Raw genomic sequence first — 57,671 nt, forward strand, 5'->3', positions numbered from 1 at the left:
TTCAACTCGGTGACCAAGGATGCTGAGCATGTATATGTGAAGCTTGTGAATGCCGACAACGTGGATAAGGCAACACAGTTGAACCTTCGGGAATTAAGTGTGGAGTCGACCGCCAAGCTGATTACATTAACCGGCGATTCCTCTCTTGTTCATGTGCCGAACGTGAATAAAAAGAATGATGAGAAGGTTGTGCCTACTGAGCAGCAGGTTTCGCTCAGTAATAACGCGGTCCTTCTGCAATTACCCGCTAATTCAGTGAATGTGCTAGTGTTGGATCTTAAAGGGTAGAGTACGAGATGGTTAGGGTAATGGTGGTAAAACCTTTTCCTGCTTAAAAACAACATGGAGTGTCCCGAATCATCCATTTTATGGATTTTGGGACACTCCTTTTTTTATGGATGGAGCTGGGATGTTGAACCTAGCTCTCTGGACGGGTGTTATCGCGTGCTTCTGTTTACCAATTCACGTGGGTTGATGCCATCGTCTATGGTTAGCGGGATGCGTGCACCCTTGGCGATTCGCTCCCAAGGCACCATTTTAAAATTCTGATTCAGCTTTTTGCCGTTTTGCAGATTTTCATCATCTTGTGCAACGAAGATACCGTGCGGGAAATTCTTGCCCAGTCCATAACCAAGAACATCAATACCGTCTGTAACAGAGGTACCGTCGACTGTAGGGCTGGCGCTGATCGTAAAGTTGCTTATATATGCATTGTCGCTTTGACGTTCATAGATCGCATAGCTGCTGTTTCCTTGACTGGAGGCTATGAGGTATCCCTTGCCGTCTTTGCCGTAATACAATGTAAGCCCTTCTATGTCATCTTGAAGTCTGCGCCCATCTGCAATATCAACACGTCGTAGCGGCTCAGAAGAACCGTCTGGCTCAGCGTCATATTTCCAGATGGCGTGATCCTCTTCAGCAATGTAGACTGTGCCATATTCATCATCAGCTACCATGCCCTCGGATTGCGTAGCGAGCTTGAACTGGCGGACAAGCTTGCCGTTAATTTTGCCGCTTCCGTTGTCAGTCAGCTCATATTGTTCAAATTCACCCTCTTTGCCCAAAACGAGTGCGTAAAACTTATCCGTCTTGATGCTATGGTACAAGCTGAAGCCGTACACTTCGTTCATAGATGATTTAATAGGCTTGTCGACCACGTTTGTTAACGTTCCTGATCCCCCGTCAATGGCAAAGATATCAACGGTGTTGTTAGTGCGATTGGTCGCCCCTGCAATATCAATTTTTTTACCGCCCAGTGTAAATCCGTAACGGATATCCACGTTATTCATTTTTCCAATCTTAAAGTTTTGCAGCTGCTTGCCTTCCAGATCATAGACCAAAATCCCGCCGCCTTTATTGGTGGCTACAATTCTGCTGTTCTCCGGATTAGCCGGATTGAGCCAGATTGCAGGATCGTCGGCTGCGTCGTCTCCATCCTCTACTGCTTCTGTTTCGGCAGATGGAGTCACTTTATAGGTAGGAACAGCGTCTTTAGGATCAGCAAATTTGCTGCTTTCTGCCTTAAGGGTAGCAAGAAGCTTGGTGGGGAGGTATATATTGCCGCCAACCATCTTAATTTCGTGCTCTGCTTCTCCGGTTTGACCGGCCAGGCGATATTGCTTCTCACCGACAGTAAAGGTTCCGACGATACCGTTTTTCAGCTTTACCAAAGCAGACTTGTCATCACTGTCCCAGGTAATTGTAGCCCCCATGGTATCTGCCAGTGTTCGCAGTGGTGCATACCCGGATGGTTGTGCCTCTGCCGCATGGATCATTCCAGGTGCAATGAGAGTTCCTGTCAAAATGGTTAACAATGCTAATCTGGTTGCCTTCATATGTATACCCCTTTTCATGAAGCAGGATCAAATAACTGACTTAATATAAAGGGACAATATAAGAAGCGTACGATGGAAATGTAAAGGAGACATAAACATTCAATCGGCTGGTTTCCAGTATTGTTGTCTATAATTTTTGGGGGACATCCCGAACTTTTCTTTAAAGCATTTGGAGAAATAGCTGGCTTGGGAGAAACCCGTTTCCTCCGTAATTTGTTGCACAGACCAGTCGGTTTGCAGCAAAAGACTGCGGCCTTGATCCAGTCGGTAATCCATTAAATATTCAAGCGGCGTGCGCTGGAAGGCGACCTTCATGCATCTGGCGAGATAGTTTTGATGGACGTGAAAATGAGCCTCCAAGTCTTTATTGGTGATTGTATTTTTGTAATTTTGTTTTAAGTATATTTCGATCTGTTCTGCTAACTTGGAGGAACTGCTTTTATAATTCTCATCATATTCCAAATTCTGAAAAATATTCACAAACGTCTGTTGGGCCTCCCACAGCGCCAGCTTTCTAGGCTTTAAGGTAGAGGCTAACAAGTAGTCCAATTTGAAAAACAGCTCATTGGGACTAATTATTTTTTGGAATTTGGGTAAATGAATTGTCGTGTGCTCGGAATGAAATGTAGGGGTGAGCTAGGTGTGATCAGGTTGGGTGAGGATTGCGCGCGCCACGCACTATTCGTTTGGAAATGGAACCAATAAAAGGAGGTTTGTTCTGTACATGCTTCAATGGGAAAATGGTGTTTATCCGGTTCAAGAATGAGCGCATAATTTTCAGCTACTTTCCACGCTTCGTCCTCTTCGCCGATGTGCAGCAGCCCTTCTTTGATGATAATCACGTCAAAATAGCCCAAGTTATAGCGATTCGGGTGCCTGTCCCCTTTTTGGTATGTAGTAAAATTCCCCTCAATGAAATAAGGCAATGGAGGGACAAGGAAAGATAGAAAGTCTGTTTTGCTCATGGAAGTCAGCTCCTTTGTGTGTGAAATCGTATAACTTTTAGTTAAAGATCGCGATTTTTTTTATAAATTCAGGTTGATAAAATAAGGACTGTAGCAAGGGAAGCTCAGGTTGGCCTGGTCGGTATAATCATTACTTTATCTTTATTTTTTCAAAAATGAAAGCGTTCTATTTCGAGGAAGGGATGTTTATCCAATGAAAACGGCAAAGCCAGTAAAGCATGTCAGCGTGGATGATTTATTTTGGAAAAAGTATAAGCAGGTTGTAGCGGAAGAGGTCATTCCTTATCAGTGGAAAGCATTAAATGATGAATTACCAGATACAGAACCTAGTCATGCGATTGAAAACTTTAAAATTGCGGCTGGGGAATCCAGTGGGGAATATTATGGAACCGTTTTCCAGGAAAGTGATCTGGCCAAATGGCTAGAAACGGTTGCCTTTTGCTTAAGGGATCACCCGAATCCTGCGCTTGAGGAGCGGGCAGATGAAGTGATTGCGCTGTTGGGAAGAGCCCAAGCTGAAGATGGATATCTGAATACGTACTATTTGCTAAAGGAACCCAATAATCGCTGGACAAACTTAAGAGATAATCATGAGCTATATTGTGCGGGACATTTTATAGAAGCCGCTGTTGCTTATTATGAAACGACGGGCAAAACGAAGTTCCTTCACATCATGGAGAAATACGTAGACCTGATTCAGCAAATCTTTGGTACGGAAGAAGGGAAAAAGAAAGGTTACCCGGGGCACGAAGAAATCGAACTGGCCTTAATCAAATTATACGACGTAACTGCCAAGGATCAATATCTCAAATTAGCGCAATATTTTATTGAGCAGCGGGGGCAGCATCCGATTTGTTTTGTGGAGGAGCAAGGCAACAGAAAACACATTCAAACAGAGCCTACCTGGAATGATGATAACAACGTTAATTTTGGCTTAGGCTTCGAATACCAGCAGGCACACCAGCCTGTGCGTGAGCAAAAAGGGGCTGTCGGCCATGCGGTAAGAGCAATGTATCTGTATATTGCGATGGCGGACCTGGCCGCAAAAACAGGGGATGCTTCCCTGTTAAAAGCCTGTGAAACACTATGGGAGGATGTAACGAACCACAAAATGTACATCACTGCCGGGATCGGATCTGCTGTCAACGGGGAAGCATTCACTTGCCAGCATGATCTCCCTAATGACAGCATGTACTGTGAAACTTGCGCCTCGGTAGGGCTGGCCTTCTGGGCCAATCGTATGCTGCGCTTGTCGCCAGACCGGAAATATGCCGATGTACTGGAACGTGCGTTATACAACGGAACGATCAGTGGGATGGATCTGGATGGTAAACGGTTCTTCTACGTGAATCCACTAGAAGTTAATCCGTATCAGAAATCCAGAAAAGATCAGGGGCATGTAAAAACAGAACGGCAAGAATGGTTCTTCTGCGCCTGCTGTCCGCCCAACCTGGCCCGCATGATCGCATCGGTCGAGGACAATATGTACACCCAAACCGAGGATACGTTGTATACACATCTGTATATTGCAGGCAAGGTGAGCCTGACTTTATCCGGTCAAGAGGCTGAAATCACCCAAACTCATCGTTATCCATGGAACGCGGATTTGGGCTTTTCGATTCATGTAACAGAGCCGACCTCATTTACATGGGCGCTGCGCATTCCGGGCTGGTGCAAACAGGCAGAGGTGAAGGTGAATGGAAAGGCCGTATCATTAGACCATCTGGAAAAAGGGTATGTTGAGCTTGAGCGTATCTGGAATGACGGTGATGTCGTTTCCTTGCATTTGGCCATGCCGGTTGAACGCATTCGGAGCAATCCGCTTGTTTCCATGAACCAGCAGCAAATTGCTCTGCAACGTGGCCCCGTCGTATTTTGTCTGGAAGAAGTAGATAATGGGCCCAACCTGGCAGGGTTACGATTGCCGAAGAACAGCCTCATTACGGAAGAGTTTAGCGAAAGCCTGCTGGGTGGCATTGTAAAGCTGACCGCAGAAGGTTATCGGGTGAAAAGCTCGACTGCATTATATAGCTCGGAGCCGCCTGAACTTGTTCCGCAGCAAATCACCGCTATTCCTTACTATGCCTGGTGCAACCGGGCCAAAGGGGAAATGCGCGTATGGGTTTATGAATCATAATTCATTCGCATGAGGAGAGAAGAGATCATGAGCACGAGAATTGTGAGTACGGAACCACCTGAGAAAGCAGCCAGTACCGTTCCTTTTCATCGTAAAATCAGCTATTCATTAACGGATACAGCGGGCAATCTTTTATACTGTGTCATTTCCAGTTATCTATTATATTTTTACACGGATGTATTTGGTCTTTCTATTGGGATTGCCGGGACACTGCTTTTTATCACCCGCTTTATCGACGCCATTGATGCCCCGATCTGGGGCATCCTGATTGACCGGACCAAATCAAAATATGGGCAGAGCAGACCGTATTTTCTATGGCTATCTATCCCGTTTGCTGTGTTCATGGTGCTTACGTTTACAACACCCAACTGGAGTGAGTCTGGAAAAATTGCATACGCTGCCAAAACTGGCCCTGGATGCTTGTTGTAGCTGCTAACTTGTGTTATTGGATTGGGTTGAACATCCGTTCATCCACGCTCATCTTTTATCTGCAATACAATCTGGACAGCAAGGACTTGGTTCCTTTAATCAATGGACTGACCTCTATACAATTAATCTCGATGGTTCTAATTCCGATGTTCGCCAGAAAATTAAGTAAAAATTCGATCATGATTATCGGATTGATACTGGCTGCACTGGGGCAGGTTGTGATTTTAATGGGAAGCGCCAACTTAACCCTCATTATTGCCGGTTGGATTATTGGTGCGTTAGGTTCAGGCTTCGCATGTTCGATGCCATTTGCAATGCTGTCAGATACAGTGGATTATGGGGAATGGAAAAATGGAATTCGGGCAAGTGGGTTCCTGACCTCGATTGGCAGCGCATTTTGTATTAAAGCAGGTAGTGGAATTGGTGGATTATTGCCTGCATGGGTTATGGGTAGCACAGGCTATATCGCCGGAAAGGTCCAAACGCCTGCTGCATTGTCCGGCATTCAGTTTAGCTTTATCTGGCTACCGTTTATCATCTTCCTGATCGGCATCATTCCTATGTTCTTTTATAAAAAATTCGAAAAGAATGAAGCCTCCATTCAACAAGATTTAATTGCAAGGGGATCTAATTAATTCATATAACAGAATATTAATGATATTAAGAAATATTGTATTCCTGCCCGAAGGCCTGTTCACTAAGTTGAGCAGGTTATTGTTTTTTCTATTCAAAATGTGAGTAAAACTATTGACAGGATTTTCTTTTGGAGTGATACTTTCTATGTAGAGAAAAGTGTACGGAATCAAGAACTAGGCACACCTAGCCTTGCAACTATATACATTTTTTCGCAATGAAAGCTCTTCTGGTGAAGGGTTTTTTTCAATTTGATAAAAAGAATGTGATGATATGAGCCAATTGAGTGTAAGAATGAGAACGCATGGCTTTCTAAATAAGCATTTTACGGGAGAGTCTATTGATTATCGACAGATTATTGCTCTGTTTATCCCGCTTCTGATTGATCAGGCCTTTATTGTGGGGCTTAATTTGGTGAATACTGCCATGATTAGCTCGTCAGGGATGGCGGCGGTCAGTGCGGTAAATATGATTGATTCCCTGAATATTTTTCTGATTAATGTGTTTGTCGCGGTGTCCACCGGGGGAACGGTTGTCGTTGCGCAGTATAGGGGGAGCGGCAACGACCTCATGGTCTCCAAGGCCGCATCCGGCACCATTTCCTCCGTTTCCTTGCTGGCCTTATGTATCAGTTTGTTTATGATTGCGTTGTACAATCCAATTTTAAGTGTTCTGTTCGGCTCTGCCTCGCCGGATGTATTGGCCAACGGTAAGGTATATCTGCTGGGAAGCTGTGTATCTTTCGTTGGAATTGGGGTGGTTGAGGCGGTATGTGGAGCACTCAGGGGAATAGGGAAGACGCGAGCGTCTTTGGCGCTTTCTCTCATTATGAACCTTTCGTATGTGGTCTTAAATGTAGTATTTATCAATCTGTTGCACATGGGTGTGCTGGGCATGACGATTGCGGTGAACGTGTCCAGATATGCGGCAGCCGTCTGTGCGTTGATTTATTTGGTCAGAGTAGATGACGACTTGCGAGTTCAGCTTAGAGATATGCTTTATTTTAATCTAGCCATGCTCAAAAAAATTCTGTTTATCGGACTTCCGTTCGCAGCGGAACAGATGTTTTTCAATGGGGGTAAAATCTTAACCCAGATTTTCATTGTAAATCTGGGGACGTATGCCCTGGCGACGAACGCCATTTGCTCATCACTGGCCAACGTATTCCAAATCCCTTCGAATGCCCTGGCGCTTACCATTGTGACAGTGGTCGGGCAATGCATGGGTCGTCGTAATGTTGCGGATGCCCGCAAGTTTACCAAATCGTTTATTTGGCTGTCGTCTTGTTCTTTTATTGTCATGGGGCTCATTCTGATGCCTTTGTTTAAGCCGATGGTGGGGCTGTTTCATCCGCCTGCTGAAATCGTAGATGACATTTTCACCGTCATGCTGATTAATACATTGGCCCAAATCCCGCTGTGGTCCATCGCCTTTATTACCCCCTCTGCGCTTAGAGCAGCAGGTGATTCGAAGTTTACGTCCATCACCTCGATGCTGTCCATGTGGTTGTGCCGGGTGGTGCTTGGGTATATGCTGGGGATCGTCTTCAATTTGGGGATTGTCGGCGTTTGGCTGGCAATGGATATTGAATGGGGCGTGCGGGGGCTCGTGTTCCTGTGGCGCTTCCGAGGGAACAAATGGGTTCAACATCGTCTGATCGACTGAATAGGTCCACTACTATAAAATTGACCTCGGGATGAGGTGTTTTATAATAGTGGATTTTTTTCTGAAATGAGTTTGACAAAGAGATGATGTCAATGGTTAAATTTAACTGGAATTTAAATTGACATCAGGAGTGTATCATTTGGAGGAACAGGATTTAACGAAAAATCAATCTACAGTCGTTCCGGGAGAGTACGCGACTCATAGCTATCGTCGACCAGAACCGGATAAGATGGCAGTATTATCGGGAACATATGGAGCCTCTATCTTTTTCAGAAGATGGGCTGCCTGGATAATTGACTTTATCCTTATCGTTTTCGGATATGAAGGACTGGTTTTTTTTGTGGTAAAAAAGGTAGCTGCTGCGGAAACCCCAAATATGGGCATGGTATTGGGTATCTTCCTGATCGGTTCCTTCTGCTATTATTTTTTGCTGGAAGGACTCACAGGCTATACGCTGGGCAAGTTTGTACTTCGTATTCAAGTTGTGAATGGAGAAGGTAGATCGCCGGGTCTGGTTAAATCGTTGATCCGCACCCTCATACAGCTGGTAGATACGAATCCGCTTTTTTTCTTGGGTTTGCCTGCCGGTGTATGTGTGCTGGCGACACCCAAAAAACAGCGGCTTGGCGATATGGCTGCGAATACATATGTGGTTAAGGTGCGGGATTTGAGAGCAGTGAACAGACAGAAAACAGGTATTTTCACAGGGGCAATCATCCTGATGACGATCATTTCGGTTATCTATGCTGCATTCTTTATTTCTTCGCTCATTACACAAATCGTGAAGCCCGAGGTATTTGTCAGTAAGGATAATCAGTTTGCGGTTACAGCCCCGTTGAGCTGGTCACGAGATGATACGATTAATGAGGACGCAGATATTTCCATTAAAAATGAATTTTCAGAAAGATACTTGATCGTATTGTCTGAACCGAAAAGCGATTTTGACAGCAGTATGACTCTTCAAGAGTATAAACAGATTATTCAAGATCATATAGAATCGGAGCTTACCAACCCGGAATCGGGAAGGGCTTCCGACATCGTGGTGAATGGATATCCTGCCATCGAATTTACCCTCAAAGGAGAAGTGGAAGACACTCCAATTATGTATAACGTGACCACGATTGAAACACCTTCACACTATCATCAAGTGCTTGCTTGGACGTACGCTTCCCGATACGGTCGAGCCCAGCAAGAGCTGCGGAAGATTAGAGACAGCTTCCGGGAAATGAATATGCTATGAAGTGAACATGAAGCAGCAACTATAGATATCGATACTAGGTTATACAGGCGGTAAGCGGAAAAAGCAGACAGCTCAAAAGGAGCGTCTGCTTAACGGGTTATTCCGACTTGAGTCTTCTTTCTTCAAATACTTCTGCTGCGACGGTAAGTATCGTGTTTAAACCTGCTGGAAAACCCGCGTAGATGATCATTTGCATCATGCATTCGACGATCTCATCCTCGCTCCACCCTACATTTAACGCGCCGTTTATGTAAAATTTCAGCTGCTGCGTATTTCCCATGGCTGTAAGGCCAGCCACGGTGGCAAGAAGACGTGATTTCAAATCCAGGCCAGGGCGGGAAAAAATTTGCCCATAGTTAAATTCAACGGCCAATCTTCCCAGATCCGGCGCTACGGAATCCTGGAAGCTGTCTACGATGGCCTTGTAATTTTCGCCATCGATTTTGGACAAGACCTCCATTCCTTTTTTGTAGTTTTCATCAACAAATGTCATGATAGTTCCATCCCTTTCTTTATGAACTTATCGTTTGCGGTTGTTCCCGCCATTTTTTGTTTCCCAGAGCAGTGCTCAATCCGACCGAAATCATAACCATGCCGCAAATGCACACACCCATCCAGTGCCAACGGCTCCAAGCCCATACCCCCAAATAGGATCCTAATGCTCCCCCCAGGAAGGTGCAAACCATATAGAGCCCGTTCAATCGGCTTCGCGCGGAAGCGGAGAGGTTGAAGATGTTGGCCTGACAGGCTACCTGGTTTGCCTGTGTACCGACTGTCAACAAAAATGCGGCCAAGATCAAAGCTGGTAGCCAGTGTCCCGCTGGCGCGGCGATCAGGAAGGAGATCAGAGCCACAAGCATACACATTTTGTTGGCGAAAGAGGCCCCCTTCTTATCGATGATCCTTCCGATTAAGGGTGTAGCGATCGCACCGCCGATTCCTACTAGACCGACCAGACCGACGACAGCGCTGCTATAAGAGTGAGGGGGCGCTTGCAGCATAAATCCTATTGTCGTAAAAAAAACGCTAAAGGATCCAAAAACCATCCCCTGACTTAAACAAGCACGCCGAAGCACACCTTCTTTAATAAATAGAGGTCCCAGGGAAAGAAGAAGCCCGCGATAAGGCAACGAGGTCGTTCCTTTGCTTACTGGAAAGCGAAGTTGAATCAGTAAGGCGAGCAGAAGAGTGCATCCGAACGAAATCCAGTACATGCTTCTCCATCCCCAGAAGCTATCTACCAGGCCACTGACAAATCTGGCTCCTAGTATGCCGCAGACCAATCCGATGGCTACCGTCCCTAGCACTTTTCCGCGATTACGTTCATCCGCCATTCCTGCGGCCAAAGGAACGATAATTTGTGGAATCACCGTGGTAAAGCCAAGACAGAAATTACTGACAATCAACCATGTAATTGAACCGGAGAGGGCCGCTGACACCAGTGACAGGCTTGTCACACCTAACAAGGCAAGAATCAATCGACGTCTTTCAAAAATGTCTCCCAGCGGTACGAGTATAAGGTTCCCTAGGGCATAACCAACCTGGGTGAGTGTCGTCACGATCGCCACCTCGGCTTCAGTCGCCCCGAATGTTCCGGTTATATCGACCAGAAGGGTCTGGTTCAAATAGACGTTCGCTACGGCAAATCCGCAGGCTGCCGCCATGAGCGCAATTAGACCTCTGGTAAGCCCGGGTCTGACGTTACTTTTCAAAACAACAACTCCTTTACTTCAAATCGGCTACAGTTGTAAGATTAATACAGATACCATACTATGAATAGAATCGTGCTTATCATAGTATTAAAAATAATGGTTTTAAACGAAAGGAAGTTGACATGAGCGATCAGGAAGAGAAACGCAAGGAGTTAGGGAAGTTTTTAAAATCGAGGCGTTCCAAACTTACTCCCGAACTATTCGGATTGCCCGTAGGGGCTAGACGGAAAGTCAAAGGCCTGCGCAGAGAAGAGTTGGCGCAGATTGCAGGTATCGGTCTTACCTGGTATACATGGCTGGAGCAAGGGAAAAATATACAAGCTTCTACCCAGGTGCTTGAACGTCTCGTAACGGTCATGCAGCTTAATACCGAAGAAAGGAACCATTTGTACAAGCTGGCTCTCGGGCAGCTACCGGTAGAACAAACGGCTTCAATCGAGGCAAGCCTTATTCCGATCGTGCAAAACTTCATAAATGAATATGAAAGATGTCCGGCTTATGTGACGGATCAGCGGTGGGATATATTGCTTTGGAATAAAGCGGGCGAGCGAGTGTTTGGTGATTTTGGAAAGATGGATAAAAAAGAGCGAAACGCGATTTGGCGATGTTTTGCTTCGCCCGCTTACCGGAACCTAATCGGGGATTGGGAAAGCCATGCAAAACGGCTTTTGGCGCAATTCCGGTTAACCAGCACTCCTTATGTAGGGGAAGGCTGGTTTAAGGATCTGGTCGCTGAGTTAATGGAGATCAGTCTTGATTTCAGACAATGGTGGCCGCGCTATGATATTTTGGGTACGCCAACCGGTAAGAAAAAGATCAATCATCCGCGCGTTGGAACCTTGGTTATGGAACATATCACTTTCCGAGTTTACGATGCCCCCGAACTGAGGCTAACCGTTTATCGCCCTCTGGAAGAGAATGATACGGTGCAGAAAATGATCCATTTACTGAACGATTAGGAGGCTGCCGGGATTGCCGGCAGCCTCAATGTTTTAAGCGTCAGGTACAGCACGATAATCTCAGCGTTTATTTCAACGTCTGATCACTCGCAATCCGGCGACTTTCGCCACCTTGCCTTGCGGGTGAGCTGTAAATCGAATCGTAGCTTCATTCTTTTGGCTCGTCACGGACTGAGGAAGCTCATAGACGAACGTTTCAAATTTATTCATTTCCTCCGACTCCAGCTTGCCTTCTCCTAACATCTGACCATCTGCGGTGATGTCAAAGTCGTGATGAGAGCTGTTGGAGCGGCTCGAGTCCTTCAGATAAGTCACCGCTAATTGGACTGGCTCATCCGGGAGGACCTTCAACACAAAAGAGAACCAGCCCCCAGGCCATGTGTCGCGATATTTACGGTTATAGATGGACCCCATGCCTACATGTTCGCCAGTAAAGGCATGATCCCGTTCAGGCTGCATTTCCGCAGGCTGCACAGCATCGACCGTACGTCGTTCCAGCTCCAACTGGTACGCCAATGCGGTACGGTATTCCGCTTCTGTGGATGCCCATTCTTCCTTGGAAAAGAGATCCCAATAGACGGTATAGGAACGATCATATATTTGATAAAACGGACGAAGCTGCAAGTCTCCGACATAGCCCAAGTCGTTCATACGGAATGTATTGGGCTCATTCTCGTCAGGAACCAGCTTCGAGGTCAATGAACCTGCCGAGCCGACCAGCACAGATGCCAGCAGGTGCTCCTCGTTGGCTTCCTGTGCGACAGGACCGAGGTCTCCAGCCAGCACAAGCGGGCCGTACATAAAGGCAATCCGGCGCGGATTGTCTGGCATTTCCTCGATTCTCACGGTCATAGGGATGTCATACTCGATCGTATCTCCGTCCTTCCATTCCCGTTCGATCACCACGTAGCTGGTAGGACAAGCCTCTGTAACAAAGGCTTCCCCGTTGATTTTAATAGCCATGCCTTGTTCCGCCCAATACGGGCATCTCAGCTTCAGTGTGAAGGATTTTGGCGTCTTGCTGATGACGCGCAGCGTTCCCCGTCCAGTTTGTGGGAAGAGAGTTTCTTGCTTGAGCTGTACATCCATGTGGTCCCACGTTACGGTAGAAGGGACATACTGGTTGACATAGATTGTTTGTGGCGTGTGAAAATAGATGGCAGTACCGTACATGGAATGGCTTTCCATACCTGACCCGACACAGCATGTAAAATCCTCATATTGAGAATTGAAGGACTTGTGTCCACCCATTTCCAATGATACAAAGTAGCACACACGTCCATCGACAGGCTGCTGTGAAGCCAAAATATGATTGAACATCGCTCGTTCATAGTAGTCGGCATAGGCTGCGTAGCCGTCCCATTCGAACATATGTCTCGTTAATTTCAGCATGTTGTAGGTGTTGCAGGTTTCGCAGGTGCCTTCGCCCAAACGGTCATTCAGCTTCCCCGGTTCACCCAAATACTCATTATAGCTATTGCCGCCGATCACGTAGGAATGCTTATGAACCACCCGATTCCAGAAAAAGCGGGAAAGGTCCGCATATTGCGGTTTGCCTGTCATTTCATATTGCCGTGCTGCGCCAATGATCTTAGGGATTTGCGTATTGGCATGTCGTCCTGCCAGCGTATCCCGGGTGTCTGCGAGGTCATTCAGCACTTCTCCATGATAAAAGCGTTCCGCCAGCTTCAAGAAGCGCTCTTCCCCGGAATGCTCCGCCAGGTCGGTCAGCACCTCGTTCATACCGCCAAATTCGCAATGCAGCACCCGTTGCATCTGCTCATCATCCAGCCCTCTGAATACATCCTCCAGCCAGTTGCCGAGTTTGATTTCCATGGGTAGAGCCTTGGGGTGATGCGCCAGCAGATGGGCATCGCGCAAGCCGGCAAGCAGCTTATGCATGGTATATAGCGGCACCCAGCCGCCGTTCAGATCAAAGCCTTGGGAGCGTATATCTCCAGCCTTTACTTCCTCGAACAGCTCTTTCCCGCGTGGAATGCCAGAAATGTATCCGTTCCCATGACTGTTTTGGCATATTTCCAGCTCGTCGATGACATCGTTTACCCGTTCAAGCAGCCTTTCGTCGCCTGTGGAGGCAAACGTCAGCGAGCAGCCGGACAGATAGTGACTGAGCGTATGTCCACTGATGCCGCGTGCTTCCCAGCCCTCATAATGAGCAGCTTTGGACTCCAGTCCCGCATATTCACGAAACCGCGATAATAGGCGGTCAGGCTCCAAACTGAGCAGATAGGCCGTATTCAGTTCCATTGCATGGTAAAGTGGACCGGAATCAATGCTTACTTTATGCAAGTCAAAAGCTTTTGCTTTCAAAGTCATCGCTCCTTAGCTAAGATGAAGGTGTATATTTCTCCACTACATTAGCATTGCAATCGCGGTATGTCAGTAGCTTAACCATACAATGGGTGGACAAATCCGAACATGAACCTAAAGAGGCGATAACATGACTTATCTGAAAGTAAATGTGGACGCACCCGTACAGTTGATCTCAGCAGGCGAGTTTATTTCCGAGGTGCCCTGGAAGCATATGAACCGTTCCATCGAGAACTTTGAGCTGATCCTTGGTGTCCATGAGAAAGTATATATACGAGAGGAACAGGCGCATTTTGAGATAGGAAAAGGCGATATTGTACTGCTTTATCCCGGTCGTACCCATGGAGGATACCGGGAATCGTTGCCGGGGATTAAATTTTATTGGTTTCATTTTGACGTTCCCGCGACCCCGAATGTATTATCTAACGAGGAAATGAAGCAGGAAACCCATACGATGGAGGGGCTTTTGCAGCGTCACGGCGTGGTGCGGGATATCTATTTGCCGCAATATGTACAGGCAGACAACGGGGATCGGATTCATATCATCGTCAGTCAAATTTTACACGTAGCCAACTCACATTATCTCACGCATCACAGTGCGAATTATTTGTTTACCTCGCTGTTGATTGAAATATCGGAGCTGGCTCTTGGTCGTATGATCAATAGTCCTGTCAGCCCACAGGGGAATGTGAGCTTTAACAAGATTATTGAGTGGACCCGGATTCATGCCGAAGAGCCGCTGACGGTGACGGATCTAGCCAGAAAATTCAATTACAACAAGGATTATATTTCTCGTTTGTTCAAGCAAAATACAGGCATGCGGCCCTTGGAATTCATCCACAGTATTCGTATCAATAAAGCCAAGGAATTGATTTCCCGTACAGATATGAGCATTAGGCAGGTTGCAGAAGAAGCCGGATACACGGATGAGAAGTACTTTATGCGCTTGTTCAAAAAGAGAGTCCATATGACTCCTTCACAGTACCGGAATGCCTATCATCAAACATTTATGAACAATGTTTAGTCTATTCCGCTTCACGGGAGGCATGGCTTATCAGACTGTAATTTGATAATCTGATTTAAGAGATTAAATGAGAGCAATCAATACATAATACACTGATAAAAAGGGGCAAGCGAGATGCTACAACCACCACTAAAGAATGAACTGACTCGAATATTGGAAGACCATGCACTGGATGAGCAATTAAAAGAAGTGATCTATCGAGAGGCTGGGGCTGCAATACAATTTCATATCGAACATGAAGAGAACTATGAGCGTATTGGCAATAGCCGAATCGCTGGCTACCCGGATTTGCCACCCTCGATCGAGTGGCCGTGTGATTCAGACGGGGAATATTATACGTTTATTGCTCAAATCAATTTGGGCGAAATGCCTTTTTCTCCATTTAAGAGGTTGCCCGAGCAGGGAATCCTTTATTTTTTCCTTGGAGTGGATGAGCCCGCCTATGATATTGACCATAAAATCTTTTACTATAACGGTGACAGCAGCGCTTTGAAGAAAACCTTGCCACCGACTGGGAAGGTTGAAGTATGTGCCGAGGACAGGGATTTCACATCTTGTGCAATTTCTTTTCAGCCGATCTTGACGGTGCCGTCGGAGAGCGAGACGGCAGATATTCTATTAGATGAGCATGAGGAGCTTTATGAGCTTTTATGCGAGCATAGTGATACGGTGTGGGGGCAGCATCAGTCTTTTGCCGGGAACACCCGGCGGGATGCCTATCTGTGCCGAAACGGGCTGGAGGGTCTTCTGTTTAACTGGCATAAGAGTGAGAGCCAGATCCATAAGGAAGTCGAGCAGGCCATGCACAGGGGAAGTACAGAGTATGCGGAGCATTTACGATCTGAAGTGCTGCCTCAGCTGCAAGAATACCAGACGAACCGGGAAAAGCACGACAAGGCTTCAGAAGATTGGCACGTTCTGCTCTCCGTTTCTTCTTTGGACGAGGTCGGCATGTGCTGGTGGGACGCAGGATATTTGGAATTTTTCATGGATAAAAAAGATTTGCAAAACCTTGATTTCACGCGAACGTATGTCAATCTGGCTACCAGCTAATCGAATGTATAAAGCCCTCCCGATGCTTCTCTCATGAGAAGCCGGAAGGGCTTAGCTTGTTGCATCAGGCTTATCTTGAATATATATACGGTGAGCTTATTTACACCCGTTGCACAGTAAATTCAAACTCCAGCTTTTGAGCGGCTGAAATTTGGTATTCCTCATGTACCGGAGCGCCCCAGCTGTCGTCGCCGCCTACACCCATTTGCTTGCCAGCTACGGTGACAACGGTGTAGTAGACGTTGGGCAACTCATACAGATGGTAGGCGCTTTCCAGCTCAAACGCTGTGTATGGCGAAATGTTGCATTCCACAGGTGCGGTAGCTGGTGCAGTAATGCGAATGCCTTGCCGGGAATCGTCAGTAATATCGACACGGCGCACGCCTGTACGGTTGCCGGATTCCTGCGGCACGACATACCCGGACACGTTATCCGTAGCTTCGTTGCGGAATACGCCGAGTCTCGCGCCGAAGGCACGGTCGATGTAATTCTCCTCCGGTCCCATCGCGTACCAGTCCAGATGGCGATAGTCCGCCGGAACCTTGAACGAGAGGGCAAAGATCGGCAGGTTGGGCAGTCCTGATACGCCTTCATAGGTGGATTTTACGTTCAGACTGCCATCGCCAAAGACGGTATAGGCTACCGTTACCTGTGCGTCTGCATGAATGCTTAGCGTGTAGCGGAACGTAACGGTTACGCGGTCTGTCTGCTCTTCCGTGACTTCGATGCCTACACATTTACGCGTCAGGCTCGCAGCGAACCAGCCTCCGGCTTCAAAGCCTAGTGCGGTTCCCCGATCATTGTCTGTAGTTGCACGCCAGAACAATGGGGCAGGAGGGATAGCGATCATCTCGCGTCCGGCGTAACGCAGCGAGGTCAGGCTGCCTGCTCCTTTGGAGAACATGATACTGAAATCCGAGCCGTGAACGCCAATATTGACATCGCCATGTACCACACGCAAGGTACCGCCCATAGGGGCTTTCAGTGGATTTGGATCTTCCACGATGAAAATATGCTGTCCGAAGGCTACTTCATGCCCGGCCTCAGCCCAGAGCGTGGCTTCCTTCAAAACAAGCGCTGTGTGAATGACATATTCCCCGGGCTTCCCGTCTGTACTTGGGAACGTCAGTGGAATATAGGCTTCGGTCTGAGCAGCCACATCCACATGACTCACATTTCGTGCGATCTCTTGACCTTCATGCAGCAGGCTGTATACCAGCTCGTAATCGCCCGTTCCCTCGAACAGGTTTTCGTTGCGAATGGTTACGCCGTTCCGACCAGGGGTGAGCTTCAGATTCTGGTACAGGAATTTGACCTCCTGCATCTTTGGTGAAACCTTCCGGTCCGCATAGACAATCCCGTCCGTACAGAAGCCGTAGTCTGTTGCGCGGTCGTCAAAGTCGCCGCCGATCGCAAGGTACTCGCGTCCGTAGCGATCTTTTTTCATGACCGCCTGGTCAATGTAATCCCAAATAAAACCGCCCTGATACAACTCGTATTTGTTCTCCAGCTCGGTATATTTGTGCATGCCGCCTACGGAATTGCCCATTGCATGCATGTACTCGCAGCTGATATACGGCTTTTGCGGATTGTCGTTCAGATACTGCTCGATATCTTCGGGCTTGGCGTACATCCGGCTCTCCATATCGCTGGTATCATCGTACGTGCGGTTGTGGAATACGCCTTCGTAGTGCACCAGACGGCTTGGGTCGGTGGCGCGGAAATAGTTGGCTACATTGCGCAGCACTTCACCCGCATACGATTCATTGCCGCAGGACCAGATCAGAATGGACGGATGGTTTTTATCCCGTTCCAGCATGGAAATGGCACGATCCATAACGATATCCTGCCATTCGGGCAGATTAGCGGGAATATTCCATGAAGGCTCGACGGCGCCGAGCTTTTGCCAGGACCCGTGTGTCTCCAGATTCATTTCGTCAATCACATAGATCCCGTACTCATCGCACAGCTCATACCATAGGGTCTGATTCGGATAATGCGAGGTACGGACAGCATTCATATTGTTTTGCTTGAGTGTTCGGATATCCCACAGCATATCTTCACGGGAAATCGCACGCCCGGTGCGGGCGTTAAATTCATGACGATTGACGCCTTTGAAGACGATGCGCTTGCCGTTCAGATGCATGACCTTGTTGATCATCTCGAATCTGCGGAAGCCAATTTTTTGCGGAATGACCTCTACGAGCGATCCATTAGCCTCATAAATTTGGATGAACAACGTGTACAAATAAGGCTTTTCCGCGCTCCAGCGCTGTACTTGCTCCAAGCTTGCGGACAACGAAGCCTTGCCGTCTGTAAAGTCAGCCTTCAAAGAAGCTACTGCCTGGCCCACAGCATCCTTCACGTCAACGGCTGCATAGGCTGCTTCCGGTTTTTCCAAGGTCAATTCCAGCTCCAGCAGGCCCTGGGTGAAGGAGGCATCCAAATCGGCCTTCACATGCAGGTCACGTACGTGGACACGGGGGATCGTGTACAGATATACGTCTCTGAAAATGCCGGAAAAACGCCAGAAATCCTGATCCTCCAGCCATGCTCCCGTACTTCTTTGATATACCTCTACCGCCAGCTTGTTCTCGCCGGCTTGCAGGAACGGGGTCAGTTCAAAATCAGACGGTGTAAAGCTATCCTCGCTGTAGCCGACAAAATTTCCATTTAACCATACATAAAAGGCCGACTCGACACCCTGAAAAGAAATAAACACAGGCTGCCCGTCGGAGCTCATATTTTGCGGCAAAACAAAGCTTTTAATATAGCTTCCTACCGGGTTGTGATCCTCTGGAATATGCGGTGGGCGAACGTCGGAATGTCCGTCCCACGGATACATCGTATTCACGTACTGCATTTGGCCGAAGCCTTGTGTCTGAATATGGCCCGGCACCTGAATATCGCTCCAGCCGCCATACTCAAAGTCAGGTGCATAGAATTCCACCGGACGACTGGCTGGATTGGTTGCATAATTGAACTTCCAGTTTCCATTCAGGCTATGCCGCCAGGCCATATCGGCCTGGTGCTCTGCTTCCTGAAGCGTGGCGTAATATTTATGATCGGAATAGGCTGGCAGCCGATTTACCGCAAACTTGGTCACATCAGTGAGCCAGTCCAGACTTGGGGTATGGATGGTCAAGGTGAACACTCCTTATTATTTAGAATGAAATGAAGGTATCAGTGATCCGTTCAAAAATCTGTTATTTGACCGAGCCAACCATGCCCGCTACAAAGTGCTTCTGCATCAGGAAGAATACCAGTGCAGTCGGCAATGTGGACAGGACGATAGCGATCATGATGACACCGTAATCAGGTGCATAGCTGGAGCCCAGATTCGAGATCAACAGCGGGATGGTTTGATTCTCCGGCGTTTGCAACACGATCAGAGGCCAGAGGTAGTTGTTCCAGCTCGACATGAACGTGATGATCGCGGCAGCGGCATAGGTTGTTTTCATCGTAGGCATGTATACGCGGAAGAACAGACCCAACTCGGATAATCCATCTATACGGCCTGCTTCCAGCAGATCCTTTGGAAACATTTTAGTGCTTTGCCGGAAAAAGAAGATCAGGAACGCCGTAGTGACGGTCGGGATGACGACAGATGAAAGGGTATCAATGCCGATCCAGGGGACGACATTCGAAATGCTGCCGAACATCCGGTAAAGCGGGATCATGATTGCCGCAAACGGAATCATCATCGACATCAGCAAGATGTTGAACACCACATCTTTGGCTTTACTTCTGTAGATTTCAAAGCCATAACCGGCCAGTGATGCAATCAGCATCGCTAGCAGCGTCGTGGAAATAGAGATTTTGGCCGAATTGCCCAGCGCTGTAACGATATCCACCTTCTCCAGCAAATTGTGTATATTATCCATGAGATGAGCGCCGGGCAGAAGCTTGCCCTTTGTGACATCGACCGAAAGATTGGTGGAGCTGGAGAGCATCCACAGGAACGGAAAAATGGAAACGAACGACACAAGGATCAGAAAGGCGTACGTAAATATTCTTTTCGTTTTCATCATTTTTTCTCACCTGCCACTTTGAACTGGATAATCGACAAGATAATGATCATAATGACGATGGAGTAGGATACGGTCGCCGCATAACCAAAATCAGATGAATATTTGAAGGACAGGTTATAAATATATTGCGAAATAGAAGATGTCGCGTTGCCCGGTCCGCCCTTGGTAATGTTCATAATTTCATCAAAGAGCTGGAGTGTGCCAATCGTTGATGTAATCGAGGTGAACAGGATAATTGGTTTGAGCAGTGGAACGGTAATGCTGAAAAACTGGCGAATCGAAGAAGCACCGTCAATACGGGCCGCTTCATAGATGGAGCTGTCAATATTCTGGAGACCGGACAGGTAAAAGATCATATTGTAACCGGTCCAGCGCCATGTGATCGCGATAATAATCGTAACCTTGGCCCAGAAAGGGTCTGTAATCCATTGAATCGGCGTGCCGATCACATGCAGATTCAGCAATAGGGAATTGACCAGACCGTCAGCCGAGAACAAATACTTGAATACAACGGAATAGGCTACCAGTGATGTAATACAAGGCAAGAAGATGGCTGTACGGAAAAAGCCCTTGAATTTCAGATTTTTATCATTCAGCAATACTGAAATGAACAGAGCCAGAATGACCATCAAAGGCACCTGGAAAATTAAATAGAAGAATGTATTCTTTACAGCGGTTATAAACATGCTGTCCGTCAACAGACGCTTGTAGTTATCAATGCCGTTGAAGGTGAGATTAGACCCTGTGCCTGTCTTGAAGGACAAGATAAGCGCCTGAATCATCGGGTAGAAATAAAAGACCGCAATCATGATCACTGCGATGGCTATGAACAACCATCCTGTCATACCTGCTTTGAGACGTGTTGTAGTCATTTTGGGTGCGGCTGTCTTCATAACCATATCAACTCCCTATGCAGCATTAAAACCTTGAACTCGCAAGCCCAAGGTTTTAAGTGCTTATCGTTTTATTGTTTAGCCTTGGCTAGGAAGACTGTCTTATTTAAGCTGTGCTTCTGCCTGCTTTTGAGCATCTTCCAGAACTGCGTCTACATTTTTGCCGTTCAGGAAGTTTTGAATTTCAACGGTCATGATGTCCTCAATTGCATAAGTGTGCAGACCATAATTGATTTTTGGAACTTGTTTCGTCCAGTCTGCGAATTTCTTATAGACTTTGTCGCCGCCGAAGAACGGATCTGCCTTCTCATAAGCTTTACCGCCGGAAGCTGCTTTTAATGAACCGATAATTCCGATTTTGTTGAGCATCTCTTGATACAATTCTTGATCTGAACCGAATGTTGCTTTCAGGAAATCAGCAGCGGTATCCTGACCCTCTGAGTTAAGAACATACCAGGAGCTGCCGCCAATGTTGGAAGCATGCACGGAGTTAGGTATGTTTTTCATGATAGGGAGAGGAACAACGGCCCATTTACCAGATTGTGAAGCTTCTGCCTTGATCGAAGGTGTAATCCAGTTGCCTGTAGGTACGGAAGCCACTGCGCCGCTATTGAAGGCTGCCAGGAATTGACTCCAGTCGGCATTCATTTTAACAATGTTGGCGTCGAACAAGGCTTTGTACGTCAAGAGTGCCTCTTTCAGAGCTGCATTACCTGCCAGATTCGGCGTTTTGCCGTCTTCTTTCAGGTACCATGAACCTGCGGATTGGATCATACCACGGATCAGACCGAGGTCGTTCGGATCTTGAGTGAGCATTTCTTTACCTGTTTTTTGCTTTACAGCTTTACCAATTTCAATGAATTTGTCCCAATCAATATTGGTCAGGTCAGCCACTTTGTAGCCAGCTTGCTCCAGATAGTCTGTTCTTACATACAAACCCATAACACCGGAGTCGAATGGAACTCCATACTGCTTGCCATTGTAGCTGGTTGGTCCGATTTTATAATCAGCAAAGTCGGATACCTTGATCGAGCTGCTCATATCATGAAAGGAATCCGGATAGGCTTGCAGGAAGTTTTGTGCCCGGTAATCCTCGATCAGAACCACGTTAGGCAATCCTTTGGTAGAACCGGAGTTGAGACCGGCATTCATTTTCTGTACGATGTCATTTTGAGCATATTCAACAATGTTTACGGTTACATCAGGATGTTTGGCAACATAGCGATCTTTTGCCAGCTTCAGGGCCGCGATATTGAAGTTCGGGTCCCAGGCCCAGACGGTGATTTCTTTTTTGCCTGAATCTGTGGTCGTAGCTGCTTTCTCAGAATTGCTGGAACACGCAGACAGCAAGATCAAGCTTGCGATCAGCAAAAGGAAAGACATTTTTTTCATTTTGTTCAACCCCTACTCTTTTTTTATACGTGCTAATCATTTAAAACTTATTGAAAGCGGTTACCTTGTTTATGAATCTAGTTTATCATCCTTGCTTTGTGGGCAGTTAGGAATATCTTTATACGGATTTGTCTTATTATTATCAATTATCAAAAAAGGCACCGCTTACATTTGTATTTTCCTTGGATTTAGGTACTTTTTTTAGGTTGAACTAAAGTTATACACGAAGCGCCACTACGCGGTCGGATGGTGCTTCCCATCGCTGTTGTATCCAGATTTCTTTATTCAAATTATATAAGGTTGAAATCTGGATACAGCTTATGCTTCCGATGCGAGCTTTCCTATGGAAAGCTTTTAGGCGACCGCTACGCTTGTACAGCACCATTCCGCCCACTCCGTTCTTGTTCCACCTTCTTTGTCTTAAGTTCAGCCTATATTTTTTATAAGATAGGAGGGGCGGGTTTTACGATCAATGGCAGTGTCATTTTCACTTTGGTGCCTTCACCTTTTTTGCTGGAGATGGTCACGCCATATTCTTCTCCATACAGAAGAGTAATGCGGTTGTGCACATTCTGGATGCCGATGCCAGTGAACAGCTGGCGCTTGCTCTTGGGATTGGGCAGTCCGTCCTTTGCCGTATGCCCGTCCAAATCCATACCGTCTCCATCGTCTACCACCTCACAGATCAAAGTATCCTCCGTTTTGGACACCAATATATAGATGTGACCTGCATTTTTCTCATTAAACGCATGGAAAAAAGAATTTTCGATAAAAGGCTGAATAATCAGCTTGGGCACATGGTACTCCAGACAATCCGGCGATATAAAATAGTTCACCTGTACCCGCTGCCCATAGCGCACATGGTTAATGAACACATAGTTTTGCATGTTGGCCATTTCCTGCTCAATCGTGATCGTCTCACTTACGTTACTGATTGTATTTTGCAGTAGGGAAATAAGCGCGTTAATCGTCTCGGCGGCGGTTTCCTTGTTTCCTTTGAGCACCAGCATTTTGATCGAAGCCAGTGTGTTGTACAGAAAATGCGGGTTGATCTGCCGTTGTAGCGCGGCAAGCTCTGCGTTTCGTTGCTCTTTTTGCGTCTCCAGCAGCTTGCGAATATAGTCATTCAGCTCATCCAGCATGTAGTTGTAGGCATGACTCAACTGTCTGACCTCATAGCTGCCCGTTACCGGGAGATAGTTATCAAAATTTTTCTCGCGGACCGTCGACATTTGCTTGACCAGCCGAGTCAAAGAACGAATCAGGCGACGGGAAATCAGAAAAACGATCAGCAAGGCGATCAGCACGATAGTAATGCAGATGAATACAACGGATTTGACGTCAATGATCTGCCCAATCGCAGTTTGCCTGTCGATCATGTTAACCAGATAAAAATCATACGAAGGGATATAGTTGGAAAGGAGGATGCTATCCTTGTTCATCACGTTCGCATTCATGTAATTTAGCCCTTGCTCATTGATCTTTGTGGCATAGCCTAGCAGTTCATTGGAGCGTTGTCCGATCAGGTCCTGACGGTTGCTCGATACAATCAGTCCCGACTTGTCCAAAATGAGAACATCATTGCCATTGCTTGTGAAATTGTTATAGAAGCGGCGGAATTCCGGCTCGCGAATGGCAATGTAGATCATGCCGTACAAGGTGCCGCTGGTTCGCTCCATAAATGCCTTCGAGGCGATAATATAAGGTGTCGGTTTCTGTCCGGTATTATTATTCAATTGCTGACGCAATAGATCCGTATCCAATTGATACATCAGTCGTGTCGGCTGTGCCGCGCTTCGGGCTGTAATCAAACTGTTCTTAAGCTCCTCCGCAGTTACCGGCCAGTAGGACGAGTCAGAATAGAAGCTGCGGCCGTTCATGCCCGTTACCGCAACACTGACATCATAGGCGTCGACATTTGATTTGATCTGCTTCATCTGCTGTGCCATACCAAAGTAGATGCGTGCCGAGTTAATAGAGTCAGATTGGCCGCCAGTCAGGTAGCTTTTGACCGTCCCGTTTTCCGAGGCATGGGTTACGGCATTCACAATCGAGTCATTGAAGGACTCAAAGCTGGACTGAATTTGACTGAGTACCTTGGCATTCGTAATACTGAATGTCTCGGCAAAGAGTCGTTCAGACATGCGAATCGTCACCAAAGAGGTCAGCAACGACACCGCAGTGATGCTGACCACCATAACGATAAATATTTTGAAGAACAAACCCTGATATTTGATTTTATGAATATACCTTTTCATGTTTAATCTCTTTTCTGCTGCAGATATACACTTGCTCTTTAATGGAGATGATCCCGGCGGTATTGACTGGGTGAGTACCCCGTCATCTTTTTGAACACTTTGGTAAAATAGCTAGGGTCCGAATAGCCGACAGTGGTGCTAATATCGGAGATGGACATTGTACCCGACCGCAACAACTCCGCGGCCTTCTCCACTCGAATTTTGTTCAGATACTCACTGAAACCCTCTGTATGATGGGTTGTAAAATAACTGGACAAATAGGAGGGATTAAAATGAAAATATTGTCCAAGTGTCGTCAAATTGAGCGTTTCAGCATGGTGTTCCTCAATATATGCCAGCAGTTTTTTCATGCTTGCGCTGCTGCCTTGCTGCGTTTTGGCCATGATCTGCCTGTTCGCTTCCTCTAAAAAGGTCTCCAGCAATCGCACGGCTTCATGTACGTGAGGTGCATCATTAATTCTTTTGAAATAGGAGTATTTGGCTGCATCCAGTTCCTTCATATCATACCCCTGATTCCCAAGTAAAATTGTAATGTTGAACACAAAGTTCCCAAGCAGCGATTTAAACTCAAAAGCGGTAGAGTTATAGCTGCGGGACATGGCTGTTACATAAGATCTCAAATCCTGAAAAGCCGTATCAAAATGCTCGCGCTTCATCTCCTCCGTGAATTGCTTCAAGTTAAATGAGCTGTCCACTTGAGCAGGCTGGGGGAGTTCGTCTTCCATCAGCAGCGCTGTTTCCGGGAAATAAAAGCGATAGCTGAGCAGCTTCGGCAGTTCATCCTGATAGACCTCGCTAATCCGATTAAAATCATCAAACAGGTGGCTGACCGCCCAGCCGATCTGTAGATCAGCTTGCTTCGTCTCCTGTGCCACTTCCCTGACCGCAGTCATCCAGGAGTCTGCCTTCTGCGGATCAAGATTGGCTAAAAAAACGGCCGCATGAGCATCGGACGGTAAGGGTCGGAGTACGATTTGTCCACAGGCAGATGTCACTCGATCCGTAAGCCTGGAAAATAGGTCTGAGGCAGAGTAGGAGCGGCCTGTACCCTGTTGAGCCGGTTGCTCTATACCTATAAGCGCAAAACGGGCATATGGAAATGCCTGCTTTAGCAATTCAGTGTCATATTCTATGCTATAGCCGGAAATGAGCTTTTCGATCACATGATCCATCGTAATTTGATTATCTCCAGCATCTGCCTGATATTGAATGGTTGGGATTCTGTGAGCTGTCCGCTGGAGCACTTGCAGCAGCTCATCCGTGTCCAGCTTGGGCTTTAAAATATAATCAGCAACCCCTTGCTGAAAGGTGGATCGCACGTAATTAAACTCGCCGTAGCTGCTGAGCACAATGACCTCGATATCCGGATAGTTCTGTTTGACTATTCGGGCCAGTTCCTCACCGTCCATGATCGGCATCACGATATCCGTGATGACAATATGAGGACGCAGGGCTTCAATCAGCTCCAGCGCTTCTTTCCCGTTGGAGGCCTCGCCTACAATCCGAAAACCGTACTTTTCCCACGATAAATAGTGCTTGATTCCTTGCCGCACCAAGATCTCATCATCCACAATCAAAATGTTGCATAGCTCATTCATGGCAGCACTCTCCGTCATTATACCTATTCAAAAAAGACCGCATTAACGCGGATGTCATATCATCTGAGGCATACGCTTGACAACGCTTCCAACTTAATTCAAATATAAAGCATTTAATCTTTACATGCTAACATAAACCACACGGGAATCCAAAAAAAAAAATTAGTTCCATTGGCATATAAAACGACAAAAAAGGCCATCGAGAAGATCTCGACAGCCTCAACTAACCGGGATTACCCTAAACCGTACCCCATGTCCGATCCCCTGCCAAATATTTTTCCGTCAAAATAGATAGCAGTTGAATACCGACCTCATTATGTCCCCCCTCAGGAAGGATCAGGTCTGCGTATTTCTTGGAAGGCTCAATGAATGCCTCGTGCATAGGCTTAACCGTAGTCAAATAGTGATCATGGATCGAATGGATGGTGCGGCCGCGCTCCTCGATATCTCGAAGAACCCGACGAAGAATACGCACATCAGGGTCGGTATCCACAAATACTTTAATGTCGAGCAGGCTACGGAGTTTTTCGTCAGACAGCACGTGCAGTCCCTCCAGCATAACGATATGATTCGGCAGCAGCTCTACCGTCTCGTCAGTGGAACGGGCATGAACCGTAAAGTCATACACTGGCGCTTGAGTCGCTTGTCCTTTTTTCAGACATTGCAGATGCTCGATAAGCAAGTCGTTGTCAAAGGCAAACGGATGATCATAATTGACCAAAGCACGTTCGTCATAGCTCAGATGTGAATGGTCTTTATAATAGTTATCCTGAGATATGAAAGTCACTTTATTAGATCCCAGACGTTCAACGACAGCGCGTGCTACCGTTGATTTACCGGAACCTGTACCGCCGGCAATACCAATAATAAGCATGGCGTTTCACTTACCCTTCCCTAAATCTATCCCGATACAACTCAAGTATTGTAGCACAATGCACACTTTTTTTCATCAATGTTGAGCTTTGTATTTCTTCCATTTTCGTATCCTGGCCCTGAATGTTTTAAAAGGTGCCACAGAGTTGATATGAATCCATCTGGCCATGGGCCAGTTCGGATTACTGCCAGTCCACTTATGAACGCCCTGTACGAAGAGTTCTTCATGACTGAGTGTGTCAATCCAATCCAGCCACTTTTGCTCGGTTAGCTTGAATAGTTGCCGTAATTCACGTAAAGAGTGGTGGGAATAGGTTTTGTAAAAGGATTGGTAAAGCTCGCCTAGTCTATTCCATTTATAATTTGGTGCAGGCATGATGACAGTTTTTCCTTCCTTTTCGTCTCTGTCCCATGACATTACAAGCTGAAGCCATCCGAGCTGGTAGGCAATCATTTCTGCGGGGGTTTTATCTACCTCGGGAATCCGAATATCCTTTTGATCCTCGTCTATCTCCTCGAATTCACTGTCTAACAACAAGTAGGAGGCATGGATGGCTTCTTTTAACTCCGTTTTGGAAACGTACTGGTAGCTGGACATCTGATTGCTCCTTTGCATTGTATTTATGATGCTGACCTGTTTATATGTACCACTTCTAATATGACAGCCTTATGTCTTATTCAAAAATAAAAAAATAGCGATTTTTGTGATTTTATGAAAGAGCATTTGGTGTGTTCGCGAAAAAAGAACGAAAAATTAATAGAGAAATTAAGACAAAAGATAAGTAATTAGGCACATTTTAATATTCTTTATATGCCTAAAGAAGATATCATTGATATTGCAGCAGGACAAAAGAAAGCGCATCTGATTGGTGCTACAGAAATGGCTGGCGACAATGCAGATTTGGAAGTAACGCTGCATCATAATTACTACCTGGATATTCAGGATCGTATGCCTCTTCTGCGTGGTGGTAATGCTCATGTATATAACATCGTTATGGATGCTGCCGGATTGGCCAGAGCCAAAAAAAGAATTACACCTGACATGGCCAAAGCAATTGCTGCAAAAGGATATCATTTTGACGTAGTAGGTAACGGGGCAATTTCAACGGAAAATGGCGCGGTACTGCTAGAAAAATCGTATTTAATTGATGTATTTTCTCCTGTCCGTAATAACCAAAAGGACCCTAACCAAGCGGACTACACAGGCAAAATTAAAGCAGAGGACGTCATCCTCTCGGACAACGGTACCGTGTTCAGAGGAGGCAGTGACGATGCGAATAGCCCGTTAGCTCCGTATCCTGTCAAAGCCAAGGACTTCTCCTGGAATGGATTCAAAACGTTGACATACAGCTACACAGCCGAAAATCCTGAAAATCTGGTTGCCCAATTGCAGGGCATGGACGGAGCGGGTGCAGGCAAGCTGAACTGGTCGAGTGAAAACTGGCTCAAAACAGTATACAAAGCAGCCGTTTCGAAAAATGTACAAGCGGTGGAAGATTCCGAATAAGTATTTGAGGATTTTGCAAAATCCTGATTCACGAAGAAGCAGCCAGGACAGATATGCTCTGTTCCTGGCTGCTTTTTCGTTAACCGAATTTATGCTGTGCTGGGCATGCTCTTAACCGATAACAACAAACGAGGACACGCCAGCAGGTACCGATTTAACCCGGAATAGCGTTCCATCGTCTCTAAAGGTACGCAGAATATAAGGCTGGTTCGTAGGTGTGCGGACTCTGCTAAATCGGACAGTACCAAAACTGTCGAAGTTTGCGGATTGTACAAAGCTTCCATCTAGACGCCGGAGCACAGCAAAAAATCCGCTCGTGTTAAAAGGGACACCATCATTGTTAGCCCAGATGACTGTAAATCGACGGAAGGTTTGCGTTGGACTCACATTGCGATATCTCGTAACAGGCACCTTTCTGCCGGTGGATTTCAGCGTTTGTGGAGGACGAATGGCCACTTCAAATCAACTCCTTTGTTGTGATGAGATAGTAGATGCGTACAAAGGAGCTTTGGAATGTGCCATAAACTACATTTGAAAAAATAGGTTTATATCGAACTCAAAATGCATGAAAACGGAGCAGGCGAAACGGTACTGAACAAGCAACAACAATGGGAAGCACCATCCGTCTGCGCAGTGACACTCCATGTGGATTATAGTTCGACTTGGGACCTCATCCTGCCCAATCGCGCCGCAGCGTGAAGAGTTCTTTTAGTGCATCTGTCGACAGCTCGGTAATCCAGCCCTCGGTGCTGGAAATAATTTGGTCGCTAAGCTGCTGCTTGCTCTCCAGCATTTCATCAATGCGTTCCTCCAGCGTGCCCAGCGAGATGAATTTGTGTACCTGTACATCCTTCGTCTGTCCCATCCGGTAGGCGCGGTCTGTGGCCTGATTTTCAACAGCCGGATTCCACCAGCGGTCGAAGTGAAAGACGTGATTGGCCGCTGTCAGATTCAGCCCCACACCGCCAGCCTTGAGTGACAAAATAAATACAGACGGCTGCTCTTCAGGGGGGAGCGTGTAAGATTGGAATTGCTCAATCATCCGGTCGCGCGCGGTTTTGGACGTGCTGCCGTTCAGATAGAGCACCGGCTCTTGCAATTCTTGAGCGAATACCTGCTGGAGCATCCGTCCCATGCCAATATATTGTGTGAAAATCAGGCAGCGCTCACCTTCCGCCCGCAGCTCCTTAACCATGGACAGAATACGCTCAAGCTTGGATGAACGGCTGATAAGCACTTCAAGCTCGGACGGGCTATACCCGGGAGCAGCGACATTCAGAGCTGCTTCCTTGGTCAAAAGGACAGGGTGATCACAAAGCTGCTTTAGCTGGGTAAGAGCGGATAAAATAGCTCCTTTTCGCTCAATGCCTTCCAGCTTCTGCATCCGTTCCATCAGCTCTTTGACAATCTGGTCATAGAGCGCTCCCTGCTCGGAGGTGAGGTGAATGTAGGTTTTCATCTCATTTTTGTCAGGCAAATCAAGCTGTATCGCCGGGTCCTTTTTCTTGCGCCGCAGCATGAAGGGCTGAACCAGCTTTTGCAAATCTATCGTTCGCTGCTCGTTATGTTCTTTCTCAATAGCATTCATGAACCGATTGCTAAAGGCGCGTGAGCTGCCCAGATAACCGGGATTGATAAAATCATAAATAGACCACAGCTCAGACAGCCGATTCTCAATAGGTGTCCCGGTCAGTGCTATACGATGACGTGCAGGAAAGCTGCGAACGGCTGTGGATTGCTTGGTTTGGGCATTTTTAATATTTTGCGCTTCATCCAGGCAAATCGAATCCCAGGTCATGCCTTGGAGCAGCTCTTGATCGAGGGTTGCAGTCGCAAAGGAAGTCAAGACGACATCGGCTTGCCGGGCTTCCTCGCGGAACAATTCCCCCTGATCCCGCTTGCTTCCATAGTGCAGCAGGACCTTCAAGGAGGGGGCGAATCGGCTAAGCTCCTTCTGCCAGTTGCCCAGTACCGAAGTCGGGCAAATCAGTAGAGAACTGGAGCGGACGCCTGTCTCCGCGGCCATCTCCTGTAGATGAAGCAAATAGGCGATAAATTGCACCGTTTTGCCAAGCCCCATGTCATCTGCCAAGCAGGCGCCCAGTCCAAAGCGCCGCAAAAAGGCAAGCCACGCGTAGCCGTCCCGCTGATAGGTCCGCAGCTCGGCTTGCAGTCCGTCCGGCACGTCCAGTGCAGGCCATTCCGACTGCCGTCCAAGCTGGTTGATCAGCTTCAGCAGATGCGCGTTCAGCTCGACCTCCAGCCGGAAGCGCGCCGCGTCCTCTGGCTGCTCGCCTGAGGCGTCGCCTTCAGGCTCATCGGCATTGCCGAGCAGGTGCAGCTGCAGGATGTCCTGAAAGGACAGGCCCTGAGAGCTGTCGATCCCGGCCATCGCCCGGCGGATCTGCGCGAGCAGCGCGGGGTCGAGCGCGATCCATTGCCCCCGGAAGCGCACCAAGCGCTCGTTGCGGGCCACCAGCTCGGCGAACTCAGACTCGCTTAGATCGGCATCGCCAATGGCAACCCGCCAGTCGAACTGCACAATCGAGTCCAGTCCGAACAGCGAGCTGCCCTTGGCGCCCGGTCCCGCGCCTTCGCCTGGGCGAACCTTGGCCCGCAGCTTCGGCTTCTTGCGGGTGGCTGCCTCCCACCAAGCCGGCAGCAGCACCTGCCAGCCGCCCTCCAGCAGGCGCTGGCTGTCGGTCGTCAGGAATTGCCACGCCGCTTCATCGGTGAGCGGGTGATCCAGCACGTCCTGACGGCTGCCGGCACGCTGCCCGGCAGGCAAAATGGCGGTCAAGCGTTCCAGCCATCCGGCTGAGCGCTCACGGACGTGCGCCGTCCACGCATCGGGCCATGAGCCGGCTGCGTACCCATCGTGGGCAAGCTGTACAGGCACCAGCAGCGTCGTGTCCTGCTTGTCCTGCAACACAAGCTTGAGCTGCCAGGACGATTCGTCGTCCTCGGGTGCCGGCTCCAGCAGTTGCAGAAGCGGCCGAAATGGCGCGGTATCAGCTTTCCAGCCGATGGCAATCAGCCATGCCCGTGCATCCAGACCTGCAGCCACCGAGCGGCTGGGGGCAAAGAGGATGGGATACTCTCTTCGCAAGTCGGCGGCTTCTGCTTCGGTGTCGTACCAGCGCTGGAACACGGCAGCCGAGAACGCCGCTGCCACTCCTTCGCGCTCGTCTTTTTCCAAGCTGCTGAGAAGCTGGGCAAGCTCTGTTAGCTGGGCGCTCTCCGGCGTTAACTCGGATGCCGGAGCCTCTGGTGAATCCAGCGTTCCCAGTGCTCCCAGTGCTCCCAGTGCTCCCAGTGCTCCCAGTGCTCCCAGTGCTTCTGCATCCCAAATCCATTGCAGCTTTCCTGCCTGGAATGCTGTGAAGCTGGGGACGTAGGCCTTCGCCTCAATGCAATGGGCGAGTAGAGGGATGGACCGGAGCCAAGGGGCATGGACCTCATCCCAGATCCATTCGATATGCTCCAGCAGCTCGCGTTTTTCCAGAAAATGGATCACTTGCTCGGAGGGAAGGACGATAATATCATTGCCCTGAACGTGCTGCACCTCCAACTCGGTACCATAAAAGGAAGCCTCATGCCAAGCAAACAAACGCTGCTTTAGGATTTGGCCGGAAATGCTATAGTTCATGGAAGAATCGCCATAGATCAGCGCGTCTCCATAAGCAGTTAATCGGATGTGTACCGTGATCGTTTCGGTATATTGGCTCATGATAACAATTTCCCTTTCCGCAATTCCTCCTGCAGCGCCCGAAGGCGGCTATGACGACTGGTGAAGCTGGTGAAAAACAGCTCCCAGCGCGACTCTTGCTTTATTTTCTTGTATAGCTTGGACAGTCGCTTCAATAGCTTGACTGCTGCTTTATAGCTGACCCTGTTTTTTTCCAGCACATATCGTTCTACCGCTTGATGGTAGTAGGGCAGCAGCAGCTCTGGCGCGTTTTTTTCAATGGGCTGCAAAACGCTTACGCGAAAACTCAACGGCTCGCTGCGTATGCTCAGTTGATAGTCGATCCATTGCCGCCATTTTTCATGGGCAAGCAGTGTCTCTTCATACATTCCCCCGGCAAAAGGGAGCATGCCAACCAGTGTGTCCCACATTTCCGGTTCGGCTTCCGGAAGGTGCTGCAAGACCAGATTCCAATTCTGCATATAATCTTGCAAATGATCGTCCCGATGGCTATGAAGCAAGGGGCCGATATGCCGCAGTCCATCCTTGAGCCGAGACCAGTCTTGGACTTCACGGAGCGCGTGTAAGAATAAAAGCAACTGGTTCGAAGAGATTTTCAATGGAAAAGCCTGTTCAGCCTCTTGGAGCATCGTCCAGGCCGCAGCATCCTGTGACTGGTATACGTGCATCCAGCTTTGGGCCAACATCCAGGGAAGTCGTGCCAAATTTGTACCCAGCTTCTCTTCAGCCGCCTGTAGATGCTCCAATTCCTCTGCATATATGTCGGAGTTTGGCCGTTCAGGGCGCATCCAGCGTAGCCAAAACCAATAATAGGCGTCAGAAAAATAAGTACCATTACGCGATTCTGTCAGCATTTTTTGGCGTAAGTAGGCCAAGGTCTCTGCCATACGGGCTTCTTGCTTGGGTTCGCCGGTTAGTGCAAGAGGGCTCTCAAAATCACGCTCGATCGCTTCTTTTAGCTCATCTGCGGCGATTTGCGTGTAATACCCCATATAGGAATGGGTGGGGTAGCCCGCCATTGGGGATTGAGGCACCAGCTTTTCCAGCACACACAGATGAGCGTGCAGTTCATATAACTGCTGCATGTAGGGTGAAAGCGGCGGCTTCACGGCATAGATTGAGGCTAGGGCGCTTTGAACATATTGAGAATTCTGTGTATTCACAGGGTTGAGTGCGATGCACTGATCGAACAGATCATGCCACTCTGAAATGGGCATGTCCGGCATCAGGCTGGCTGTTTTACTGATTACGTTCCTGGTTGCTTCCTTGCGATCGGGTGACAGGCTTGACCGGGAAGGCGATGTGGTGCGTGTGCCTGCTTGTGCAGCCAACCGGGTAAAGCCTGCTGAACGGGCGTTCACCAACGCATGTACGGAACGATCCTGCTCATTCGTGTAATTCAGCAGTACGGCGATCATATGCTTGCAGTTGGTATGAACCGGGCACGTGCATCTGCTGGCAGCAAAAGCGCTCAAGTGGAGATCCACTTCGTAGAGCTCGCTTCCATCTACGACAGCTGCGATATGATCAGCATCAGGCATCACGAATTCTTTAACCCTTCCTTGCTTAAAATATTGAAAGCCTCGTTTGATCGTTACATCATTAAAATGGTCAGCTACGTTCTGGATAAGCTGCTGCCACTGTATATCATCCATAAGATAGGTTGGTTTCATATGCATTAGTCTCCTGGGAGAGAAATAGTTGTTCATGGTAGCTTAACTCTTCCATTATAACAGTTACGAATGTAGATTTACTCACGGCATTGTTTAATTTCGCAACTGCTTGGATGAATTTCCAAACAGCCAAGAAAAATAACCACCGGGTAAAGTAAAAAGCCCCTTACGCTGCAACGTAAGAAGGCTTGAGCCATCAGCAGGGTTGGGGAGAAATCCCCTTCCTGCACCCTATCATCTTATGCTTATCTTATCCTCTTTTTAATCCCTGAAAAAATAATCCTCCAACATCCTCAAAGACAGCTCGGCGGTAGTAGCCACCACGATATCGGCACCCTGCATTTGCGAGGGCGTTCCTACGCCGACCGCGAACATTCCGGCACCCTTGATTGCCTGAATGCCTGCCTGTGCGTCCTCTATGCCGATACAGTCCGCAGGCTGAACGCCCAGATTGGCTGCTCCGGTGAGGAAGATTTCCGGGTCCGGCTTGCCATGCCGGATGGCGGTAACATCCACAACACTGTCAAAATAGCGCGTCAACTCCAGCCGTTCCAGAATAAACGCTGCATTTTTGCTGGCAGAGGCCAGCGCTATGCCGATCCGCGCGTCCTGAAGCTCTGCCAGAAGCGCTTTAATGCCTGGAAGAACGTCCGCGGGAGTTAAAGCCGAGATGAGCCGCTGGTACTCGGTATTTTTTTGTGTGGCCAGTTCTCGCCTGCCTTCGTCTGAATAAGCATCGGACAGATTGCCGCGCGCCAGTATTTTGTCGAGCGATTCCGTGCGGCTAATCCCTTTTAGCTGCTCATTAAATTCCCGATCAAAAGGAATGTCTAACGCCGCCGCCAAGCTTCCCCATGCCTGAAAATGATATTCGGCGGTATCTGTAATCACGCCATCCAAGTCAAAAATCACTGCCTTCATTTGCTTTCCCCCTGTCTGCCCGGATTATGAAACACTGTTCGTCATTAACGGCTGCCCATTGGTTATGTGTGTCGGCTGTCCATATAGCTCCAGCGTCAGGGGTTCTCCGTCCAACAATGTAATGATGACTTCATTTTCCTGTACGAGAACACTTAGCAAGCGACCGCGATAATTGATTTTGAACGTATATTTGCTCCAGCCCTGTGGCAGGAAAGGGGAAAAGCTTAGTGTTTCACGATGCGTTCTCATTCCGGCAAAGCCCTGCACAATCGCCAGCCAGCTCCCAGTCATGGAGGTGATATGAAGTCCATCCTCGGTATCGTTATTATAGTTATCGAGGTCCAGACGTGCCGTACGTTTATACATCTCGACCGCTTTTTCCTCCATTTTAAGCTCGGCGGCCAGCACAGCATGAATGGATGGTGACAGACTGGATTCATGGACGGTCATTGGCTCGTAAAATGCAAAATTGCGCGCCTTTTCCTCCAGTGTGAACTGGTCGCCAAAGAAGTACAGTCCTTGCAGCACATCTGCCTGCTTAATGAAGCAGGAACGCAGGATTTTATCCCATGACCATTTCTGATTGAGTGGCAGATTGCTTGGATCAAGGGAAGATACAGGCCGCAAATCCTTATCCATAAAGGTATCGTGCTGTACGAAAATCCCCCGTTCCTCATCATAGGGATAATACATACGGTCGATGATATCCTGCCAATGCCCAAGCTCATCTTCTGCAACAGCCAGATGCTTCTGCTTCTCTGCCGAAATCTGCGGCAAGACGGATAACGTATATTTTAGAACCCATGCAGCCAGCGTATTGGTATACCAGTTGTTATTGACATTATTTTCATATTCGTTCGGCCCGGTAACCCCGTGGATCATATACTGCTGCCGGCTTTTGGAAAAATGAACCCGGTCAGCCCAGAAGCGGCTAATTTCGACCAGTACATCTATACCGTATTGGTGAAGATAGGACGAGTCGCCCGTATAATTCGTGTAATTGTAAATGGCATAGGCAATGGCCCCGTTACGGTGAATTTCCTCGAAGGTAATTTCCCATTCGTTATGGCATTCCACACCCGTAAAGGTGACCATGGGATACAATGCACCCCGGAGCCCTTGCTGGGCTGCGTTATGCTTTGCGCCATCCAGTTGATGATAGCGGTACAGCAGCAGATTTCGGGTCACACCGGGATCGGCAAGCGCCAGGTACATAGGTACGGCGTATGCTTCCGTGTCCCAATAGGTAGCACCGCCATATTTTTCACCCGTAAAGCCCTTTGGTCCGATATTCAGACGTGAATCTTCACCGTAGTACGTAGAGAATAGCTGGAAAATGTTGAAGCGTATTCCTTGCTGAGCCTCTGCATCTCCCTCGATTTCAACATCTGCTTTATCCCAACGTTTATCCCAAGCTGCGATATGCTCTTGCTTGAGTGCTGCGTAGCCCTTGTTCACAGCTTCCACGGCGATGCGTTCAGCTTGTGGGATCAGTGCGTCCTTCTCCATGTCTCGTGAGGTGGTAACAGCCACGATCTTTTGCAGCTGGATGCTGTCACCGGGAGCGACGATATATTGATAGTGCCATGCCGCATACAAAAAGCCCTCCTCTGTCGTTTGCAGTTCCTGTCCCTCGGTCACAATGCCCATGGTAGCGTTTACGGTAAAGCGCGGAACGCCAAAGGGATTGTCTATCGTTGTTGTGGAGAGGCTGATGAATTCCTCTTGAACCTCGCGCGCCTCCTCCAGCCAGAAAACCTCACCATAGTTGGTGTCTTCATTTTTTGTATTGCCGTCCAGATAGGGGACAAGCTCAATCGTTAGAGGTTGTTCACTTATATTCGTTGCTTGGTAATCAATCAGGCATAGCTCGCGAGTGGTAATGCTTAAAAAACGCTCTATAGTGATACGCACCTGACCGTTCACGGTACAGGCCCGCCGCAGGATACCCTGCTTCATATCCAGCTCCTGCACAAAATCACTGACGTGCGCGGTAAATAAATCTACCTCCTGCTGGTCCACGATCAGACCGATGCCGATAAAATTCATCGCATTGATGACCTTGCCAAAATATTCAGGGTAGCCATTTTTCCACCATCCGACCTTGGTCTTGTCGGGGAACCAGACACCAGAGATGTAAGTCCCCTGATGATGATCACCTGAATAAGCCTCTTCAAAATTGCCGCGCATGCCCATGTATCCGTTGCCTATGGACGTTATGCTTTCCTGTAATCGCATGTGTGTGGTATGTAGAGTGCGGGTTGTCAGTTTCCAGTTATCTACGTCAAATAATCGGTTATAAACCATGATTGCGTACCCCTCTCGGAAAATGAGATCGTTGCTTTAACGAAACCAATATATGAGCGAGTTCAGTATATAGTGCAACCGTTTGCCCTGTCAACGCAAAAAAAAGCTGATTTTATGGATGTCCATAAAATCAGCTTTGGTTCATTCCTCGGAGGATGACAGTGCGCGGCAGGATTCGCGTTCTACAATTCGATGGGGAACGATAATGTGTTTGGTCAATTCCTTGGGGTCTTCGATTTTCTCGATCAGGTTTTTGGCAGCCTGATAACCCAAAGTGAAGATGTCAATATCCACTGAAGTAAGCGAGGGGCTCATCAGCTCAGCCAGCATCAAATTATTAAAGCTCACCATGGATAGCTGCTCCGGCATGGATACGCCGAGCTGAGAAAGCATTTTCTGTACTGCCATGGCTACCAGGTCGTCGTTCACGATCATGGCGGTGGGCGGCGGCGAAACCTGCAATAATGCCTGCACATCCTCCAGACTAAAGGGCTCCCTAACCACATATTCGTCCGGTAGAGGCAAGCCGGCCTCTCGCAGCGCATCCTGATAGCCTCGGAGTCTTTCGATATTTACGATACGCTCATGATCTCCGCCAACATAGGCGATGTGCCGATGATTCAGCCCAGTCAAATAAGTGACTACATCCTTGGCAGCCTGGTAATTATCATTGTCTACATGGGTGGTTTCACTGACAAATTGCTGAGGCTTGCCGATGACGGTATAAGGTATTTTTTCTTTATGAAAATACTCCACGATGCTATCTTCTTGCTTGGAGTACAGGACAATGTAGCCGTCAACGCGTCCTGTCCGCGTCATCAGCTTTACGCGGGATAGCAATTCATCGCTTGTTTTCCCAGTGACAATCGACAGTGTATAGTTGTGCTCATTTACCCATTCGCTGATACCGCGAAGGCTCTCCGGAAAGAACGGATTTTGAAAGATCGCCACATCCGATTCAGGCATAATAATGCCAATCGACTGTGTGACACGATTTGCCAGGCTTTGGGCTGAATAATTGGGCTCATAGCCAAGCGCCTTCATTTCCCTGCGGACACGTGCCTTGGTGGCCTCGCTGATTTTTGGGCTGTCTTGAATGACACGGGATACGGTGGAAGTAGCAACATTGGCACGCTTTGCGACATCTTTGATGGTTACTGCCATCGTCTTCGTCTCCTTTTGCTATCTCAAGCAGGAAATATTATGTTCTATCATACGATATTGCTCGAAAATCAACAAATTCGCGACTTTTTCCGAGTAACATGTCGCCATTAGCGAAGATATTTACAAATTAGGGTATTGCCAATAGAAAGCGATATCATTATAATAATCGTGCAACCGATTGCATAATGTATATAGGGTACGAACAACGCTGTACATACTATAAGGGATGGAGATTGAAGGAGCATGAAAAAACTTCTATCATTTGATTTTTGGCAAAAGCTTGGGAAAGCACTGCTTGTGGTTGTCGCCGTCATGCCAGCAGCGGGGATTATGATTTCGCTGGGTAAAGTAGTGGCGATGTTGGCTGGCGATATCCATTTCTGGTTAACTGTCGGCGGAGTCATGGAGAATCTGGGTTGGGGTATTATTAATAATTTGCACATTCTGTTTGCTGTGGCGATTGGCGGCTCCTGGGCTAAGGAACGGGCAGGCGGGGCTTTTGCTGCCTTGATTGCTTTTATCCTCATCAATATTTCAACAGGGACGATTTTGGGCGTGTCCTCGAAGATGCTGACACAGGAGGGGGCAACCACCCAGACTCTCTTTGGTGCAACCATTCCGGTCAGTGGTTATTTCACGTCTATTTTGGGCGCACCTGCACTGAATATGGGCGTGTTTGTTGGTATCATTTCCGGATTCGTCGGGGCAGTGGTATTTAACAAGTACTACAATTACCGCAAGCTGCCGGATGCTTTGGCCTTTTTTAACGGCAAGCGTTTTGTTCCTTTTGTCGTCATTTTATGGTCTGTTATCGTCAGCTTGATCATGTCTGCCATCTGGCCATTTGTTCAGGGGGGGATTAACCAGTTCGGCGTTTGGCTGGCGACTTCGGGAGAGTCAGCTCCTTTTGTAGCTCCATTTGTCTATGGTACACTGGAAAGGTTGTTAATCCCCTTTGGACTTCATCATATGCTGACCGTTCCTATTAACTATACTCAACTTGGTGGCGTTTACACGACACTCACGGGTTCCGGAGCGGGAAGCGTTGTTGCCGGGCAAGACCCTCTATGGCTGGCTTGGGCCAGTGATCTGAGTGTGCTTCATGGTACCGATCCGGCAGCCTATAATAAATTGCTGGAAGGCGTGACGCCTGCCCGCTTTAAGGTGGGGCAAATGATCGGCGGTGCGGGAATTTTCATGGGACTCGCGGTGGCTATGTATCGCCGTGTAGACAAGGATAAGCGCGGCAAGTACAAGCCGATGATTTTTTCAGCAGCTGCAGCTGTCTTTTTGACCGGGGTGACAGAGCCGCTGGAATTCATGTTTATGTTTGTGGCGCCCCTGTTGTATGTGGTTTACGCTATTCTTACCGGAATTGCGTTCGGAATGGCCGACATTATACATTTGCGTTTACATTCGTTTGGTATGATTGAATTGCTGACCCGATTGCCGTTGTCTATCAAAGCAGGTTTGGTGCAGGACATTATCAATTTCGTGCTGACTTGTGTTGTGTTTGCGGTGGCAACCTACTTTATCGCTTATTTCATGATCGGTAAATTCCAAATGGCTACGCCGGGACGACTGGGGAACTATACAGATGAAGAGCCTCAGCAGGCTTCCGAAGCAGGAACTACGGGGACAGAGGGTGTGGCGGCTGCATTAACACAGAATCAACTGGCTGCCGATATCATCAAAACGCTTGGGGGAGAACAGAATATTGTCGAGGTGGATGCCTGTATGACCCGTCTGCGTGCAACGGTGAAAGACACGAGTGCCGTCGGAGACGAAAAGACGTGGAAGGCGCTGGGTGCTCTGGGCTTGATTAAAGTAGATAATGGGGTTCAGGCGGTCTACGGACCGAAGGCCGATGTACTTAAATCAGATATACAAGACATACTCAACAGGTGATTAGTTTGAAGTTGTTAACCTTAAATGCACATGCTTGGATGGAAGAAAACCAGCTCGAAAAGCTAAAGCAACTGGCTGCTTTTATTGAAGAACAGCAGTTTGATGTCATTGCTTTGCAGGAAGTGAATCAGTCCATGGAAGAAGCGCCTTTGTCACCGGATGATTTGGGCTCTTACTATAGCGCCGATTCTGAAATAGTCATTAAGCGTGATAACTATGCTTATGTACTGAACGGGTTATTGTCCGATGCGTATCATTGGACGTGGGCGCCCGCACATATTGGCTTTGCCAAATACGACGAGGGTTTGGCGGTTTTGTCCAGGACACCGATTACAGATACGGTGAACGAATATGCTTCCTCGCTTCGCGATTATGACAATTACCGCTCGCGTAAAATTGTGGGCATTCAGACTGTGGTGGACGGGGTACCGGCATGGTTTGTTAGTGGCCACTATAACTGGTGGAATGATGAGGAATCCTTCCGTGGACTCTGGGATCGTACTACGGAAATATTGAACCCTTTGGCGCCCACTCCTGTTTTCATGATGGGAGATTTCAATAATGCTGCCGAAGTGCGTGGAGAAGGATATGACTATGTACTGCAATCCGGTTGGTTGGATACTTATTCGAACGCAGCAGTGCGTGATGAGGGCCATACCGTCATCAAAGCCATTGCAGGCTGGGAAGGTAACGCGGAGCCGCTGCGGATTGACTATGTTTTCTCCAATCAGGCTGTGCAGGTTCGATCTTCAGCCGTTGTGTTGAACGGGAAGACGGGATCGGTTGTATCTGATCATTTTGGAGTTGCCGTGGAATTGGTGCTGTAAACAATAGGTAAAGTAATCACAGGTAAAGGAACAGGTCGCTTGTTTATCCAAGTGGCCTGTTTTTTGAGGTTTGCGACCTTAATCGCATGAAATATTGGATAACAATCGCAATAAACACCAAAATAATATTGTAATAAAAGGGGGCGCTTATGCTAAAGCATTCAAGGAGCGCACCTGCGATGATCGGAGAAACAATGGCCCCCAATTCAGATAAAGACACGACGCTGCCGATAAATAAGCTCCTATGTTCCTCAGGAATAATGTCTCCTAGCTGCGAGTAAAATGAATCCAGATAACAGGCTCCGCCAATGCCTCCTACGAACATTCCCAAGTATACAATCCACTGCTCCGTGAACCAAAGAAACAAAACGATTTCCACCATGATGAATAACAGACCCGCCATACAGAGGATTAAGCGATCTTTGAGTATATCAGATATTTGGCCAATCAAAGGTGCCGATACAAAGGTTGAAATGCCGATGATTGTGAAAGCCAGGCTGATTTCTGCTGGACTCCAGTGTAGCTTGTAGGTTGCATATATGGAAAAGTACGTTAAAAATATAGCGAATGCACTCATTTCAAGGAAATGAACGGTAGAATAGAGCAGTAACTGTTTCATTAACATGGTTTTTCTTTTGGATGTCTGAGGGAGCGAATGCTGTTGCTGAGGTTGTGCGGGGGAATGGAAGAAAGCCATTCTTGAAACAGCTACGAAGGATATACAAGAGAAAAGAGCAACAAAATAAAACGGAACCGCTAAAGAAAAAAAAGAAACGATCATTCCACTCATAAGAGGACCCAAAATCATACCTGCACCTTCACTGCTGCTGATATATCCATTGAGTGCTCCTCTATTTTCCATGGTGCTGATGTGGTTGATAGTGACTCTTACAAAGACAGTTAACCCTATAGCCACCAAGCCTTGAAGAAATCTAAGGATGGATAACATGATAAAGCTTTCTGCAACTGGGAACAGAAGCATACAAACGATTTCAGCGATGAGTAAGCTCAACCCAAGGCGCTTTGCGCCAACCTTCTCGTAAATCCGTCCTGCCAGGCCTCCACCTACAAATCTCCCCACATAAAATAGAGAAAATAAAATACTCATACGGAATGCAGATATCCCGAATTGCTCTACATAAATCGCAAAGAGCGGAAGAATCATACTCCCACTCATGTTGGCAATAAGGCTAATAACAATCATACAGATGAGATTGCGATTTAAATATAAGTGCTTTTTCATATCATCGGAACCTCTCTTAACCTTGCATGATGGAAACCGTTGGTCGAATAGTCCTGATTACGCAAGAATGGCTGCAAATCAAGCTAGGATGAATATGAAGGAAGCAGGGCACAAGGGGAACGGGTTCCTCATAGGATACGCGGATGCATTCCCCGCTGTGCCTAAATATCGAGAGGCCTTTATCGTATAAAGCTACTGAAAGTATTTTCGTTATGCGGGAAAACCGCCTCCGGGTGGTGGCCAAGCCCCATAAATACGACGCAGCAGTACGATTTCGCCCAAGTGGTACGAGTTGTGAGAAGCAATATTCCGCAGCAGGCCCGCTTTTGTCTCGCCTGGGAAATGAGCTAGTGAATCATCCAGCTGCGCGGTTTCGGCAATCTGCACAGCCCGATCTACGCCCTGTAAGAATTCGTTAATGACAGCTTGCCATGCCTCTTCGCTTTGCGGTCCGGTCTCTTCGGGCCAGCTTTCCATGACATTGCCGGGAAGCTGAGGCTTCCGTCCTTCCAAATGCTCCAGCATAAATTGCTGCCAGTAGATCATATGCTTCAACAGTTGATAAATGCTGTAAGGTATTTCTGCATTTTTCTTCCCTGCCAGCTCGACATCAATGTCCGGTAATGCCCGGGCCACTCGAATATGTCCGCGTTCACCAACCAGCGATTTAACCAGTGCTTGGCCGAATAATTGGTTTGCATCTGACATGTATCATCATCCCTTCTATAGAGAGCCTATGATCTGGCTTGCTCTCATTCATTTAACGATTATACAATTTAATTTTCAAAAATAAAAATTGCGAGTGTGTTTTTGGAGAGAGGAATAAACTTTTAAAAAAACAGTTGATAATTATTATAAATTTAATTAAAATAAAATTGTTTCAATAGAAACAAAATATCATAGACAGATATGATTTTATATGGATGCGAAAATGTTATAGGGGAGATTTTCGTATGTATATATTGTTTCAAACGAAACGATTAGGCGGTAGGCATGAACTTATACAAAGGAGTGTGAAACATGGATTATGAGGTGATTATCGTAGGCGGGGGTCCTGTTGGGATGTGGCTAGCTGCTGAGCTGGCCTTGGCTAAGGTAAGCGTTTGTGTAATAGAACGTTTAGAGGAGCCTGTTTCTCAATCACGCGCGCTTACGCTACATCCACGTACGCTTGAGATGTTTGATATACGTGGATTGAAGGAACGATTTATGGAGCATGGCAGACCTATAAGTACAGGACATTTTGCAATGCTGGATACTCGTTTAGATTTTTCGATGCTTGATAGTTCATCTAATTATACTTTGTTTATCCCACAGGTCATGACAGAGCAGGTGATCGAAGAACATGCAAAAGCGATGGGAGTTGTCATCCGTCGTGGTGAGGAGGTGGTATCTGTACGGGAGCAGGATCAGGGTGTGGAAGTGGTCAGTGTACACGTGTCCGGCCCGCAGGCGAATGTATCGGCCATGACTGCGGCTTATGTCGTAGGAGCCGATGGGGCGGGCAGTATCGTACGGAAGCAGGCGGGCATTGCTTTTCCGGGCACAGATACCACTCTGACCGCCGTTTTAGGGGATGTAGAGCTGACTGTTCCTCCTGAGAATGGGGTGCGTTCCGAATACACAGAGCGCGGGGGAGCGATGATTGTCCCCGTTTCACCGGATGTTTATCGGATTGTTTTGACTACACCCCATTTGATGCGTGTCTCGAAAGACGTGCCTGTAACGCTGGAAGAAATTCAGACAGAACTGCGCAATGTATTGGGTACAGACCTTGGAGTATCCAATCCTCGCTGGCTATCCCGGTTCGGAAATGCTACGCGGCAGGCTGAAACATATCGCAAGGGGAGAACCCTGTTAGCGGGGGATGCTGCACATATTCATTTCCCGGCAGGAGGACAGGGGATGAATGTAGGCTTACAAGAAGCTGCAAATCTGGGATGGAAACTGGCAGGAGTGATTCGGGGTTGGGCTCCAGACACGTTACTCGATAGCTATCATGACGAACGTTACCCTGTTAACACGCAGCTTCTGCGGAATACGGAGATTCAGACTCACTTATTGGGCTTTACGTCTGCTGTATTGGCGCACCGTCAGCTACAGGAGGAATGGTTCCGTCATCCGGAAATCAATAGTTCCATGGCAGAGCAAGTGAGTGCATTGGATGTATGTTATCCGGCAGGTGAGGAGGTGCCACAGCATCCACTGAACGGGCAACGGTTTGCCGATTTTCCACTGCTGATGAATGATGGAACGAAATCGTATGCCTATGATCTCCTCCATGAGGGCTGTTTTGTACTGCTCCATCTGGCGCAGGATGCCAAAGTAGCGGGCGAGCTATGCAATACCCCGCTTGCGCACCTGTCATATGTGGAGGCTGTAGCTGAGGAATTGCCCGTAGGCTGGAGCGATGTCCATACAGTGCTCATACGCCCGGATGGTTATATTGCATGGGCCATTTCCGTGGAAGCAACGAATGTGTTAAGTGCCATCGGGAAGGGCATCGCGCGCTGGTGTGGGGGAGAGCCGGTATTGCTATAACTATATTGTTTCCAGCGAAACAAACAGGGGTTATAATGAAGGGAGGAGTATGCCAAAGGAGTGACCATTTGTTTGTATGGAAAAAACCGCAGCAGTTCAGTATGTCTATGATTTGCTTATTAAGATGAATCACCAGCTGGAGCAGCATCAGCAGAGAGAGGGCTTGTCTTTTCTCGAAGAAATCCACGAGCATTTTGATGGGATAGCTTCACTCAATCTCACCGATGTCCATGTCATTGACTGTATCGGGAGACATGAGCCGATTAATGTGACGACATTAGCGGATCGGATTGAGCTGAGCAAAGGTACGGTATCGAAAGTCAGCACCAAGCTGATCAAGGCAGGCTGGATTCGCAGAGCCCAGCTTAACGACAATAAAAAAGAAATTTATCTTCGTCTAACCCCGCTGGGAAAAAAACTCTTTCTCGTGCATGAACGGCTGCATGTTAAGGTACAGCATCAGTTATTTGAATTTTTAAGTCGCTACAGTTCGGAGGAATTGGATGTCTTGAAGCGTATGCTGTCCGATGGCATTGGCTTCTTGGAAGCTATGGAGTGGCAAGACAAGAATTTGGAGCCAAAGGACATGAAATAAGAGCGATTTGCACCTGTTTAATCCTCTGTGGTAGACACATGTGGGGGATACAGGTGCTTTCGCTTTTAGTGTAATAGTCGTTTGGCTTCCGTATAGAGCACTTGTACAAACTTCTTTGTATTAATTCGGGCTTGGGACAGAGAAGGCTCTACATTGTTTTGCAGCTCCAGCATTTTTTTGCGAATTTCCGTAAAATCAAAAAATTTGGACGCATAATTTTCGAATTTTGGATGAGTATAATCGGTCAATCCGAGCGATACGATATGGCTTAGTGTCTGGAATATCGCGCGGCGGACACGCTGCTCCGATGCCTTGATTTCCTTGCTTAGCTCTGCCGCAGAGGCCGAGGGTCCCAACCGTTTTAACGCTACATTAGCGAATATATCCTTGAGCGGCGGGAGCAGATGAGGCGATAGATTACCTGTTTCCTCCTCATACTGGTCCAGATATTCCAGCATGTCTAGCAAATCCATACTTCCCGCTTCGCCGATCATTCCCATTTCCGAGAGTAGAAACTGTCCGGAAGTCACAATGTTTCGAGTCGGTTCTAGCGTTGCTGATGGGCTGTTTGATGTGAACATCGACAACCCTTGCAGTGTGCGCTGGATATCTGTAATCGACTGCTGCATTCGCAGACGTTCGGCCACCTTATGAATCACTGCGATAATTTCCAGTCGGTTCAAGGGCTTGGCAACATAGTATTCAATACCGAGCGAATAGGCCTCCCCGATCATGTTTTTGGATTCAATTCGTGAAATCATAATGATTTTTCCACTGAATTGATCACCGAGCGCGCGCACCGTCTGAATGCCGTCACGAAGCGGCATCAGCAGGTCAATCAATAATACATCAATCCGGTTCAGCTCCAGCAGGCCGCTATTCACATAGGAACCGTCCTCTGCTTCCCCGACGACCTCCCCCAGACCTTCGTCTTCAATGATGTCTGCCAACATAGAACGAATCCCTTGATCGTCATCTACAATATAAAAACGCATCGAACTATCTTCCTTTCTCCGTCAGTTTCCGTAAAGGCAATATGATTCTAAAAGTAGTCTGTACCCTACCAGTATTCTCTTCTTCATTCTGTTGAAGTTCAATCGTTCCTTCAAGGCTCTCCGCGACCTCGCGCACATAAAACAATCCCATGCCGGTCGAAGGCTGTCCTTCCTCATCATACTTGGTCGTGTACCCCGGTGTGAAGACCATTTCCCGTTTGCGCTGAGGAATACCTGGACCGTTATCGGTGACACTAAAGGATATTATATCCTCTTTTCCCGGCAGAAAGTGAATGGACACGTCAATCCTTCCGCTGTCATTCATCGCTTCCACTGAATTGGATGTCAGGTTATTAATCAGTGTCAGAACTGTATAAACATGCAGCTTGGGCAACAAAGGATCGAAATTCAGCGTGAAGCGGATGGACTTGCCCAGCGATTGGGCGTATTTGCTGTTCGTTCGGACGATCAGCTCGCCAAGCTCCTGCGAAGTCATATAATGCACTTCACTTTCGGAATCAATGAGCTTGGACAAACCGGCAAAAATCCGCTGGCTGTCTTTTTTAATCTCATGGACCTGTCCTGAAATACGAAGTGCCTGTCTAGCGTAATGGTCTCTATCCTTCAGAGATTCATCCTGCTGCAGCTCACGGTACAGCTCGTAGCTTTCACGGGTAATTTGCTCCGCGTGCGACAGGGTTTTGCCTAACTGGACGGACTCCTCATACAAGTCCGATACAAGGAGTAAAATTCGCTCAGTCTGCTGTCTTTGTGCCTCTTCATGCTGGACGGACTGGTTCAGGCGAATTATATTATAGAACCCAAGCACGAAGAAGCTGCGGATCATGGCCATGAGAGCGACCTTGCTGATCTTGACGATATCCCAGATGTCACCGTCAATGCTCCGCCGGACGCTAAGTTCCGCTACACTTGCGGCAACCTCAATCCCCACAGAAAGGATGCCTACGCGGAGTGCGCGGTAAGGCTCAGCATTAATGTTAAGAACCTGGAAGAGCAGACCATAGACCATGTAATAAAAAAAGGTAGGTCCATGCAAAGTCAGCAACTCTTCAAAGGAAGACCCGGGCTGGAGGAAATGATTGAGTGAAATGCGAAAGACGACTACAGCTATTCCTGCAAGCACTCCCGATAATGCAGGCGGAATATGACGAATGGATAACAGAAAGAAAAAAAATACGGGCGTACCGAAGCTGAGACGAAATGTATTATCGAACGGGTGAATATTCAACTCACCTGCCAGTGGTACAAAGATAAGCATCAGCAGGAAAAGAAGTGTATTTAGTTTCATCCATATTCACCTCCGGGTATTTGTTTCAGAAAGGCAATGTAAGATAAATTCACAGGCTCATCATTAAAGTTTGTGAATTTATAGAAAAAAACAAATACATGTGTAGAAAACTGTCGGTTTTCATAGTTCAGATTGTAGTATAAATAACATCATTTGAATATTAAGAACAGCATACTGCAAAAATATACAACTCAGTCAGGGGGGCACAAAGTGAAAAAGATAAATTTGACAATGCAAATTTTTATCGGACTGGCTTTAGGTATTATTATTGGCGCCTTATTTTACGGCAATTCAGGGGTGGAAGTCTACTTAAAGCCGATCGGTGATATTTTCATCCGTCTGATCAAAATGATTGTCGTGCCGATTGTAATTTCAACGCTCGTTATTGGCGTAGCCGGCGTCGGAGATATTAAAAAGCTGGGCAAGCTCGGCGGAAAGTCTATTGTGTACTTTGAAATTGTGACGACCATTGCCATCCTTTTCGGATTGCTCGTTGCGAATCTGGCTCGTCCCGGGGAAGGCGTGGATATGTCCCACCTGGCTAAGAGTGATATCCATAAATATGTGGAGACGGCGGAAAGTACAGGCCACAACTTTATGGATACGATTGTCCATATTGTTCCTACTAATATTTTCCAAGCGCTGGGCGAAGGGGATATGCTGGCTATTATCTTTTTTTCCGTCTTGTTCGGACTAGGGGTAGCGGCGATTGGCAACAAGGGCAAGCCTGTGCTGAATTTCTTCGAAGGCGTAGCCGACGCTATGTTCTGGGTAACCAATCAGGTTATGCGCTTGGCTCCGTTCGGTGTATTTGCACTGATTGGAACGACAGTAGCCAAGTTTGGGCTGGCCTCATTGTGGCCGTTATTGAAGCTTGTTTTGTCGGTGTACGGCGCCATGCTGCTATTCATTGTGATTGTTTTTGGAATTATCGCCAAGCTTTGCGGTACTCGTCTTTGGACTATGGTCAAAATTTTGAAAAGCGAGCTGCTGCTTGCCTACTCAACGGCCAGCTCGGAAAGTGTCCTGCCCAAGATCATGGAGAAAATGGAGAAGTTCGGATGCCCGAAAGGAATTACTTCCTTTGTCATTCCGATAGGATATTCCTTTAATCAGGACGGTTCCACCTTGTATCAGGCGCTGGCTGCGATCTTCATCGCCCAGATGTATGGTATTAACCTGCCGATCACTACACAGATCACGCTGATGTTGGTGCTGATTATTTCTTCCAAAGGTATGGCAGGCGTACCGGGCGCTTCCTTTGTCGTTTTGCTCGCTACGCTGGGATCAGTGCACATTCCGCTGGAAGGCTTGGCCTTTATCGCTGGTATTGATCGTATTCTCGATATGGCGCGTACAGTAGTCAATGTATTAGGCAACTCGCTTGCCGCCGTGGTCATGTCCAAATGGGAAGGCGAATATGATAAGGAAAAAGGCGAGGAGTACGCTGCTTCCTTAAATAACAGTCAATAAGTTGAATGGTTGACTTACAGAACACTCTTGCGAAAGACATGCAGGGGTGTTCTTTTTTTGTTGCATGTGCTTGCTAACCAGCTCTATTTTTCGACATATTTCGATTTTATTTTTATGAAAATATAGGCATATAGACTCGGGAAATAGTCCTTAATACCTAATTTATTTTGGTTTTATTTATAATGATTCCTAATAAAATTCCGATATTTAAATTATAGCTTTTTATACTGGCTTAGAAGGGAAGATTCATAGATGATTTTCAAAAGAAATGAGACCCACTCACTGGCCCCTTTAGTAGAAGAAAGTCGCAAATTATCGCAAAGAATACAGCAGAAAGATTACTCTGCCGCAATACAACTATCCTCTGCATCCTCCGAGCTTCAAGAGATCGCAAGCAATGTAAACCAAGCGCTGGAGTCCATGAAAAATGATGCCAGGCATGTTGACATCCGTTTGAAGCTTGTTACCAAGGCCATCGAAATTGGTTTGTGGGACATGGAGGTGATTGCAGGTGATCCCGTCAATCCAAGTAATACATTCACATGGTCAGAAGAATTCCGTGCAATGCTGGGATATCAGAGCGAAAAGGACTTCCCGGATGTATTGGACAGCTGGGCATCCCGTCTGCACCCCGAAGATCATGACTCGGCATTGGCAGCTTTGTCCAATCATTTACTGGACTATACGGGAACGACTCCTTATGACGTGCAGTATCGCTTGAAGCTGAAGCATGGGGAATACCGCTGGTTCCGGGCCACCGGAACGACGATTCGCGATCAGCAGGGAGTACCGCTTCGTATTGCCGGGGCTTTATTGGACGTGCACGACCAAAAGCTTAAGTCCGAAGAATTGGAGGCCATGGTTACGAGATATGATCTCATCAATCGTGTATTGGTTGAGGCTCCGTATGATATCATTTTGGCTGATAGCGATATAGAGAACCCGGATAATAAGTTTTGGTGGTCCCCGCAATTCCGTCGCACATTGGGCTTTACAGATGAGCAGGATTTCCCGAGTGTGCTTAGTAGCTGGAGTTCACGCTTGCATCCAGATGACGTTGAAATAGCGTTTAAAGCTTTGACCGACCATTTGAACGATTTTACTGATCGTACTCCCTATGAAGTAACTTGCCGCTTGCAGAATAAAAATGGAGAATATCGCTGGTATTATAATAGTGGGGGAAGCATACGTGACAGTAAGGGAGTGCCAATTCGCATGGCAGGTACCATCCGTGATGTAACGTTGGAGAAACAAAAGCGGGCCGTTGCGGACGAGCTCACACTCAAAATACAGCATCTCTCCGATTCCATTGCGGAAATGGTGAACGGCGTGAACTCGGTTAGTAACCAGGCTCAGGAGCTGGCTACGGCTCAAGAGCAATCGACGGAGGCAGCGAATCAAGCCAAAGTCAGTGCAGAAGAGACGCAGAACATCTCCAACTTCATTAAAGAGATTGCCAATCAAACGAATTTGCTCGGTCTGAACGCTGCCATTGAGGCCTCGCGTGCGGGTGATCAGGGGCGCGGCTTTGCCGTGGTTGCAGATGAAGTGAGAAAGCTTGCCATTCACAGTGCTGATGCGACCGGAAATATCGAGACCAGCCTGGACGAAATGAAGCTGCTCATCGAGCGGATTCTGCATAACATCGGCAACATGTCTACGTTGACGCAGACACAGGCCGCGCTAACGCAGCAGGTGAATGCAGCTACGGACGAGATTAACAGCATGTCCAAAGCATTGCTTGATTTTGCAAGAACGATGTAAGGGTGTGTGCAGGAATAAGACCGGGCTTTAGGCTCGGTCTCTTTACTGTTTCTGGAAGATCCATAAAATTCTCCTGAGCTGCTCATCTAATCATGTAGACTAAGTCCTTTTGTTAACCTATTAATATGATTTTTCTTGCCTATCATACCCATACCTACAAGGTTTAAGTCATCCGTTCTATACTCTGCAACCTTCGCACGATTGTCTTCATCATTATAAGTCTTAAAGAGCTCTTCGGTATAGATCGTCATATTAACGTCTTTAGTAAGGGCCTTTCTTAGGATATCTTTTAACTCTTGGCCACTTGCAGAATAAATCATAATCGGTTGCTGTGACATTGGCAAATAAGCTACTCCATCACCATCAATATAAGATTCACCAATCATATTTTGAGTACCGCCAATTCCAGTCATTAAAAATGCTGTAACATTGAGTTTTTGCCATGTTAAGAGGTCATCTCTAAGTATAACTACAATTTTGGTATCCAATTCCATTGTAAAAACTCCTCCTCAATTTAAATGTGACATAAATTCAAATGCAGTTGTTCCATATATGCTTTTAAAGTGCTTATTTAAATGTGCTAAATCAACAAAACCACATTCAGCTACTGCCGAATAGATATCTTTGTTTTTTTCTATTAACTGCTTTGCACGTTCTATCTTGCAGTTAAGAAAGTATTGGTATGGTGAAATCCCAGTATTAGCCTTGAATAATCTGATAAACTTAAATTTTGACATCTCAAGTTCTTTGCAGATGTCGTCAAGTTTTAGGACACTTTCTAATTTGAATTGAATTATATCCTTCGCTTTTTTAATTAAATCGTTATCTTTCTTATCGTTTATACAAAGATTCGTTTGGAAAAGGCTATCTGTGAGGGATAAAAGTAATTCATTACACAAAGCCTCATCTTTTCCGCTTAATATTGCATTAGAAAGATTTAATATTCTTTGTTCAAGTCTATGATTATACACAATAGGTGTAGAAAAACGTACTATATCTTTTTTCTCAAGAATCTCTAAAAACAATGGTGGCTCAATATATAACATAACATAATCAATACCTGTCTTATCATAAGCCATTCCGTCATGTGCCTGTTCCGGATTGAAAAGCATAACACCATTTTGATAGGATGATTGCAAACTGCCATCCAAGTTATACTGTTGAATACCACGTAATGTTACACCGATTGCATATTCCCTGTGAGCGTGCCTTTTATACGTAAAATCAGTAAAACTGGCTGACAACGCGATAATACCTGCCGATTTTTTATATATAAATTTATCCATATAGTTCACCTCTTGATTGGTTCACCTACATCCATACCACTATTGCAGTATAAACTGAAAATAATGCCATAATTGCATGAACAGTCTTTTTATGCTTCTGTAAAAACTCCTTGAACAATGTACCGAAAAGAAGCCTTCCCATTATTTGCATAACAATTAGAATTCTTGGTATTACCGTTATAAGCACAGTATTCAACATAGCAGAAAAAACAAGTAATAAACCAAAAGCAACAGTTGCTCCATATATATTTCATTGCCTTTTTTGTCCCAAAAGTATGCACTGTGGTTAATATGATGAGATTAGTAGGTTCAGGTGTAAATGTAACGATAAGGCAGTATATCAAAAAAGATGTAATATTTATGCGCACACTCCTGTTAAAGTATTCTCATAAAATATACATCTTGATATTAAAGGCATATAGTATATTATTGCAGGATTATTCCACTTCTTACGCAAGGCAGCCAAAAGAAAGAAGACGTATTCCAGTTCAATAAGGATGCTGACAACCCATGATCCTTGACGGTTACAAAATGTTTGCTGGTGTACCTCCACCAAGGGCTGGAGCTCACGGGTTCTCTTTTTTTATGATATAGTTCTTATACATAATGAGAGAGTTGAGGTGCAGCATGACATCATTGACTATTGTCCAATCATCCGTCAAACCAGGATTAGTAGCTTTTCAGGCAATCGCTAAAGATCAGGAAGAGGTTCAGGAGTTGATTTTAAAGACGGCCAGATGGCTGCACAGCAAAGGCTCCAAGCAATGGGGCAACCTGCTCAAAGGGAAAGATGATCACAACCTGGGCGGCGCTATTGCGCGGGGAGAAGTGATTATTTTCCGCACATCAGAGGATCATGCATTGGCGGGTGCAGTGATCCTGCAACAGCGGCCCAGTGCCTGGGACTGTAGGTTGTGGGGGTTAGACGATGATGATACCGTGGAAGGAACCTCAGTATATTTGCATCGCCTGGTTGTAGATCGGGATAGAGCCGGAAAGGGATTGGGCCGTGAGCTAATGCAATGGATTGAACAAGGCATCCGTTTCACAGGCAAGGATCGAATTCGATTAGATTGTATTGCAGGGAATGACAAGCTAAGTCAGTTTTACCAACAATGCGGATATACGTATAAGGGTGAAACAGACGGCTATAATATTTTTGAAAAGATGCTAACAGAGGTATAGGAAAAATAAAGCCTGAACTGAGTCAAGGGGCTGTCCCAGAGGTCATCCAAGATGACGGTGGGGCGGCCTCTTTTGCTTTAGTCTCTTAGGTTAGTTATGGCTTCACGGCATAGAATCATTTTTAAAACCAATATTCGTTTATTGACGAATTAAAATATCTTATAAATAAGTCCATGCATTGATTAAAACATCATTAATGAATGTTATTAGCATATATTACGTCATATATGTTGAAATAACCTCCTGATATGTGTTACAACTTTAGATAGATATATTTATTAATTCAGGCATGTATCTCGATAAGTGGAGGGAATGAATTCAATGCTAAAAAGAGTGTACTCATTTAACGAAGGTAAGTTGGGGATGAAAGCGCTACTAGGAGGAAAAGGCGCCAATCTCGCGGAAATGACGACACTGGGTCTTCCGATCCCTCCCGGCTTTACGGTGACTACCGAGGCGTGTCGAGCCTACTTTACTTCCGGCGGCAAGCTCCCGGAGGGCTTATTGGGGGAAATCGTAATTGCTCTGCACGACGTTGAGGAAGCCCAGTCGGCTATATTCGGGGATACGGAGCGGCCTTTGCTGGTATCTGTCCGTTCAGGCTCGGTAACCTCGATGCCCGGTATGATGGATACGATTCTGAATCTGGGTCTGAATGATGAAACCGTGCGTGGATTAGCAAAACAGACGGAGAATGAAACCTTCGCCTATGATTGTTATCGCAGATTTATTCAAATGTTTGGCGAGGTCGTGCTAGGTATAGACTCCATCCATTTTGATCAGCTTCAGGAGCAGAGCATGCAAGCCAACGGGCGTACCAGTGACCAGGAGGTTAGCGCAGGAGAATGGAAGGAATTGATCACAAATTATAAAAATCTTGTCGCAGAGCGAAGCGGCCAGCCGTTTCCACAGGATGTGTATCAGCAATTGCACCTGGCGGTAGAGGCTGTATTCCGCAGTTGGAACAATATGCGTGCCAAGGTGTACCGCAAGGCTTACGGCATTCCGGATGAACAAGGAACAGCAGTGAACATTCAGGCGATGGTGTTTGGCAATCTTGGCAATGACAGTGGAACCGGGGTGCTGTTCACCCGCAATCCTTCCACAGGCGCAAACGAATTGTATGGCGAGTATATGGTGAATGCTCAGGGGGAGGATGTCGTAGCCGGAGTACGCACCCCGAACCCTATTGCACAGCTCCAGGAGGAGCAGCCGCTAGTTTATGATCGTCTGGAGGAGCTGGCTTCCTTGCTGGAGCGTCATTACCGGGATATGCAGGATATCGAATTCACGATTGAAAAAGGTAATTTGTATCTGCTACAGACACGCAGCGGCAAAAGAACAGCGCAAGCGGCTGTAAAAATAGCAGTAGATTTGGTGGAGGAAGGGATTATCAGCCAAGAGGAGGCGATCCAACGGATCGAGCCGTCCCACATGGATCAACTGCTGCATCGCTCCATTGATACTTCCACACCGCTGGTTGCGATTGCCCAAGGTCTGCCTGCCTCGCCCGGCGCAGCAAGTGGGCGGATTGTATTTGACGCAGATACGGCAGAGAACTGGACGAAGGATGGGCAGAAGGTCATCCTGGTCAGTGTGGAAACCTCACCCGACGATGTTCATGGAATCATTGCCGCCGAAGGAGTGCTAACAAGTCGTGGAGGGATGACCAGTCACGCTGCTGTGGTTGCAAGAGGAATGGGGAAACCCTGCATTTGCGGCTGTGAAGCGCTGAGCATTGATCTGGACCGTCGGAGCGTTAGCATCGGTAACCTGACCTTTCAGGAAGGGGATAATATCTCGATTGATTCGACCTCCGGGCAGGTGTACCAAGGCAGTCTGTCGCTGAGCGAGCCGGCCATCACACCGGAGCTGCTGAAGCTGCTGGAGATTGCGGATGGAATTCGGACATTGAAGGTCTACACCAACGCGGATACGCCACTCGATGCAGTCAAAGCCCGAGAGTTTGGAGCCGAAGGCATCGGGCTTTGTCGGACGGAGCATATGTTTTTCTCGGGCAATCGTCTGCCTATCGTTCAGGCGATGATTTTGGCCGATGATCAGGAGGAGCGGATGCTTCATTTGAATCGTCTGCTCAAAATGCAACAATTTGACTTTGAGGCTATGTTTAGTGCGATGGATGGTTTACCGATGACGATTCGCCTGTTGGACCCGCCGTTACATGAGTTCCTGCCGAATCTAGAACAGCTTCAAGAGCGACAGCGGGAGCTTGAGCTTTCCGGCGACCATACCGAGGAGCTCAAACGTCTTAAAAACACCATCTCCAAGGTACACGAACTGCGAGAAATCAACCCTATGCTCGGTCTACGCGGTGTTCGGCTGGGCATTCTATTTCCAGAGATATACGACATGCAGATTGAAGCAATCTTTAAGGCTGCGGAAGCAGCATTGCGCAAGGGTGTGGATGTAAGACCGGGGATTATGATTCCGCTGGTTGGCCACTCCAATGAACTCAAGCAAATGAGAGAGCTGGTGGATAAGGTAGCCGTTCAGGTGCTTAGCGAGGAATTTAAAGGGTTCAGGTATCGGGTGGGCACCATGATTGAGGTGCCAAGAGCCGCCCTCCTGGCAGATAGCGTGGCTCAATACGCTGACTTTTTCTCCTTTGGAACCAACGATCTGACACAAATGACCTTTGGTTACAGTCGCGATGATGCCGAAGGCAAATTCCTCGGCTCCTATATGGAAAAAAATATTTTGGAAGCGAACCCTTTTCAGGTGTTGGATCAGGATGGCGTAGGCAAGCTGATCGAATGGGCTGTTGCCAAAGGCAGAGCCAAGAAACCTTTTCTGGAGACAGGTATCTGTGGTGAGCATGGCGGGGATCGTGAGTCTATTCTCTTTTGTCACCGCAGCGGATTGGACTATGTCAGTTGCTCACCATACCGGGTGCCATTCGCTCGCATTGCTGCTGCCCAAGCAACCTTGCTTGTCAGAGCGGAGCAGCCTGTGGGAGCGTTGTCCGCATTGTAGTTGATGCATTTTAATAGTATATTGAAAGCGGCCTTGGTCCTGAATTTAATTGGACTGAGGCCGTTTAATTTTTCCTATAGCTTCTCGTTTTTGTAAAAGCCGATGTAGCCCTGAATGTCTGCTTGAAGTTACTCAACGTTACGTAGGAACCCAAATAGACTTCTTGCATTGCAAAGTTCCCCAAAAGGATTCCATGGGCCGTTATCAATGCACCGGCCCACGAGGGACATACTCTGGTTAGTTAGCTTCATTATTTTACTTTTTAATTGTAAATCTTATGCTTGATCCAAACGAGTCTCCATAGGGAATTTTTGTAAAATATATAAACGGTCTGCACTACCTGCGTCACCCAAAACGCGCGGAACAGTTGTAGACAAACTTGAAGTCCAAGCTTTGTACTGTGTACCCGCAGTGTCCATGCGAAGCTGCGGAGAAGAGTAAGTGGCTTGACTGAATGTGTTAAAGCCACTGTCTTCCACACCATGTACCAGCTTTACTGTATTGTAAGTGCTCAATCGCTTCAATGCGTCAGCCGTTGCGGTAACTTCGGTAGCCCAGTCGATAGGCTTGCTATTAATATACAATGTTGCTTTTTTGGTGCCGTGGTTGTAAACGAGTTTCATATCAACTGTTTGTCCTGGACTCAGAAAAGATACAGGTTTGGAACGTACGCCTTCTTTATCGGCGTCAACGACACCGTTGATGAATACTTTGAAGCCTACACCAGCTTTGTAGGAAATACCAGCTTCAATTGCGGATTTACCAATTCCCATGTACCAGTCAACATATCCATCGTTAACATGAATACTGGAAGGGATAGTAAGCTTTGCTGTCAATCCTGTGTAATTGGCTGAGGTAGTCTCTGCAACGATTCCTGCGTGTCTGTTCATATTAATATCTACTCTTTATATTGTTTTTTGAGAAGTTTTTTTACTGTTTTCTCTTCTCATATATATAGGAGTTTTTTTAATATGTTTTACAACTGCACTTCTAAACTTTGTTGACTCTAACTCGAGATAAGTGGTTGACTTCCCAAATAAAAGTTTTCTAGAGATTTAGACACCATAGTCAGTTTAAGAGTGTTACAGATTTAAATTGTTGTTTTAACTATTCACATGTGAACTTCAAGAGCAAAACGATTCTCTACAAGCAAAAGGCAGTTGCCTTTGTCTATTTATACTTACAAAACATCATCCAATTATGCAGTGCCCCATATATGAAATATGATTATGAAGATAGATT

41 protein-coding genes and 4 pseudogenes (1 of these 45 running past the window's edge) are annotated in these 57,671 nt (G+C 47.1%); 17 read left to right on the forward strand and 28 right to left on the reverse strand.

What is annotated here, in order from left to right; genetic code table 11:
* A pseudogene (locus tag GCU48_RS11875) lies at positions 1–288 on the forward strand (alpha-L-arabinofuranosidase C-terminal domain-containing protein); it begins 3,367 nt to the left of the window's first position.
* Positions 289–437: 149 nt separating this feature from the next.
* Here the strand turns inward: GCU48_RS11875 and GCU48_RS11880 are convergent.
* The 3 genes from GCU48_RS11880 to GCU48_RS27865 form a co-directional block, all read right to left on the reverse strand.
* Positions 438–1,835: a phytase gene (locus GCU48_RS11880; RefSeq protein WP_152380123.1), complete on the reverse strand. Its 1,398-nt coding sequence runs from the start codon at positions 1,833–1,835 to the stop codon at positions 438–440.
* Positions 1,836–1,934: 99 nt separating this feature from the next.
* Positions 1,935–2,384, reverse strand: a complete 450-nt coding sequence (locus GCU48_RS27860) for a helix-turn-helix transcriptional regulator (protein ID WP_244316197.1) — start codon at positions 2,382–2,384, stop codon at positions 1,935–1,937.
* A gap of 26 nt (positions 2,385–2,410) precedes the next feature.
* The gene (locus GCU48_RS27865; RefSeq protein WP_244316199.1) at positions 2,411–2,800 is read right to left on the reverse strand and encodes a hypothetical protein; all 390 of its coding nucleotides are present in this window, start codon (positions 2,798–2,800) and stop codon (positions 2,411–2,413) included.
* A 193-nt stretch (positions 2,801–2,993) separates the two neighbouring features.
* On the opposite strand from GCU48_RS27865, the gene GCU48_RS11890 reads away from it, so the two are divergent.
* The 4 genes and pseudogenes from GCU48_RS11890 to GCU48_RS11905 all read left to right on the forward strand — a co-directional run bounded on the left by GCU48_RS11890 (position 2,994) and on the right by GCU48_RS11905 (position 8,904).
* Positions 2,994–4,937, forward strand: a complete 1,944-nt coding sequence (locus tag GCU48_RS11890) for a glycoside hydrolase family 127 protein (protein ID WP_152380124.1) — start codon at positions 2,994–2,996, stop codon at positions 4,935–4,937.
* A gap of 27 nt (positions 4,938–4,964) precedes the next feature.
* Positions 4,965–6,001, forward strand: a pseudogene (locus tag GCU48_RS28845) (MFS transporter).
* 271 nt (positions 6,002–6,272) lie between these two features.
* Complete coding sequence (locus tag GCU48_RS11900; RefSeq protein WP_152380125.1) at positions 6,273–7,664, forward strand: MATE family efflux transporter; 1,392 nt, start codon at positions 6,273–6,275, stop codon at positions 7,662–7,664.
* A 139-nt stretch (positions 7,665–7,803) separates the two neighbouring features.
* Positions 7,804–8,904: an RDD family protein gene (locus tag GCU48_RS11905; protein WP_152380126.1), complete on the forward strand. Its 1,101-nt coding sequence runs from the start codon at positions 7,804–7,806 to the stop codon at positions 8,902–8,904.
* 97 nt (positions 8,905–9,001) lie between these two features.
* Here GCU48_RS11905 and GCU48_RS11910 read toward each other — a convergent pair whose 3' ends face one another.
* A complete protein-coding gene (locus GCU48_RS11910; protein ID WP_152380127.1) occupies positions 9,002–9,397 on the reverse strand; it encodes a carboxymuconolactone decarboxylase family protein in 396 nt (131 codons plus the stop codon).
* A gap of 19 nt (positions 9,398–9,416) precedes the next feature.
* Positions 9,417–10,568, reverse strand: coding sequence for an MFS transporter (locus GCU48_RS11915; RefSeq protein ID WP_049825293.1), 1,152 nt, complete (start codon positions 10,566–10,568; stop codon positions 9,417–9,419).
* A 170-nt stretch (positions 10,569–10,738) separates the two neighbouring features.
* Here GCU48_RS11915 and GCU48_RS11920 point away from each other — a divergent pair, with 170 nt between their 5' ends.
* Positions 10,739–11,575, forward strand: coding sequence for a helix-turn-helix transcriptional regulator (locus tag GCU48_RS11920; RefSeq protein WP_152380128.1), 837 nt, complete (start codon positions 10,739–10,741; stop codon positions 11,573–11,575).
* Between the two features lie 72 nt (positions 11,576–11,647).
* Here the strand turns inward: GCU48_RS11920 and GCU48_RS11925 are convergent, their stop codons facing one another.
* Complete coding sequence (locus GCU48_RS11925; RefSeq protein WP_152380129.1) at positions 11,648–13,906, reverse strand: glycoside hydrolase family 127 protein; 2,259 nt, start codon at positions 13,904–13,906, stop codon at positions 11,648–11,650.
* Between the two features lie 130 nt (positions 13,907–14,036).
* Between GCU48_RS11925 and GCU48_RS11930 the strand changes: the two genes are divergently transcribed.
* Together GCU48_RS11930 and GCU48_RS11935 are read left to right on the forward strand one after the other, a co-directional pair.
* On the forward strand, positions 14,037–14,930 hold the full coding sequence (locus GCU48_RS11930) for a helix-turn-helix transcriptional regulator (RefSeq protein WP_152380130.1): 894 nt from the start codon (positions 14,037–14,039) through the stop codon (positions 14,928–14,930).
* Positions 14,931–15,044: 114 nt separating this feature from the next.
* Positions 15,045–15,983 carry a YwqG family protein gene (locus GCU48_RS11935; protein ID WP_152380131.1) on the forward strand — a complete coding sequence of 313 codons (939 nt, stop codon included), beginning with the start codon at positions 15,045–15,047 and terminating at the stop codon, positions 15,981–15,983.
* A 100-nt stretch (positions 15,984–16,083) separates the two neighbouring features.
* Here GCU48_RS11935 and lacZ read toward each other — a convergent pair whose 3' ends face one another.
* From lacZ to GCU48_RS11975, 8 genes are all read right to left on the reverse strand, one after another.
* On the reverse strand, positions 16,084–19,128 hold the full coding sequence (lacZ, locus tag GCU48_RS11940; RefSeq protein WP_152380132.1) for a beta-galactosidase, LacZ type: 3,045 nt from the start codon (positions 19,126–19,128) through the stop codon (positions 16,084–16,086).
* Positions 19,129–19,189: 61 nt separating this feature from the next.
* Complete coding sequence (locus tag GCU48_RS11945; RefSeq protein WP_025721339.1) at positions 19,190–20,014, reverse strand: carbohydrate ABC transporter permease; 825 nt, start codon at positions 20,012–20,014, stop codon at positions 19,190–19,192.
* A complete protein-coding gene (locus tag GCU48_RS11950) occupies positions 20,011–20,907 on the reverse strand; it encodes a carbohydrate ABC transporter permease (protein ID WP_152380133.1) in 897 nt (298 codons plus the stop codon). Before GCU48_RS11950 ends, GCU48_RS11945 begins: the two co-directional genes overlap by 4 nt.
* Positions 20,908–21,009: 102 nt before the next feature.
* A complete protein-coding gene (locus tag GCU48_RS11955) occupies positions 21,010–22,299 on the reverse strand; it encodes an ABC transporter substrate-binding protein (RefSeq protein ID WP_152380134.1) in 1,290 nt (429 codons plus the stop codon).
* A 440-nt stretch (positions 22,300–22,739) separates the two neighbouring features.
* Positions 22,740–24,557, reverse strand: a complete 1,818-nt coding sequence (locus tag GCU48_RS11960; RefSeq protein ID WP_152380135.1) for a cache domain-containing sensor histidine kinase — start codon at positions 24,555–24,557, stop codon at positions 22,740–22,742.
* Between the two features lie 38 nt (positions 24,558–24,595).
* Positions 24,596–26,155: a response regulator transcription factor gene (locus tag GCU48_RS11965; protein WP_152380136.1), complete on the reverse strand. Its 1,560-nt coding sequence runs from the start codon at positions 26,153–26,155 to the stop codon at positions 24,596–24,598.
* A gap of 238 nt (positions 26,156–26,393) precedes the next feature.
* Complete coding sequence (gene udk, locus GCU48_RS11970; protein WP_013368919.1) at positions 26,394–27,029, reverse strand: uridine kinase; 636 nt, start codon at positions 27,027–27,029, stop codon at positions 26,394–26,396.
* A gap of 75 nt (positions 27,030–27,104) precedes the next feature.
* The gene (locus tag GCU48_RS11975) at positions 27,105–27,626 is read right to left on the reverse strand and encodes a ClbS/DfsB family four-helix bundle protein (RefSeq protein WP_025721330.1); all 522 of its coding nucleotides are present in this window, start codon (positions 27,624–27,626) and stop codon (positions 27,105–27,107) included.
* A 213-nt stretch (positions 27,627–27,839) separates the two neighbouring features.
* Between GCU48_RS11975 and GCU48_RS11980 the strand changes: the two are divergent.
* Positions 27,840–28,535: pseudogene (locus GCU48_RS11980) on the forward strand (polysaccharide lyase); the annotation flags it as partial.
* Between the two features lie 111 nt (positions 28,536–28,646).
* On the opposite strand, the gene GCU48_RS11985 reads toward GCU48_RS11980, so the two are convergent.
* From GCU48_RS11985 to GCU48_RS12010, 6 genes are all read right to left on the reverse strand, one after another.
* A complete protein-coding gene (locus GCU48_RS11985; protein WP_152380137.1) occupies positions 28,647–28,991 on the reverse strand; it encodes a hypothetical protein in 345 nt (114 codons plus the stop codon).
* Positions 28,992–29,205: 214 nt separating this feature from the next.
* Entirely contained in the window at positions 29,206–32,265 is a 3,060-nt protein-coding gene (locus GCU48_RS11990) for a DEAD/DEAH box helicase (protein WP_152380138.1), read from the reverse strand.
* On the reverse strand, positions 32,262–33,917 hold the full coding sequence (locus GCU48_RS11995; protein WP_152380139.1) for an SWIM zinc finger family protein: 1,656 nt from the start codon (positions 33,915–33,917) through the stop codon (positions 32,262–32,264). Before GCU48_RS11995 ends, GCU48_RS11990 begins: the two co-directional genes overlap by 4 nt.
* 261 nt (positions 33,918–34,178) lie before the next feature.
* Complete coding sequence (pgmB, locus tag GCU48_RS12000) at positions 34,179–34,838, reverse strand: beta-phosphoglucomutase (protein WP_152380140.1); 660 nt, start codon at positions 34,836–34,838, stop codon at positions 34,179–34,181.
* Positions 34,839–34,862: 24 nt separating this feature from the next.
* Positions 34,863–37,145 carry a glycoside hydrolase family 65 protein gene (locus GCU48_RS12005; protein WP_152380141.1) on the reverse strand — a complete coding sequence of 761 codons (2,283 nt, stop codon included), beginning with the start codon at positions 37,143–37,145 and terminating at the stop codon, positions 34,863–34,865.
* Between the two features lie 141 nt (positions 37,146–37,286).
* A complete protein-coding gene (locus GCU48_RS12010) occupies positions 37,287–38,309 on the reverse strand; it encodes a LacI family DNA-binding transcriptional regulator (protein WP_152380142.1) in 1,023 nt (340 codons plus the stop codon).
* A gap of 243 nt (positions 38,310–38,552) precedes the next feature.
* On the opposite strand from GCU48_RS12010, the gene GCU48_RS12015 reads away from it, so the two are divergent.
* Positions 38,553–40,217, forward strand: coding sequence for a PTS transporter subunit IIBC (locus tag GCU48_RS12015; RefSeq protein ID WP_152380143.1), 1,665 nt, complete (start codon positions 38,553–38,555; stop codon positions 40,215–40,217).
* A 5-nt stretch (positions 40,218–40,222) separates the two neighbouring features.
* Positions 40,223–41,044 carry an endonuclease/exonuclease/phosphatase family protein gene (locus GCU48_RS12020; protein ID WP_152380144.1) on the forward strand — a complete coding sequence of 274 codons (822 nt, stop codon included), beginning with the start codon at positions 40,223–40,225 and terminating at the stop codon, positions 41,042–41,044.
* A 43-nt stretch (positions 41,045–41,087) separates the two neighbouring features.
* Here GCU48_RS12020 and GCU48_RS12025 read toward each other — a convergent pair whose 3' ends face one another.
* Both GCU48_RS12025 and GCU48_RS12030 read right to left on the reverse strand, forming a co-directional pair.
* Complete coding sequence (locus tag GCU48_RS12025) at positions 41,088–42,287, reverse strand: MFS transporter (protein WP_152380145.1); 1,200 nt, start codon at positions 42,285–42,287, stop codon at positions 41,088–41,090.
* A 210-nt stretch (positions 42,288–42,497) separates the two neighbouring features.
* The gene (locus GCU48_RS12030) at positions 42,498–42,995 is read right to left on the reverse strand and encodes a DinB family protein (RefSeq protein ID WP_025719684.1); all 498 of its coding nucleotides are present in this window, start codon (positions 42,993–42,995) and stop codon (positions 42,498–42,500) included.
* 312 nt (positions 42,996–43,307) lie between these two features.
* Here GCU48_RS12030 and GCU48_RS12035 point away from each other — a divergent pair, with 312 nt between their 5' ends.
* Both GCU48_RS12035 and GCU48_RS12040 read left to right on the forward strand, forming a co-directional pair.
* The gene (locus GCU48_RS12035; RefSeq protein ID WP_152380146.1) at positions 43,308–44,828 is read left to right on the forward strand and encodes a monooxygenase; all 1,521 of its coding nucleotides are present in this window, start codon (positions 43,308–43,310) and stop codon (positions 44,826–44,828) included.
* A 76-nt stretch (positions 44,829–44,904) separates the two neighbouring features.
* Entirely contained in the window at positions 44,905–45,423 is a 519-nt protein-coding gene (locus GCU48_RS12040) for a MarR family transcriptional regulator (protein WP_025719680.1), read from the forward strand.
* Between the two features lie 65 nt (positions 45,424–45,488).
* On the opposite strand, the gene GCU48_RS12045 is transcribed toward GCU48_RS12040, so the two are convergent.
* The gene (locus GCU48_RS12045; RefSeq protein WP_025719678.1) at positions 45,489–46,418 is read right to left on the reverse strand and encodes a response regulator; all 930 of its coding nucleotides are present in this window, start codon (positions 46,416–46,418) and stop codon (positions 45,489–45,491) included.
* Between the two features lie 4 nt (positions 46,419–46,422).
* Positions 46,423–47,727, reverse strand: coding sequence for an ATP-binding protein (locus GCU48_RS12050; RefSeq protein WP_152380147.1), 1,305 nt, complete (start codon positions 47,725–47,727; stop codon positions 46,423–46,425).
* 210 nt (positions 47,728–47,937) lie between these two features.
* Here GCU48_RS12050 and GCU48_RS12055 point away from each other — a divergent pair, with 210 nt between their 5' ends.
* Both GCU48_RS12055 and GCU48_RS12060 read left to right on the forward strand, forming a co-directional pair.
* The gene (locus tag GCU48_RS12055; RefSeq protein ID WP_152380148.1) at positions 47,938–49,200 is read left to right on the forward strand and encodes a cation:dicarboxylate symporter family transporter; all 1,263 of its coding nucleotides are present in this window, start codon (positions 47,938–47,940) and stop codon (positions 49,198–49,200) included.
* A 252-nt stretch (positions 49,201–49,452) separates the two neighbouring features.
* Positions 49,453–50,964, forward strand: coding sequence for a methyl-accepting chemotaxis protein (locus GCU48_RS12060; RefSeq protein WP_152380149.1), 1,512 nt, complete (start codon positions 49,453–49,455; stop codon positions 50,962–50,964).
* Positions 50,965–51,050: 86 nt separating this feature from the next.
* Here GCU48_RS12060 and GCU48_RS12065 read toward each other — a convergent pair whose 3' ends face one another.
* The 3 genes and pseudogenes from GCU48_RS12065 to GCU48_RS27880 all read right to left on the reverse strand — a co-directional run bounded on the left by GCU48_RS12065 (position 51,051) and on the right by GCU48_RS27880 (position 52,612).
* Positions 51,051–51,458: a DUF2000 domain-containing protein gene (locus GCU48_RS12065; protein ID WP_025719670.1), complete on the reverse strand. Its 408-nt coding sequence runs from the start codon at positions 51,456–51,458 to the stop codon at positions 51,051–51,053.
* A 15-nt stretch (positions 51,459–51,473) separates the two neighbouring features.
* A complete protein-coding gene (locus GCU48_RS12070) occupies positions 51,474–52,250 on the reverse strand; it encodes an AraC family transcriptional regulator (protein WP_152380150.1) in 777 nt (258 codons plus the stop codon).
* Positions 52,251–52,275: 25 nt separating this feature from the next.
* Positions 52,276–52,612 (reverse strand): annotated as a pseudogene (locus GCU48_RS27880) (hypothetical protein).
* A 265-nt stretch (positions 52,613–52,877) separates the two neighbouring features.
* Here GCU48_RS27880 and GCU48_RS12080 point away from each other — a divergent pair.
* Together GCU48_RS12080 and ppdK are read left to right on the forward strand one after the other, a co-directional pair.
* Positions 52,878–53,435 (forward strand): GNAT family N-acetyltransferase, encoded by a 558-nt coding sequence (locus GCU48_RS12080; RefSeq protein WP_152380151.1) that lies wholly within the window; start codon positions 52,878–52,880, stop codon positions 53,433–53,435.
* A 321-nt stretch (positions 53,436–53,756) separates the two neighbouring features.
* Entirely contained in the window at positions 53,757–56,429 is a 2,673-nt protein-coding gene (gene ppdK / locus GCU48_RS12085) for a pyruvate, phosphate dikinase (protein WP_152380152.1), read from the forward strand.
* Between the two features lie 275 nt (positions 56,430–56,704).
* On the opposite strand, the gene GCU48_RS12090 is transcribed toward ppdK, so the two are convergent.
* Positions 56,705–57,319: a hypothetical protein gene (locus GCU48_RS12090; RefSeq protein WP_152380153.1), complete on the reverse strand. Its 615-nt coding sequence runs from the start codon at positions 57,317–57,319 to the stop codon at positions 56,705–56,707.
* Positions 57,320–57,671 lie beyond the last annotated feature (352 nt).

It is taken from the genome of Paenibacillus brasilensis, assembly GCF_009363115.1.
Taxonomy (GTDB): domain Bacteria; phylum Bacillota; class Bacilli; order Paenibacillales; family Paenibacillaceae; genus Paenibacillus; species Paenibacillus brasilensis.

Bases quoted from the DNA above. Each gene is read 5' to 3' on its own strand.
- GCU48_RS11935 (WP_152380131.1), top strand. From the start codon at position 15,045: ATGCTACAACCACCACTAAAGAATGAACTGACTCGAATATTGGAAGAC.
- GCU48_RS12010 (WP_152380142.1), bottom strand. From the start codon at position 38,309: ATGGCAGTAACCATCAAAGATGTCGCAAAGCGTGCCAATGTTGCTACT.
- GCU48_RS11975 (WP_025721330.1), bottom strand. From the start codon at position 27,626: ATGTCCAGCTACCAGTACGTTTCCAAAACGGAGTTAAAAGAAGCCATC.
- GCU48_RS12060 (WP_152380149.1), top strand. From the start codon at position 49,453: ATGATTTTCAAAAGAAATGAGACCCACTCACTGGCCCCTTTAGTAGAA.
- GCU48_RS12070 (WP_152380150.1), bottom strand. From the start codon at position 52,250: ATGGATAAATTTATATATAAAAAATCGGCAGGTATTATCGCGTTGTCA.
- GCU48_RS27865 (WP_244316199.1), bottom strand. From the start codon at position 2,800: ATGAGCAAAACAGACTTTCTATCTTTCCTTGTCCCTCCATTGCCTTAT.
- GCU48_RS11930 (WP_152380130.1), top strand. From the start codon at position 14,037: ATGACTTATCTGAAAGTAAATGTGGACGCACCCGTACAGTTGATCTCA.
- GCU48_RS11950 (WP_152380133.1), bottom strand. From the start codon at position 20,907: ATGAAGACAGCCGCACCCAAAATGACTACAACACGTCTCAAAGCAGGT.
- GCU48_RS11920 (WP_152380128.1), top strand. From the start codon at position 10,739: ATGAGCGATCAGGAAGAGAAACGCAAGGAGTTAGGGAAGTTTTTAAAA.
- GCU48_RS11915 (WP_049825293.1), bottom strand. From the start codon at position 10,568: ATGGCGGCAGCCTGCGGATTTGCCGTAGCGAACGTCTATTTGAACCAG.
- GCU48_RS11955 (WP_152380134.1), bottom strand. From the start codon at position 22,299: ATGAAAAAAATGTCTTTCCTTTTGCTGATCGCAAGCTTGATCTTGCTG.
- GCU48_RS12035 (WP_152380146.1), top strand. From the start codon at position 43,308: ATGGATTATGAGGTGATTATCGTAGGCGGGGGTCCTGTTGGGATGTGG.
- pgmB (WP_152380140.1), bottom strand. From the start codon at position 34,838: ATGAAGGCAGTGATTTTTGACTTGGATGGCGTGATTACAGATACCGCC.
- GCU48_RS11960 (WP_152380135.1), bottom strand. From the start codon at position 24,557: ATGAAAAGGTATATTCATAAAATCAAATATCAGGGTTTGTTCTTCAAA.
- GCU48_RS12025 (WP_152380145.1), bottom strand. From the start codon at position 42,287: ATGAAAAAGCACTTATATTTAAATCGCAATCTCATCTGTATGATTGTT.
- GCU48_RS11900 (WP_152380125.1), top strand. From the start codon at position 6,273: ATGAGCCAATTGAGTGTAAGAATGAGAACGCATGGCTTTCTAAATAAG.
- GCU48_RS12065 (WP_025719670.1), bottom strand. From the start codon at position 51,458: ATGGAATTGGATACCAAAATTGTAGTTATACTTAGAGATGACCTCTTA.
- ppdK (WP_152380152.1), top strand. From the start codon at position 53,757: ATGCTAAAAAGAGTGTACTCATTTAACGAAGGTAAGTTGGGGATGAAA.
- GCU48_RS11945 (WP_025721339.1), bottom strand. From the start codon at position 20,014: ATGATGAAAACGAAAAGAATATTTACGTACGCCTTTCTGATCCTTGTG.
- GCU48_RS12050 (WP_152380147.1), bottom strand. From the start codon at position 47,727: ATGAAACTAAATACACTTCTTTTCCTGCTGATGCTTATCTTTGTACCA.
- GCU48_RS12015 (WP_152380143.1), top strand. From the start codon at position 38,553: ATGAAAAAACTTCTATCATTTGATTTTTGGCAAAAGCTTGGGAAAGCA.
- GCU48_RS12080 (WP_152380151.1), top strand. From the start codon at position 52,878: ATGACATCATTGACTATTGTCCAATCATCCGTCAAACCAGGATTAGTA.
- udk (WP_013368919.1), bottom strand. From the start codon at position 27,029: ATGCTTATTATTGGTATTGCCGGCGGTACAGGTTCCGGTAAATCAACG.
- GCU48_RS11910 (WP_152380127.1), bottom strand. From the start codon at position 9,397: ATGACATTTGTTGATGAAAACTACAAAAAAGGAATGGAGGTCTTGTCC.
- GCU48_RS12040 (WP_025719680.1), top strand. From the start codon at position 44,905: ATGGAAAAAACCGCAGCAGTTCAGTATGTCTATGATTTGCTTATTAAG.
- GCU48_RS12090 (WP_152380153.1), bottom strand. From the start codon at position 57,319: ATGAACAGACACGCAGGAATCGTTGCAGAGACTACCTCAGCCAATTAC.
- GCU48_RS11990 (WP_152380138.1), bottom strand. From the start codon at position 32,265: ATGAGCCAATATACCGAAACGATCACGGTACACATCCGATTAACTGCT.
- GCU48_RS12030 (WP_025719684.1), bottom strand. From the start codon at position 42,995: ATGTCAGATGCAAACCAATTATTCGGCCAAGCACTGGTTAAATCGCTG.
- GCU48_RS11965 (WP_152380136.1), bottom strand. From the start codon at position 26,155: ATGAATGAGCTATGCAACATTTTGATTGTGGATGATGAGATCTTGGTG.
- GCU48_RS12005 (WP_152380141.1), bottom strand. From the start codon at position 37,145: ATGGTTTATAACCGATTATTTGACGTAGATAACTGGAAACTGACAACC.
- GCU48_RS11995 (WP_152380139.1), bottom strand. From the start codon at position 33,917: ATGAAACCAACCTATCTTATGGATGATATACAGTGGCAGCAGCTTATC.
- GCU48_RS11890 (WP_152380124.1), top strand. From the start codon at position 2,994: ATGAAAACGGCAAAGCCAGTAAAGCATGTCAGCGTGGATGATTTATTT.
- GCU48_RS12045 (WP_025719678.1), bottom strand. From the start codon at position 46,418: ATGCGTTTTTATATTGTAGATGACGATCAAGGGATTCGTTCTATGTTG.
- GCU48_RS11880 (WP_152380123.1), bottom strand. From the start codon at position 1,835: ATGAAGGCAACCAGATTAGCATTGTTAACCATTTTGACAGGAACTCTC.